Raw genomic sequence first — 57671 nt, 5'->3', positions numbered from 1 at the left:
AGTACTGTCATGCGCAGTGGGGTTGAGCGCATCTATCTTCCCTATAAGCTGAAACGATCACCTTGGGCATGTTCAAATGCGCATACTGCTCAGTAACGACGATGGGTATTTTGCGCCAGGTCTCTCTTGTCTTGCGGAAGCGCTTTCCGCCATTGCGGACGTCGTAGTCGTTGCCCCGGAGCGCGACCGAAGCGGCGCCAGTAATTCGCTTACGCTGGACCGGCCTCTCAGTCTTCGCAAATCTCACAACGGGTTCTATTACGTCAATGGCACGCCGACGGACTGCGTGCATCTGGCGGTTACAGGCATGCTCGACACCCTGCCCGACATGGTCGTATCCGGAATCAACGATGGGGCCAATATGGGGGATGACACCATTTATTCCGGGACGGTAGCGGCGGCTACTGAAGGCTTTTTACTTGGTGTACCTTCCCTTGCCATTTCACTCGCCGGTTTTTCGGCCGGAAATTTTCCTACTGCCGGGCGTGTCGCAACTGAAATAGTGCGTCGCTTTGAAACAGATAAACTTCATGGACCGGTGCTGTTGAACGTTAACGTACCTGATATCCCATACGATGAGTTGCAGGGCCTGGAGGTTACGCGGCTGGGGCGCCGGCATAAAGCGGAACCCGTAGTAAAATATAAAACCCCACGCGGCGAGACAGTATATTGGGTGGGTGCGGCAGGGCCCGCGCAGGATGCCGGAGAGGGGACAGATTTTCTCGCGATTCAGCGCAACCGCGTATCGGTGACCCCCTTGCAGATCGATCTCACGCGGTATGGGCAGCTGGACGCGGTAAAGGAATGGCTGAACAGTCACGCTCTTGCCAGCATGCGGAGTTGAAGGCAGATCGGGATTGAACGTTCACCATTCCGGAATCGGCATGACTTCACAGCGCACGCGGGCGCGCATGGTTGAGCGGCTGCGCATGCAGGGTGTTACGGATGAAGCAGTGCTTGCGGCCATGATTGCCGTTCCTCGTCACATCTTTGTGGAGGAAGTACTGTCAAACCGTGCTTACGACGACGTCGCGTTGCCGATCAATTTCGAGCAGACGATTTCGAATCCGTTCACTGTGGCGAGAATGAGCCAGTTGCTGCGCGCAGGTTCCAATCCTGGCAAGGTGCTTGAGATTGGTACGGGTTCCGGCTATCAGACTGCGATACTGGCGCAGTTCTCGCGGGAGGTCTATTCGGTCGAGCGAATCGGGCCTCTGCTGACGCGCACTCGCGGACGGTTAGGAGAGTTGCGCATCAACAATGTGCGCCTGAGGCATGCTGACGGTCTGCTTGGCCTTTCCCAGGCGGCGCCGTTTGACGGAATCATTCTCACGGCTGCAACACCACACATACCTCCGGCACTACTTGAACAATTAGCCATTCGTGGCAGAATGGTATTTCCCAGGGGAACCAGTGAGCAAGTTTTGTGCGTTATCGAACGCAACTTGCAAGGTTATACTGAGACAATACTGGACGAAGTCAAGTTTGTCCAAATGATACCGGGAATCTGGCAGCGTTAGGAAACCGCAACGATATCGAGCGAGGAAAACGAGACAACAATGAGTGCTACACGAATCAGGTATATGAGTCTGAGCAGTAACCTTTCCGGCCTTGACGAAGATCTTCCTCGCACATTTTTCGCGCAGCGGCATGTTATCCCCTACTGTTGTTTGTCCCTCGCATTATGCTTACTGATTGCCGGTTGTTCATCCACGCCTCGTCAGGGGCCCATGAGTAACAAGGCCGTGCCGGACCGGCAAAAAAATGCCGTTTCAACATACTCTCAGCCTCAACGACCTGGCGTGCATATCGTTCGCAAAGGGGATACGCTCTATAGCATTGCGACCAGCAACAATATTAATCCCAGGGATCTGGCAGCGTGGAACAACCTCCCTGATCCAGGTGCAATCCGGATTGGCCAGGAAATCTTTTTATCCCCCGAGGGGCCGGTAGCGGTGCAGCCAACCCTGTTCGCCATTCAGGAGTCCGCCCCATCTTCGTCCGTAGTAGCGCCAGCATCGCCGGCACAAATCAGACAAGACAGTATGTCGATGCCGGAAGCAAGACAACCGGTCCCGGTTGGGAAACTGAAAACAGAACCAAAAGCACTCAAGCTGCCTTACTCGGAACAGGCCCTTGCACAAGTGAAAAGCCGGGCGGATACAGCTCTGCCGGTAACGGTGGTAAAGGCCGCGCCGGCTATCGAAAAAACTATGCCTCCCGAAATCAGTACGATTTCCATCTCTCCGTCGGAAGCTGTCAGAAATAATGCTCATGGCGAATGGGTATGGCCTTCCAAAGGCAGGGTATCCGACCTCTTCTCGGAAAGCACCAAAGGCATCGATATCGTTGGAATGAGAGGACAAGCGGTAACCGCGTCCGCAGGAGGGAAAGTTGTTTATAGCGGTGAGGGTCTGCGCGGGTACGGCAAACTGATCATTATCAAGCATAACGAAACCTATCTCAGCGCTTACGCACATAACAGCAAACTCCTCGTGAAGGAAGGGGAGGCGGTCATCAAAGGACAGAAAATTGCTGAGATGGGAAGCACGGACGCTGGTCTTGTCAAGCTCCATTTCGAAATTCGGAAGAATGGCAAGCCGGTCGATCCTCTGAAATATTTACCGGGTATTTCCGGGTGAATCGAGGATGAGCTCATGATGAACCAGCAAGAATACACTGACGAGGAAGAACTCTTCGAGAAGGAGGATTCACTGGAGCAGGATGATGAGGTTGCCGACACGCCTTCCAGCGCAGTAACAGACACATCCAGCGACTTTCTATTGACCGATGTTACTCAAATCTATTTCAACGAGATTGGCCATAACGCTCTGCTGACCGCGAAGGAAGAAGCGGAATTGACGCGTCGCGTCAGACAGAACGATTTTGCCGCACGGCAGAAAATGATTGAGTGTAATTTGCGACTGGTGGTGAATATAGCAAAACATTACACTAACCATGGCGTCGCCCTGCTCGATCTCATAGAAGAAGGCAACATGGGAATGATGCACGCGCTTGATAAATTCGATCCCGAACGAGGATTCCGCTTTTCGACCTATGCGACCTGGTGGATACGGCAGAATGTCGAGCGTTGTATCATGAATCAGTCGCGAACCATTCGTCTTCCGGTCCATGTCATCAAGGATTTGAACATTATATTGCAGGCTGCCCGCCACCTTGAAGCACATACAGGAAAAGAACCCAAAGCGGAGGATGTCGCCCACCTGCTGGGGCGGAGGGTCAAGGAAGTGCAAAGAATGTTGTCTTTGAACCAGAGCATGATGTCATTGGATGCGCCGCTCGATGTTGATCCATTGCTGTCAATCGGTGACGCAATTGCGGATGATCAGAGCCCTGGCCCCGACCTTATGTGGGAGCAGTCCGAGATAAAAGGTCGGGTACAGGATTGGTTAAACCGGTTAAATGATAAGCAACGCTATATCATCGAGCAGCGCTACGGGCTCAACGGTTATGAAACCCAGACCCTGGAGCAACTGGCCGCAAGTCTCGATCTTACACGCGAACGCGTGCGCCAGATTCAACTGGAAGCGCTGCAAACCTTGCGTATGATACTGAGGTGCGAGGGCGTATCGAAGGACGGCGTATTTTGAGGAACCGTTGATCAGATCTTCCGTAGCGCGCGTTGCGCCACTGGGGGATTTATCCAACGATTCCTTAAGTTTTTCAACCTTCTGGAGTCTTCAACCCCGGGCGCTCGACTCTGGTTTGATCGCTGCGGTGACAAACTTTCATTTCAAAAGTCATTTCACCCCTCTCATTCGGTTTGGACTGTTTAAACTCTTTGGTTTAAACTTTGATTACCGAACTTATGACATTCATGCTTGTCTAAAGTAAAGGGTATACTTGAGGCTTGGCTAGGGTTCGGCTTCGTTCCTAAACCATTTCCAAGTAAAGTAAGTAGTAAGTAAGACTAAGTGTAAATCCCGCTTTCGAATATAAATCAGGGCTAACTCCCGACCTCGCCTTTTGCGATGAAATTTTCACTTTCCAAGATATATCACAATCACCGCCATGTCTGAACCACAATTTTTTGCCCCCGATCCGGGGTTGTGTACAGAAGAAGAGATTTCCTATCTGGTTCATACGTTTTATGCAACGGCCAGAAAAGATCCGCTGCTCGGCCCGATCTTCGAGGCTCATGTTACTGACTGGGATGCGCATTTTGTGCAGATGATCAATTTCTGGTCGATGAAACTGCGGGGAACAAGCAGGTTTCGTGGCGCGCCCATGCCTAAGCACGTAGCCCTGCCTGGACTAAAGCCGGAATTATTCGAACGATGGCTTCAACTTTTTCACCAGACCACGAGCGAAATGGAAAATGCCGATTTACAGTTCAATGCGGATATGCTGGCGCGGCATATCGGCAGCAGGCTTTGGCTAAGGTATCAAATGGAGCGCTACCCCAACAGGCAGCTGGTGGAGCTCTGCGGAGCGTAGTCCCTGCTCTGGGAACCGCTAACGGATAGTGCAGTGCGGTCGTCCTGACGAAATCAGAAGTGGTGATTGAGTTGAAGGGAAATGATGTGTGCGTTCGTGTTGAATGAGCCGCGTACTACCTGAAGCGACGGGTTCGGGAAGGTGGGGCGCTCGATCTCCGCTCCCTTGAAGAACACATGTGAATACCCCACGTCGAGCGACGTTCGTTCGCCAAGTTTCTGGTTGAGACCCACCGCTAACCAGAAACGATCGGAGTCCGGCAGGCGTACGGATCGATCCCTGGCGTTACGCACGGGGGATTGGTCGTAGGCGAACCCGGCGTGGAGTCGAAGGCGGTCCGTATACTGATATTGCGCGCCAAGACCCACGCGGAAACTGTCTTCGAATCCCAGCCGTTCATTTGCGAGAATGGCGCCGGAAGCACGATTCGTGGCGACAATTGCCGGCACATGGCCCCAGCCCGTCCAGGTCAGGTCTGCAAGCAATCGCAATCGATCACTCATCATGTGTGAGATTGCCAGCGACGCAGTGTTTGGAAGCTCGAGAGCAACCGAAGCAGGAATGACAGTGCCAGGCGCGCTCAGTCGGCCGTCCACTTTCAAATCCACCGTCGATCTGTAAGTCAGCCCCATGCGCGTGGACGGTGAAAACCGGAACATGACGCCAAGGTTATAGCCAAAGCCTACATCATCCCCTTTCATCTTTGTTTCAACGTCTACCGGGAGGGGCAGCAGGGATGTTGCGGGCACCATGCTGCGCAGATCCGCGTCAAACTTCACGATATTCAAGCCCGCGCCAATCGAAACATCCTCGTTCAACTGCCAGGCAAAGCTCGGATTGAAGTTAATCGCCAATATTTCAGAGAATCTTCCCTGGTAACGGCCGATAAAAGTCTTGTTCCATTCCGTGGAGTTGCCAAAGGTGGGGGATACTCCCAATCCGAGGCGGAAGGCAGAACCCAGCGACATGCTCCAGTAAAAAGCGGGAATTGGCGAGAGGCCACCGGCCTGGCCGCCATTGTCGCCCAAGGGATAGCTGAGGAAAGGACTGCTGCCCGTATTCTTGAATCTCAAGGACCGGATGAGCAGGTTGCCCGCTCCGGAAACATGATGTCCGGGAGCAAGGTAGGTCATGCCGGCCGGATTGAAATAAATCGTGGATGCGTCTTGCGCGACAGCCGCGGCACCGGCATAGGCGTAGCCGTTTCCGGCCCCGTTCTGGTTTTGCAGAGCGAATCCTGCCGCGACAGCGCCATCGGCGACGAACAGGGTTCCTGTCAACAGCAAAGGCATCAATAGTAATCTGGAGGGTTGCATGACTTGGGCCTGCTAGTTCTATTGCTACCGGTTATCGATGCGTGCACACGTAATCAAGCATAGTCGATATTTCGGTTCTTGTTAAAAATTCTGCCCTGAGCATGACGAAGGAGCGCATCCTGCAGCCTGGTACCTGGGATATGTAATGACAGGTTCCATGATTTTACTGAAAGTATCGAGGGCTTCGCGCTGCTCCGGGTGAAGCGGAGGCAGCTTTGGGGAGTAACACCATTCATGGAGTCATTGTTGCGATCGAGCAATTTGCTTTCATACCTGACTTGCATGACTTGCTGCACAGGCAGTGCCTGGGTAGGTATTCCTGTTTTCGGATATACTTGCCCCCATAAATATAATTTTCCTTGCAAGTGCATTGCGAAATGAGCTGAAAACTCTGCCTCCGTTTTTATCCGTATCATCGGCTCTATTTGCGGAGATGACCAGTATGTCAGGTATCAGGATGCGCTGATCTCTTGTCAAATTTTCAGAGGAAAGCGCGGCACCGATCAAATTTTTATGTCACCACATGGGAGTGAAAACAATGAGCAATCAAAATACCGGTAGCGCCCCGTATGTTCTGCCACCTTTACCCTATGCAGATAACGCACTGGACCCCGTCATTTCGGCAAATACGCTTGGCTTTCACTACGGAAAACATCACAAGACATATGTCGACAATCTCAACAAACTGGTTGCAGGTACAGATCTGGCGGATCTGTCTCTGGAGGAGATCATCACTTCCACAGCGGGCAAGGCAGACAAGGTAGGGATTTTCAATAACGCCGCCCAGGTGTGGAACCATACCTTTTACTGGAACAGTTTGTCCCCCAAGGGCGGTGGCGAGCCACCCGCCTCGCTGAAGCAAAAAATCGAGACTGCTTTCGGCAGCGTGGAGGTGTGCAAAAAGGAACTGGCGACGGCAGCCACAACCCAGTTCGGAAGCGGATGGGCATGGCTGGTAAACGATGGCGACAAGCTGCAGGTGATAAAGACGGGTAACGCAGATCTGCCGCTCACAAAAGGAATGAAGCCACTTTTAACGATCGACGTCTGGGAACACGCCTACTACCTTGATTACCAGAACCGGCGCGCGGATTATGTCAATGCCGTGCTCGACAAGCTGATCAACTGGGGCTTTGCCGCTGACAACGATAAATAATACCGCGACCTGCTGATGTGACGAGACCAATTTCAGAACAAGTCGAAATTATCAAGCGTGGTTGCAGCGAGCTTTTGCTGGAAGACGAACTGGAGCAGAAGCTTGCCCTGAATCGTCCACTCAGAATCAAGGCTGGATTCGATCCTACAGCACCGGACTTGCATCTGGGTCATACCGTTCTGCTGAATAAAATGCGCCATTTACAGGATTTAGGGCATCACGCCCTATTCCTGATTGGCGACTTCACAGGCATGATCGGCGATCCCAGTGGCAAGAATACGACGCGTCCTCCACTTTCCCGCGAGCAGGTAGCCGAGAATGCGAAATCCTACCAGGATCAGGTGTTCCGCATCCTTAAACGTGAGCAGACTGAGGTGGTGTTCAATTCTGCATGGATGGATAAGCTGAATGCCGTCGATCTGATCAAACTGGCTGCAACTCATACGGTCGCACGTATGCTGGAGCGGGACGATTTTGGCAAGCGTTACCAAAGCAACAAGCCCATTGCCATTCATGAATTTTTATACCCGTTGATTCAAGGCTATGACTCGGTCGCGCTCCATGCAGATATCGAACTGGGAGGCACTGACCAGAAATTCAATTTGCTGATGGGACGGGAGTTGCAGAAACATTTCGGGCAAGCGTCGCAATGTGTCATCACAATGCCGCTTCTCGAAGGACTGGACGGCGTCAATAAAATGTCCAAGTCTGCCGGCAACTACATCGGAATCACCGAGAGTCCAGGGAACATGTTCGGCAAATTGATGTCTATTTCGGACGAATTGATGTGGCGGTATATTGAGTTGTTGTCATTCGAGCCGCTGCGCGTTGTTCGTCAGTGGCAGCAGGATGTAGAAAAGGGACGCAATCCTCGCGACATCAAGGTCCTGTTTGCGCAGGAGATGGTTACCCGCTTTCATAGCAGACAGGATGCCGAGGTCGCTCTCGCTGATTTCGAATCACGCTTCAGGCGGGGAGGTATCCCGGATGATCTGCCGGAAAACATACTGCAGGCTGGAAAAGAGGGGTTGCCGATAGCGCAGTTGCTCAAACAGACCGGACTCACCGCCAGCACCACTGAAGCCTTGCGCATGATCGAGCAAGGGGGTGTAAAGTTGAATGGCGAAAAGGTGAGCGACAAAACTTTCAGGTTGTCCTGTGGTCAAATGGTGGTAGTGCAGGTGGGCAAGCGGAAGTTTGCCAGAGTAACAATCTGCGAAGAAAAATAAAAATTATCAAAAACCCTTGACCGGGTATCTTGCGTCTGTATAATGCCGCCTTTCGCGTGATCGAGCAGGGTGGTGTAAAATCGAATGGCGAGAAAGTAAGCGACAAAACTTTTAAGCTGCCTTGTGGTCAGATGGTGATAGTGCAGGTAGGCAAGCGGAAGTTTGCCAGAGTAAGAATCTCCGAAGAAAAATAAAAAATGTATCAAAAACCCTTGACCGGGTATCTGGCGTCTGTATAATGCCGCCTTCGCTAGCTAACATTAGTAACAAAGTTTGTTAGCCAGCATCGCTCTTTAAAAATTTACAGCCGATAGGTGTGGGCACTTGAACGGGACATACGACTGTTTCGCCTTTCAGGCGAAACAGTCAGTTCCAAGAATAGAAGTGCTCGCACAACGTACCAAGATTCTGATCATCCCGATCACTCGGGAGAAACAGAATCGAATAACGTCAAGCGAGAGTTTTACCAGTATTGAACTGAAGAGTTTGATCCTGGCTCAGATTGAACGCTGGCGGCATGCTTTACACATGCAAGTCGAACGGCAGCACGGGGGTAACCCTGGTGGCGAGTGGCGAACGGGTGAGTAATGCATCGGAACGTATCCTTAAGTGGGGGATAACGCACCGAAAGGTGTGCTAATACCGCATAATCTCTGAGGAGAAAAGCAGGGGATCGCAAGACCTTGCGCTTTTGGAGCGGCCGATGTCTGATTAGCTAGTTGGTGAGGTAAAGGCTTACCAAGGCGTCGATCAGTAGCTGGTCTGAGAGGACGACCAGCCACACTGGGACTGAGACACGGCCCAGACTCCTACGGGAGGCAGCAGTGGGGAATTTTGGACAATGGGGGAAACCCTGATCCAGCCATGCCGCGTGAGTGAAGAAGGCCTTCGGGTTGTAAAGCTCTTTCAGCCGGAACGAAACGGTCACGGTTAATACCCGTGACTACTGACGGTACCGGAAGAAGAAGCACCGGCTAACTACGTGCCAGCAGCCGCGGTAATACGTAGGGTGCGAGCGTTAATCGGAATTACTGGGCGTAAAGCGTGCGCAGGCGGTTTTGTAAGTCAGATGTGAAATCCCCGGGCTTAACCTGGGAACTGCGTTTGAAACTACAAGGCTAGAGTGTGGCAGAGGGGGGTGGAATTCCACGTGTAGCAGTGAAATGCGTAGAGATGTGGAGGAACACCGATGGCGAAGGCAGCCCCCTGGGTTAACACTGACGCTCAGGCACGAAAGCGTGGGGAGCAAACAGGATTAGATACCCTGGTAGTCCACGCCCTAAACGATGTCAACTAGTTGTCGGGTCTTAACGGACTTGGTAACGCAGCTAACGCGTGAAGTTGACCGCCTGGGGAGTACGGTCGCAAGATTAAAACTCAAAGGAATTGACGGGGACCCGCACAAGCGGTGGATTATGTGGATTAATTCGATGCAACGCGAAAAACCTTACCTACCCTTGACATGTGCCGAATCCCGCTGAGAGGTGGGTGTGCCCGAAAGGGAACGGCAACACAGGTGCTGCATGGCTGTCGTCAGCTCGTGTCGTGAGATGTTGGGTTAAGTCCCGCAACGAGCGCAACCCTTGTCATTAATTGCCATCATTCAGTTGGGCACTTTAATGAAACTGCCGGTGACAAACCGGAGGAAGGTGGGGATGACGTCAAGTCCTCATGGCCCTTATGGGTAGGGCTTCACACGTAATACAATGGCGCGTACAGAGGGTTGCCAACCCGCGAGGGGGAGCTAATCTCAGAAAGCGCGTCGTAGTCCGGATCGGAGTCTGCAACTCGACTCCGTGAAGTCGGAATCGCTAGTAATCGCGGATCAGCATGTCGCGGTGAATACGTTCCCGGGTCTTGTACACACCGCCCGTCACACCATGGGAGTGGGTTCCACCAGAAGCAGGTAGTCTAACCGCAAGGAGGGCGCCTGCCACGGTGAGATTCATGACTGGGGTGAAGTCGTAACAAGGTAGCCGTAGGGGAACCTGCGGCTGGATCACCTCCTTTCTAGAGAAATTCCTGTTTGAGTGCCCACAACCTATCGGTTGTTTAGAAAAGCAAGGCTAGGGGGCTAAGGAAATAGGCTTGAGAACCACAAAAGGCCCATATCTTTGTTTCCAGGCTCTGTTCAGGGTCTGTAGCTCAGTTGGTTAGAGCACACGCTTGATAAGCGTGGGGTCGGTGGTTCAAGTCCACCCAGACCCACCAACTAAAAGGGGGTGTAGCTCAGATGGGAGAGCACCTGCTTTGCAAGCAGGGGGTCATCGGTTCGATCCCGTTCACCTCCACCAATCAGAAAAGCAATTACCTATTAGAAGCCAGAAGTAAACGGAAAGGTTTACTTCTGGTTTTTAACCAGCGGCTGTATTTCGGGAGCATTCAGGTTTTCGAGGTTGTTTTATTCAACCCTGAATTCTTGTATTCGGTTCCCGACGTTCTTTAACAATCTGGAAGAAGTAAATATTCCGTATCCATGGATACGTTATCCTTAAGTGGATTGCGTTTTTCAAGGAACGGAATAATGGGTTAGATTGTATCGACGTATCGCATTTTTAGTCGGATGTGATGCGAAGCAAACACCTGTAACCACCGGTTTGGAAGATGAAGAGGAGTCGGTTTTTCAACGATATCCGATTCGGTTTCTAAAGCCCTTAAGGTTATAGGATCAAGCGAATAAGTGCATGTGGTGGATGCCTTGGCGATTACAGGCGATGAAGGACGTGGAAGCCTGCGAAAAGCTTCGGGGAGCTGGCAAACAAGCTTTGATCCGGAGATGTCCGAATGGGGAAACCCGGCCCGCAAGGGTCAACCTTGGCTGAATATATAGGCCAAGCGTGGCGAACCTGGTGAACTGAAACATCTAAGTAGCCAGAGGAAAAGAAATCAACCGAGATTCCCAGAGTAGTGGCGAGCGAAATGGGAGCAGCCTCCAATTTTTAGCACTCGAACTAGTCGAACCGTCTGGAAAGTCGGGCCATAGTGGGTGATAGCCCCGTAGGCGAAAGTTTGAGTGTGGAACTAGGATTGGAACAAGTAGGGCGGGACACGTGAAATCCTGTCTGAATATGGGGGGACCATCCTCCAAGGCTAAATACTCGTAATCGACCGATAGTGAACCAGTACCGTGAGGGAAAGGCGAAAAGAACCCCGGGAGGGGAGTGAAATAGATCCTGAAACCGCATGCATACAAACAGTGGGAGCGGACTTGTTCCGTGACTGCGTACCTTTTGTATAATGGGTCAGCGACTTACATTCAGTAGCGAGCTTAACCGTATAGGGGAGGCATAGCGAAAGCGAGTCTTAATAGGGCGATCAGTTGCTGGGTGTAGACCCGAAACCAGATGATCTACTCATGGCCAGGATGAAGCGGGGGTAACACCTCGTGGAGGTCCGAACCCACTAATGTTGAAAAATTAGGGGATGAGCTGTGGGTAGGGGTGAAAGGCTAAACAAATCTGGAAATAGCTGGTTCTCTCCGAAAACTATTTAGGTAGTGCCTCACGTATCACCTTCGGGGGTAGAGCACTGTTATGGCTAGGGGGCCGTTTAGGCCTACCAAACCATGGCAAACTCCGAATACCGAAGAGTGCGAGCGTGGGAGACAGACATCGGGTGCTAACGTCCGGTGTCGAAAGGGAAACAACCCAGACCCTCAGCTAAGGTCCCAAAGACACAGTTAAGTGGTAAACGAAGTGGGAAGGCTAAAACAGTCAGGAGGTTGGCTTAGAAGCAGCCATCCTTTAAAGAAAGCGTAATAGCTCACTGATCGAGTCGTCCTGCGCGGAAGATGTAACGGGGCTCAAACTGTGCACCGAAGCTAGGGATCTACACGCAAGTGTAGATGGTAGGAGAGCGTTCCGTAGGCCTGCGAAGGTGGCTTGAGAAGGCTGCTGGAGGTATCGGAAGTGCGAATGCTGACATGAGTAGCGATAAAGGGAGTGAAAGGCTCCCTCGCCGTAAGCCCAAGGTTTCCTGCGCAACGTTCATCGGCGCAGGGTGAGTCGGCCCCTAAGGTGAGGCAGAAATGCGTAGCTGATGGGAAACTGGTTAATATTCCAGTACCTTTGTTCAATGCGATGTGGGGACGGAGAAGGTTAGCTCGGCCGGGTGTTGGATGTCCCGGTTGAAGCGTGTAGACGTGCTGCTTAGGCAAATCCGGGCGGCTTAGTTGAGGCGTGATAACGAAACACCCTTCGGGGTGCCAAGTGAGTGATACCCTGCTTCCAGGAAAAGCCACTAAGCTTCAGTTGAACGAAGACCGTACCGCAAACCGACACAGGTGGGCGGGATGAAAATTCCAAGGCGCTTGAGAGAACTCAGGAGAAGGAACTCGGCAAATTGACACCGTAACTTCGGGATAAGGTGTGCCCTCTGTACGTGTAGCGCCTCGCGCGTGAAGCGGAAGGGGGTTGCAAAAAAATGGTGGCTGCGACTGTTTAATAAAAACACAGCACTCTGCAAACACGAAAGTGGACGTATAGAGTGTGACGCCTGCCCGGTGCCGGAAGGTTAAGTGATGGGGTGCAAGCTCTTGATCGAAGCCCCGGTAAACGGCGGCCGTAACTATAACGGTCCTAAGGTAGCGAAATTCCTTGTCGGGTAAGTTCCGACCTGCACGAATGGCGTAACGATGGCCACACTGTCTCCTCCTGAGACTCAGCGAAGTTGAAATGTTTGTGAAGATGCAATCTCCCCGCGGCTAGACGGAAAGACCCCGTGCACCTTTACTGTAGCTTTACATTGGACCTTGACAACATCTGTGTAGGATAGGTGGGAGGCATTGAAGTGGGCTCGCTAGAGCTCATGGAGCCAACCTTGAAATACCACCCTGGTGTTGTTGGGGTTCTAACCTGGGTCCATTATCTGGATCGGGGACCGTGTATGGTAGGCAGTTTGACTGGGGCGGTCTCCTCCCAAAGTGTAACGGAGGAGTACGAAGGTACGCTAGGTACGGTCGGAAATCGTGCTGATAGTGCAATGGCAAAAGCGTGCTTGACTGCGAGACTGACAAGTCGAGCAGATGCGAAAGCAGGTCATAGTGATCCGGTGGTTCTGTATGGAAGGGCCATCGCTCAACGGATAAAAGGTACGCCGGGGATAACAGGCTGATTCCTCCCAAGAGTTCATATCGACGGGGGAGTTTGGCACCTCGATGTCGGCTCATCACATCCTGGGGCTGTAGCCGGTCCCAAGGGTATGGCTGTTCGCCATTTAAAGTGGTACGTGAGCTGGGTTTAAAACGTCGTGAGACAGTTTGGTCCCTATCTGCCGTGGGCGTTGGAAGTTTGAGAGGACCTGCTCCTAGTACGAGAGGACCGGAGTGGACGCACCTCTGGTGTACCGGTTATGACGCCAGTCGTATCGCCGGGTAGCTAAGTGTGGAAGAGATAACCGCTGAAAGCATCTAAGCGGGAAACTCGCCTCAAGATGAGACTTCCCGGGGGTTAAACCCCCCTAAAGGTTCGTCGAAGACTACGACGTTGATAGGTCGGGTGTGGAAGCGCAGTAATGCGTTAAGCTAACCGATACTAATTGACCGTGCGGCTTGATCCTATAACCTTAAGCAATAACAAGGTGTTTATAAGATACAATCGTCCCATTTACTTCTTCAAGATTGCGGTTTTCGATAAAAGCCAGAGCTGTCTACTGCTTTTGTCGGATACCATTAAAAGTTACGCTTGGCGGTCATAGCACTTTGGACCCACCCCTTCCCATCCCGAACAGGGTCGTGAAACGAAGTCGCGCCGATGATAGTGTGTTTTCACATGCGAAAGTAGGTCACTGCCAGGCACCTTATAGAAAAAAGCCCCGACTCTTGTGAGTCGGGGCTTTTTTGTTGTTGTGTCGGAACCAGCGTATTCTTGCATGTGCAAGTTTCCCCGTCGAATTTCAGCATTCCATGACAAGGAGATCATCAGGCGAGGATATCATCATGAAACTACAGTGTTTTTATTCCACCGATTTTTATCTCTGTTACTGGTGCTGGTGATCAGCTTCACAGCGGGGCGTGTCGCCGCGCAGTCAGAGAATGAACCCTACCGGGCAACGATAAGCAGTGATGGCGTGCAACATGTGAATATCCGGGCGGGCGACTATTTTTTCCGACCCCGACATATCATCGTCAAAGTCAACGCGCCTGTCATGCTTGTGGTTCGAGTAGAACAGGGCGTCATCCCTCACGGCTTGGTGCTCAAGGCTCCCAAAGCGAATATCTCGATCGATGAGGATCTCAGCCGCGAGTCCCAAACATTCACTTTTACCCCGACCGCGCCAGGTAAATATGCTTTCTATTGTCCAAAGAAGCTGCTCTTTTTCAAGAGCCACAGGGAGCACGGGATGGAGGGTGTTCTGGAGGTTGTTGAGTAGCCGGCCTGGATTGCGGCTTGCCCTCATGTGCTTGCCCTTTATATGGCTTCTGCACGAACTCCTGTTCCCCTCTTGTTCCAGGAAATGACATAATACCGGTCAAATCCGTAACCTGATAAGTCAAACCTGTCAGTGTATCTGCACTGGAAAGAGATCGAAACGGGAAGGTTTGATGAAAACCTGATCGCCTCGCGTCAACTGCAGTTCGCGAAAGCGCTCCCTGCTGATTTCGACTTCGATCAATTCCTTATCTTTGCCGTCATCCCGCATCAGCTGAAGGCGAACTATCGGGCCCACCGAGAGAATGTGGGACACATGCGCGGCAATTGCTCCCTCCCCATTCAAGGTATTGTCCACCTTATCCACATGGATGTCATGCGGCCGCACATAGGCCACCGCTGAGAGCTCTTCGGCCTCGGTATGCTCCGGCGCATCGATTTCGATTCCCCCTATCCAGGCGCGCCCGCGATGGAGCCGTCCATGGAAAAGATTCGCCTTGCCCAGGAACTTGTACACGAACGGGCTTGCCGGGTGCTCGTATACCTCATCCGGCGTACCGATCTGCTCGATGCGACCTTCGTTCATGACTACGACCCGATCCGCGACCTCCAATGCCTCTTCCTGATCATGGGTGACGAACACACTCGTAATGTGCATCTCATCGTGAAGTCTTCTAAGCCATGAACGTAATTCCTTGCGCACCTTGGCGTCCAGCGCGCCGAATGGTTCATCCAGCAGCAGAACCTTGGGTTCCACAGCCAATGCTCGTGCCAGGGCGATTCTCTGGCGTTGCCCTCCCGAGAGTTGATGCGGGTAGCGGTCTGCCAGCCAGTCCAGTTGCACCAGTTTCAGCAACTCATGTACGCGTTGCTGAATCTCTGCTGTGGAAGGTCGGAATCTTTTCGGACGTACACGCAGACCGAAGGCTACGTTTTCGAAAATGGTCATGTTCCGGAACAGAGCGTAGTGCTGGAATACAAAGCCAACCTGTCGCTCACGGACGTGCTGATCCGTTCCGTCTTCGCCCTGGAACAGGACCTGGCCGGTATCCGTTGTTTCCAGTCCCGCAATGACACGCAGCAGGGTCGTTTTCCCTGATCCTGAAGGGCCGAGCAGCGCGAGCAGTTCACCGGACTTTACTTCCAGGCTGACGTCGCGCAGCGCGGAAAACGTCCCGAATTGTTTGGAAAGATTACGGATTTCTATGCTCATTCCTGTATTCCTGCGGTTTCCGGTTTTTCCCGGGTTTTTGATTCAACGATAGTCTTCAATGCCAATGTGACCAGGGCGAGCAGTGCGAGCAGCGACGCCACGGCAAAGGCGGCCGTGAAGTTATATTCGTTATAAAGAATCTCGACATGCAGCGGCAGGGTATTGGTGCTTCCCCGGATATGCCCGGATACAACCGATACTGCACCAAACTCTCCCATTGCGCGCGCATTACAAAGGATGACGCCATAAAGCAGGCCCCATTTAATATTGGGAAGCGTTACACGGAAGAATATCTGCCAGCCGTTCGCCCCGAGTACTACGGCCGCTTCTTCCTCTTCGGCCCCCTGGGACTGCATCAGGGGAATCAGTTCGCGGGCGATAAAAGGAACCGTAACGAATAGGGTCGCCAGTACGATGCCGGGCACCGCAAAGATAATCTTGATGTCGTGTTCCTCCAGCCACGGCCCCAGCCAACCCTGCAAGCCGAAAATAAGCACATAGATGAGTCCGGACACGACAGGTGAAACTGAAAAAGGCAAATCGATGAGCGTGACCAGTAGGTTTTTGCCGCGGAACTCAAACTTGGCAACCGCCCATGCTGCCGCTACGCCGAATACCAGATTAAGCGGAACTGCAATGGCGGCTGCGGTCAGGGTAAGCTGAATGGCGGACACCGCATCCGGCTCGGTGATTGCGGCAATGTAAACATCCCAGCCTTTCCTGAGCGCTTCGTAGAAAACCGATATCAGTGGTACGAAGAGAAAGAGTGTAAGAAAGGCCAGCGCAAGCCCGGTCAGGGACCGCCGCACCCACGCGGATTCCTCGACAGGCCGCACGTGGCCTGAAGGGACGGACAACGGAGGAGCAATAGCAGTCATCAGGATATCCTCATGCTCATACTGACGATGAACTCCGGCTGCGGCTCCACCATTGCAGCAGGTTGATGATCAGGAGCAACACGAAAGAAATCACGAGCATGACCACGGCGAGCGCTGTAGCACCTGCATAGTCGTACTGCTCGAGCTTGGTAATGATCAGGAGCGGCGTGATTTCGGAAATCATCGGCATGTTGCCCGCAATAAAAATAACGGACCCGTATTCCCCGATCGCACGGGCAAAGGCAAGCGCAAAGCCGGTTATCAATGCCGGAAAAATTGCGGGAAAAATGACTCGCAGGAATGTCTGCAAGCGATTCGCGCCGAGCGTAGTCGCTGCTTCTTCCAGTTCAGGTTCAAGGTCTTCCAGCACAGGCTGCACCGTTCGCACTACAAATGGCAATCCGATAAACGTCAGCGCCACGAAGACCCCTGCCGGTGTAAAGGCGACCTTGAGGCCAAGAGGCTCCAGATACTGGCCGAGCCATCCGTTCCCCGCATAGAGCGCTGTCAGGGCAATACCGGCTACCGCGGTGGGCAGGGCAAATGGAAGATCTACCAGCGCATCGATCAGCTTCTTTCCTGGAAAGTGATAGCGCACTAGCACCCACGCAACCAGGAGCCCGAATATCGCATTGAGCAGTGCCGCTGCGAATGAGGCGCCAAATGTTAATCGGTAAGAAGCCAGTACCCTTGGTGTCGTCACCACATCCCAGAATTCGGGCAAGGTGAGCTCTGCAGTGCGAACAAATGCCGCCGAGATTGGAATCAGAACAATCAGGCTCAGATAAAGCAACGTAAATCCAAGTGCCAGATTGAATCCGGGCAGAACGCTGTGTTGCCTGAACGTGCTCATTTTCAGATCCCCGCCGCGTCGATATAGTGCTGCAGCGTCCTGATGCGCCGGGAAGAAGCCTCCGCGCTCCGGTACCCTGTCGTTGTAGCAGGGATGAGCAAGTCAAACTCAATCGCCTGCGCTGGCATGCCGAGAAAGCGCCCTTGGAGAAGATCAGCACCTGCACGCACAGCCCCTGTCAATTGCCGCGCTGTTTCGATCTCACGGAACAAAACCTGCGCGTCAAAGCGATGAATGACATCCACCAGCGGCCCTGCGTCTCCCAACCTTTGAAGAACCGAGGCTTCCAACCGCACTACGTCCGGATACAGCGGATACAGACTGGCAAGTTCCGCTACCCAATCGTCGCCGGCATCGTTGTGATTGATCGCTATGCGATAGCCGTGCGAACGGTAATTGCTGATCACGTGTTTGAGCAGCTTCCAGTTGCGATTCACCTCAGCTGGAATCTCGATTATCACCCGGGAAGTCTCCACGCCGATGATATCGAGGATTCTTTTGAACGCTTGGCCATGGTCGTCTTTAACGCTCTCCAGCAGGCGTGGCTGTACGGTGGCTGAAAGATTACCCTCATGAGAGCGCCCGCTGAAGTAATTAAGCACGTGCACTGCGCGGCACAGCCGGTCAAAACGTACCAATGGGGCGTCTCCTTCCCCGAGAGAGAGGACTTTCCAGGGTGATAATGGATTTTCCTCATTCATGACAGAACGGATATAAGCTGCATGTCCTGCCACACTGCGTGTTTTTGCATCGAATACCGGCTGAAATACGCTTGACAGCGAGCAGTTGAAAAAATGTCCCATGATGAAACCATTCTCCGCTCGCGTCACCGCATAATCGGTTGCTTCCTGGATGCGCGCCAATTCATCCTTTTTCTGTGATGAAGAAATGCTCACTTTCCATCTCCTTTCAAAATTTCCTGGACGTCAATTCCTGGACGTCAGCAGGATGTTTTTTCCGGTTTTCAGTGCAGGCAGTACAGTCTGTGTTGTTATTTCTGATAAATCTGATCAAAAGTGCCGCCATCGGCAAAATGAAGCTTGTGCGCGTTCTTCCAGCTACCAAACGCATCGTCGATCTTGAACAGCTTGATGTCGGGAAACTGGCTTGCATATTTCGCCGCAATTGCGGCATTGGTGGGGCGATAGAAATTCTTCGCGGCAATCTCCTGGCCTGTGTCGGAATAGAGATATTGGAGATAGGCTTCCGCGACGGGACGCGTACCCTTCTTGTCGACGACCTTGTCTACCACCGCGACCGACGGCTCGGCAAGAATGCTGATGGATGGTGCGACAATTTCAAATTTGTCGGGTCCGAGCTCTCTGATGGCGAGGAATGCTTCGTTTTCCCAGGAAATGAAGACATCACCGATACCGCGCTCCACAAACGTCGTGGTTGAGCCGCGCGCGCCCGAGTCCAGCACAGGTACATTTCGGTAGAGCTTCGCTACGAACTCCTTCGCCCTGGCGTCGTCGCCGTACGTTCGCTTCCCATATTCCCACGCGGCGAGGTAATTCCAGCGGGCGCCCCCGGAGGTTTTCGGATTGGGGGTGATTACGGCAACGCCGGGCTTGACCAGGTCGTCCCAGTCCTTGATGTTCCTGGGATTGCCCTTGCGTACCAGCAGTATGATGGTCGAGGTGTAAGGCGTGCTGTTGTGCGGCAAGTGCTTTTGCCACTCTGTCGGCAGCAGTCTGGCTTTTTCCGCGATTTCATCGATGTCCTTCGCCAGGGCAAGCGTCACGACATCAGCATCAAGCCCGTCGATGACAGAGCGCGCCTGCTTCCCCGAGCCGCCATGGGACTGTTTTACGGCTACTTTTTCTCCCGTCTTGCCCTCCCAATGCTTCGCAAATGCCGAATTGAACTGCTGATACAGCTCGCGGGTCGGGTCATAGGACACATTCAATAATGTTTTATCTCCCCATGCATTACCTCCCACCAGGAGGATTGTGGCAAGGCTAGTCGTTATCCATGTTTTCATTTTCGTACTCTTCCTTCAGGCAAAGTGAAGCCAATAAGTGAAATCAATAAGTGTCAAATAATTAAAATGCGCTCAATACAACTTCAACGTAAAAAAAGTCCGAACTTCCCGGGCTTCTGCCCAGCGCCGCTATTTGCCGACTGCGCACAAACTTCCCGCTCGTGAAATGCGAGTAACCGATGGTCGTGTCGATGTGCTTTGCCAGCTTGTAGCGTGCCCGGATATCGAAATTGTGTCCGATAAAATCACCGCTGCTTCCCGTAGCATCGCGGTTGGAAAAACCGCCTCCATTAGTTCCGCTGCCTCTGAAGAGGTTATTGAGGCGATCGGTATCGCTAGCCAGCCAGTACCAGCTGTAGCCCCCATCGATACGCAGATCCTTGACCGGCTGGAACTCGAGCTTTACTTTCGGAGATTTGATATTCTCGAAAACGATGTAATCATCCGCCGACCAGGGCCGCGCGAAACCGAAGAACCGCTCAAAGCGGTTATTTACGTTGTCATTGGGATTGCGATCGCCGCTGGCATAACCGTAAAAGGCGCTGATACGCGGTTTCCACGCGTGTTTGAGCGTATAGCCCAGCTCGGTAATGTATGCATGGGCCTGATGTTCCTGCGTCCCATTCCGGCCAAACTGGTAGATCAGGTTGAAATCGAAATCCAGGCCGGTATCGCCTATCTTGCCGTATCCCCGCAGGCCGGGAGAATGAATATGACGGTCGATTTCGCCCGTCTTGCTGCCGTCCTGCGTCAATCCCATGTAATAAGGCTGGAGCGTGATAAAGTCTGACCATTTGCGCCAGTGACCGATACCGCCATAGAACCATTGGTTCTCGATACGCTCGTCAAATTCCGTCAGCAGCCGCTGGACAGGCTGGTAGGCCCATAAGTCCCCCTCCCAATCGTTGACTTCCTGCCCCAGGTTGATGCGAAAACCTTCGAAGGTATTGGTCGTATTGCGCCATTCATTGCGGCCGATCAGACGCCGGTCCAGAGCCTCATAGGCCATGCGGCCCGCGCGCAACCTGAGCGGCCGCTGCTGTTTCAGGTCGTCCTGACCCAGTGCGCCCTTGAAATACAATTCGGCGTAAGCCTGGATGAGGTCATGCTCATTGAAATCACGGTCATCAGGTGGAAAATGGCCGTTGTAGCGGCGGGAATCCTGGAATTCCACGGCGCCGCGCAGCGGATCGAATATTTCGCGGATACCGAAGTAGGCGCGGGAGCGCAGCAGAAAGGGCTGGTCCAGCCTGAGTTCGGTGCGCCGTATATCGTTGCTGCGGAATTCGTAGCGGGTACGATGATCAATGCCCACCTCCAGCCAGTAGATGTCCTTGAAAGCTTCAATGCCGGTTTTGCTCAGGGTGCGCACATAGCGCGGCGGATCGGATTCGGGTTGGGTCGAGTAGCTGCTGGAAGGCCTGAAATAGCCCGTCGATTTTTTTTCCTCCTTTGTTGCCGCTGCCACTGTTTTTCCAGCCGATGTGTTTCCATCTGATTTGCTGCTTGCTCCCGGGGGATCGGCCTTCCCTTTTCCTTCAACAGGGGCAGCGCCGTTCTGAGCAAGCCTGTTTTCCTGTTCGGTCATTTTGAATTTTTCGGTGTCAATCGCGTTTGCATCTGCCTGAACCCCGCTCCAAGGCAGTACCGTGAGAGCAAACGCAATGGCTGTTCCCAGATAAAACTTCATTCCTCTCTCCTGTATCGCCCTTCCGGTTGCCCGGTCAGGTAGCGATATAATCTGTTTTATTGGGCCTCCAGTCATTTGGTCGGCTTTCGTGCCTGCGGCTTTCCGGTTTTGCATTATTCCCTTCACTTTCTCTGGCCAGCCTCGATACGCCTCACCCGGATTTTTTCCCGGCACTCTATCTGGGTAATCTTGCCGTCATGAATTACCACCTCCACCGAGCCATACTCGATGCTTGCAATGGCATACAGAATCCGTTGTTTAACGTCCACAGGTATCCGCTTGCCCGATTGTCCGGGCCCATAATGCTTTTCTTCCAGATCAATAATTTCGGTGCTGGCCGACATGGTCTAAACAGTTGCAGAGTTTGTGGAAGCGACACGTTATCAGTGAGTTTTTATAATTCAAACTAATATCATTTGATTTGCTTATCTGTTTTTTGCATATATAGCGTTACTGAGGGTGGGGAAACAGGAACAGTGGGACCAAGGAGGCGGGAAAGCCGATTGATGCATGTTTGGGACTGTAGCAGCACTGTCCAAACCGCATCCAATCTGGGAAAATTACGAGTGCAGTTTTTCAGAAATCGAGACTGAGCCGCGAACATAAGGAAGAGGCACCGTTACTCGATGAGTATCCTGAGAAGAGGTTGGAGCGGGAATGGGAATAGAGACAGGAATGGGAATGCTGTCCAGGAAGGAGCAACATAACGTCAACAAACTGCACAAGCGGTTGAGACGGCTTGTGGGTACGGCGATAGCTGATTTCAATATGATCGAACCTGGAGATCGGGTAATGGTGTGTCTCTCAGGCGGAAAAGACAGCTATGTCCTGCTCGATATCCTTCGCAGCCTTCAGGCGCACGCAGCCGTACAATTCGAGCTGATTGCGGTAAATCTGGACCAGAAGCAGCCGGGCTTTCCGGAACACGTATTGCCGAACTATCTCACTTCCGTCGGCATGCCCTTCCGCATTGTCGAGCAGGATACATATAGTGTGGTGAAGCGCCTGATACCGGAGGGGAAAACCACTTGCAGCCTTTGTTCACGCTTGCGCCGCGGGGTTCTGTATCGCGTGGCAGGCGAGCTGGGCGCAACGAAAATCGCGCTGGGTCACCATCGTGAGGATATTCTTGAAACCCTGTTTCTCAACCTGTTTCATGGCGGCAAGCTGAAAACCATGCCACCCAAGCTGGTAAGCGATGATGGCAAGCATATCGTCATCCGGCCGCTTGCCTACTGCAAGGAGAAGGACCTGGCTGCCTATGCGGAGATGGAAAATTTTCCGATCATTCCCTGCAACCTGTGCGGGTCACAGAAGAATATGCAGCGCCAGGCAGTAAAGGAAATGCTGCAGCAATGGGATAAAAAGTTTCCCGGCAGGCTGGAAAACATGTTCAGCTCTTTGCAGAACATCCAGCCCTCGCATCTGCTCGATTCCTCGCTTTACGATTTTCATGGACTCAAAACCGGGAACGGGCCGGTTGCCGATGGGGACAGGGCATTCGACCCCGAGCCCTTCGAACCGGGTATGGAAGAGCTCCTGAACCTGAACAAAGGGTGAAAAATCTATTAAATTCGGCCAACCCTGCAACTGGTGGACAAACCAAGTAAAGCACTCCTCAAATGAGAAAATCACCCGGATCAGTTTTGCAACCAGCTTCGCTGTCAGTTTCACCGCTATCAGTTTCACTCTGGCTGGTTTTTATCGGCTTGCTGGTCATTGTGCTGCCAGCCTACTCCGCTTTACCTTTCAGTGACACCAAAAATGGTGTGCCGACCCTGGCACCGGTGCTTCAGGATGTGACCCCGGCGGTCGTCAATATTTCCGTGGTGACGCGCTCGGCCATCGAAGAGAATCCCTTGTTTCGGGATCCTTTCTTCCGCCGCTTTTTCAATCTTCCCGAGCAGGAGGCTCGCCCGGAGCGCAGTGTGGGCTCGGGCGTGATCATGGATGCGGGCAACGGCTATGTCGTGACCAACTACCACGTGATCAAGGATGCGCAGCAGGTGGTGGTGACACTCAAGGACAGGCGTCAATTCCAGGCGAAGCTGGTGGGAACGGACCCGGGTACCGATATTGCCCTGCTGAAGATCGATGCCAAGAACCTGAAGGCGTTGCGCCTCGGTGATTCCGAGTTGCTCAACGTGGGGGATTTTGTCATCGCGATCGGGAATCCGTTCGGCCTGGGGCAAACGGTAACTTCGGGCATCGTCAGCGCATTGGGAAGAAGCGGACTGGATATAGAAGGATATGAAGACTTCATCCAGACCGACGCCTCCATCAATCCGGGCAACTCCGGTGGCGCTCTCGTCAATCTCAAGGGGGAGCTGATCGGTATCAACACCGCCATCATCGGTCCTGCGGGCGGCAACGTCGGCATCGGCTTCGCGGTCCCCAGTGTGATGGTGAAGGCAGTCCTCGATCAGATCCTGCGCTTCGGCGAGGTACGCCGCGGCAGGCTGGGCGCGAGCAGCGAAGATATTACGCATGACCTGGCGGCCTCACTGGGGTTGCCTTCCACGGAAGGCGCCATCATCAGTGCGGTCGAGTCGGGATCACCCGCCGAAAAAGCCGGGATGAAACCGCGCGATGTGATAACGACTGTCAACGGAAAACCTGTGCGGAACTCGATTGATTTGCGCAACAAGGTTGGACTGATGCCAATCGGGGAGACGCTGGATCTCGGGTTGATCAGGAATGGGAAGCGGCTGACTGCCAAAGTAAAGATCGCCAAGCTGGCGGAGGTTTCCAGTGCAGGTGCGGAGGTCGTGCCCGAGATCTCCGGCGCAACCGTGGCGAACCTGAAACCTGGGGTCCGCCGGGGAATTGAGGGCGTGATGGTAACAGACGTGGAAGTCAATAGTCCTGCCTGGCTGCGGGGCATTCGGCCGGGTGATCTCATCATTGGCGTCAATCGCCGGCAGGTCCGTTCGGTTCAGGAGTTGCTTGCTGCTCTCAAGGCCAGCAGCCAGGGAAGCCTTATTCTAAGCCTGATACGAGGCGACTTCAGGGTGACTATCAGGATCAGGTAAATCCGTTTCCTGAAACATTCTGAAACTGAATCGCTTCTGATAGCCTCTTTAGCCGCTCACCGAGGCTTCAAAATACACAGCCCCTCGCTTTCCTTCCGGGCTCGCCGGAGGCGCCCCCTCATCCACGGGAATGCCCGAGTTCGCGGTATAATCCCCAGCTTTATGGCAGAAAGCCGAGCTTATGCAGGAAAAATATCACCCACAGGAAACCGAGTCGGAAGCGCAACAGTACTGGCAGCAAACCGCCGCATTCAAGGCTGTGGAAGTGCCGGAAAAGCGGAAATACTACTGCCTTTCGATGTTTCCTTATCCTTCTGGCAAGTTGCATATGGGGCATGTGCGCAACTATACCATTGGCGATGTGCTGTCGCGCTATTACCGCATGCAGGGTTACAACGTGTTGCAGCCCATGGGCTGGGATGCGTTCGGCCTGCCGGCAGAGAATGCGGCAATGCAAAACAATGTGCCACCGGCAAGGTGGACTTATGACAACATTGCCTATATGCGCAAGCAATTGCAAAGCCTGGGGCTGGCAATAGACTGGGACCGCGAGCTTGCCACCTGCCAGCCGGATTACTACCGGTGGAATCAGTGGCTGTTTCTGCGCATGCTGGAAAAGGGCCTCGCCTACAGAACGACGGGTATCGTGAACTGGGACCCTGTCGACCAGACAGTGCTTGCCAATGAGCAGGTAATCGACGGGCGCGGCTGGCGTACCGGGGCTCTGGTGGAAAAGCACGAAATCCCGATGTATTACATGAAGATCACCGCGTATGCCGATGAGCTGCTGGAAGCGCTGAATACGCTTCCGGGCTGGCCGGAGCGGGTGAGAACCATGCAGGCCAACTGGATCGGCAAGAGCTTCGGTGTCGAAGTCCGGTTTCCTGCTGATCCCGAGTCAGGCATGCCGCAGGACCTGAAGGTTTTTACGACTCGTGCAGATACCTTGTTTGGCGTAACGTATGTGGCTGTCGCGGCTGAGCATCCTGTCGCTCAGCACGCAGCGAAAAGTAATCCGGCCCTTGCTGCATTTATCGAGGAATGCCGGCAGGGCGCGATGATGGAAGCGGAACTCGCTACCCAGGAAAAGAAGGGCAGGGATACCGGGTTGTACGTTATCCATCCCCTGACCGGGGCCAGATTGCCCGTCTGGATAGCCAACTATGTGCTGATGGGCTATGGGGAAGGGGCGGTGATGGCAGTTCCCGCCCACGATGAACGCGATTTCGAGTTTGCCACCCAATATTCGCTGCCGATCAGGCCCGTGATCAAGTCTGTCGACTCCGACCTGCCAGTGCCGCTTGCACAGGCATATGTGGAACACGGCATTACGTTCGATTCAGGCGAATTCTCCGGTCTCGCGTTCCAGGCCGCAGTGGATGCGATCGCTGGCGCCTTGCAACAGAAGGGAATGGGCGAGAAACGCGTGCATTACCGCCTGCGCGACTGGGGTATTTCCCGGCAGCGTTATTGGGGCTGCCCCATTCCTCTCGTCTATTGCGATGCGTGCGGCACAGTGCCAGTGCCGGATGAACAGCTTCCCGTGGTGCTTCCGGAAGATCTGGTACCCGATGGCTCGGGCAACCCGCTTGCTAAAACGCCATCGTTTTACGAGTGTTCCTGCCCGCGCTGCGGGCAGCCCGCGCGCCGGGAAACCGACACAATGGATACCTTCGTCGATTCGTCATGGTATTACATCCGTTACGCCTGCACCGACCAGCACCACGCCATGGTGGATGCACGCGTGGATTACTGGCTCCCCGTTGATCAATATATTGGCGGAATCGAACATGCCATCCTGCATCTGCTCTACTCGCGCTTCTGGAGCAAGGTCATGCGCGATCTCGGACTGGTGCTGTTCGACGAGCCGTTTGTCAATCTGCTGACTCAGGGCATGGTGCTCAATGAGATCATGTTCCGGAAAACGGAAAGCGGACGCATCGTCTATTTCAACCCTGCGGATGTGGACATCCAGACCGACGAGCAGGGAAGAAAAATCGGAGCAGTGCTGCGCGCCGACGGCCAGCCGGTTGAAGCAGGCGGCATCGGCACGATGTCCAAATCCCGCAACAACGGCGTCGACCCGCAAAAACTCGTCGAGCAATACGGGGCGGATACAGCCCGGCTCTTCATGATGTTCGCCAGCCCGCCCGAGCAGACCCTTGAATGGGCGGATGCCGGAGTAGAGGGCGCATTCCGCTTTCTGAAGCGATTATGGAAACAGGTTTACGATCATCTGCAACAAAGCGGCGCAGTGAATGGTCCAATTCCGGTTGCAGGTCTCAGTCCTGAACTCCGGGCCTTGCGTTTTCAACTGCACCAGACCATCGCCAAGGTGGGCGATGATCTGGGCAGGCGGCATACCTTCAATACCGCCATTGCAGCCGTAATGGAATTGATGAACACTCTCGGAAAATTGCAGGATTCGAGCCCGCCTGCGCGCAGATTGATGCAGGAAGCACTGGAAAATATTGTCCTGCTGCTGTCGCCTATCGTTCCCCACATCTGCCATGCCCTCTGGCGTGAACTCAGGCCGGGAACCGAACTGCTCGATCAGCCGTGGCCGCAAGCAGACAGTGCAGCGCTCGTGCAGGATGAGATTGAACTGATCGTTCAGGTCAATGGCAAGTTGCGCGGGAAGATACGGGTTGCCGCAGATACAAAACCGGTAGTCATCGAGCAGCTTGCGCTGGAGAATGAACAGGTGCGAAGATTCCTGGATGGAAAAGCAGTTAAAAAAGTGGTAATGGTGCCAGGGAAACTGATCAATATCGTCATTTGAAGACACAGAAAGATCCAGAAACCGGAACTCGAGGATTGCCGATGAAAAAAATCCTGTTGCTTGCATGCTGTCTTTTGCTCGCGGCATGCGGCTTCCAGTTGCGCGGCACTGCAGCGCTTCCGTTTGATACGCTTTATATTTCCTTTCCGCAAGGACATCCCATCGGTACCGACCTCAGACGCCTCGTTAGAGCGAGCACAAACACTCGCCTCGTCGACAACCGGAAAAAGGCCCAGGCCATACTGGAGATTCTCAGCGTCACCAATGACAGGCAGATCATGTCCGTGTCAGGCGGGGGACGCGTTTTGGAGTTTGAACTGCGGTACCGGGTTTCCTTCCGGCTGGTCGATGCCAAAGGGGAGGAAATCATTCCCACCAATGAACTGGCCCTGCGCCGGATCATGCCTTTTACCAATCAGCAGGTGGTCGCCAAGGAGGGGGAAGAGGCAATGCTCGTGCGGGAAATGCAGAGTGATTCAGCAGATCAGATCGTGCGACGCCTTGGAGCAGTCAAGGTGGCGGAACTGAATAAGTCTCCACAGGTGAATCCCTGACTGTCGCTCCTGTGTCGCGGTAACTTGAAGGCGAAGGCATGCGTATTGCGCCCGAACAGCTTGCGCGGCATCTCGAGAAACAGCTTGCGCCGCTCTATGTGGTATCTGGCGACGAATTACTTCTGGCAATCGAAGCTGCCGACCTGATTCGTGCAAAAGCGCGTCAGGGCGGATATATCGAACGGGAGATTTTCAACGTCGATAGCCACTTCAACTGGGTAGAGCTGGAACGGTGCAGCAACAGCCTGTCGCTGTTCGGCGAAAGACGTATAATCGATCTGCGCATCCCCTCGGGCAAGCCGGGCAATCAGGGCAGCGCCGTTTTGGAGAAATACTGCCGCGCCCTGCCGCCAGATACCGTCACACTCGTTACCCTGCCCAGGGTCGACCAGCAAGGTGCGGCAACCCGATGGTTCAAGGCGCTTGATGCCGCAGGAGCAGTCATTACGGTTTATCCGGTAGAACGCGGTCGGTTGCCTGCATGGATAGGCCAACGGCTGGCCATGCAAGGGCAGAATGCCGATGTCGACACGCTGCAATTTCTTGCCGACAAGGTGGAGGGCAACCTGCTCGCAGCCTATCAGGAACTCAAGAAACTTGCGTTGCTTTATCCGCCCGGAATGCTGTCGTTCGAGCAGGTGAAGGATGCCGTGCTCGATGTCGCCCGCTATGATGCATTCAAATTATCCGATGCGATGGTTGCCGGGGATACTGCGCGCTATGCGCGCATCCTGGAGGTTTTGCAGGGTGAAGGCATGGCATTGCCGCTGATCGTCAATACGCTGGCGGGGCAGATCCGCCTTCTTGTCGCGATTCGCACGGGACTCGATGCAGGGAAACCGCTACGGCAATTGATCAGCCAGGCTCGGGTATGGCAGGACCGACAGAAAATAATGGAGAACGCCGCTCACCGCCTGAACCTTGAACAGTTGACATCGGCCTTGTCGCATGCCGCTAAAATAGACAGAGTCGGCAAAGGCGTTGCAAGCGGCGATCCCTGGGATGAGTTGCTGCAACTGGGTTTGCGTTTTGCGAAGATCGGACGGCGGCAGTAGTTAAAGCATGGCAAAACGTTGACACAAACGGAGGATAGCCGACCTACCGCTATTGGATTCGCCATCGGCGAACGCCGGAGTGAGGAATTCCGGTGCGGGATCCGTCAAGACGCCGTCATATCCGCGAAAGCGGGTGTCCAGACTTTAACTAATTTTATTCCGGACAATAGTGGGGCTTGACCCGGAATCCAGTTCCGGAACTACCAGTTACTCCTGCAATTTTAATTTACTGTCTGAATGGAACCATTGACATGGACATCATCGACATCAAGACCTATATGCATTCCCTCGGGCGCGAAGCCCGAGCCGCCTCGCGCCTGATTGCCAAAGCGGAAACCGCAGCCAGGAACCGGGCGCTCACACAGATGGCGATGGCTATAAAACGGGAAGAGCAGCAGCTGCTGGCAGCGAATGCCAGGGACGTGGAAAATGCGAAAGAACGGGGATTGGAATCGGCAATGATAGACCGGTTGACGCTCACGCCCAAAAGCATAGCGAGCATGGCCGAAGGTTTGCTGCAAATTGCAGCGTTAGCTGATCCGGTGGGTGAAATAAGCGATTTGAATTACCGTCCCTCCGGCATACAGGTCGGAAAAATGCGCGTGCCTCTGGGGGTGATCGGCATCATTTATGAAGCGCGTCCCAACGTCACGGCAGATGCCGCAGGGTTGTGCCTCAAGGCGGGTAACGCAGCGATACTGCGCGGCGGGTCGGAAGCCATTCACAGCAATCAGGCAATCGCGGCGTGTGTCAGGGAGGGGCTTAAGACGGCCGGTTTGCCTGAAACGGCGATCCAGGTTATCGAAACGACCGACCGGGCTGCCGTGGGTGAACTCGTCACCATGAAAGAATTTGTCGATGTCATCGTGCCCCGCGGCGGCAAGGGGTTGATCGAGCGCATTTCGAATGAAGCGCGCATTCCCGTCATCAAGCACCTGGACGGCGTATGTCATATTTATATCGACGAAGGTGCCGACCTGGAAAAGGCCATTCGCGTTGCTGACAACGCCAAGACCCAGCGCTACGGCACCTGCAACACGCTCGAAACATTGCTGGTGCATGAGAATATTGCCGGGGAAGTGCTGCCGCCGCTGTGCAGAATCTATCTGGACAAGGGCGTGGAACTGCGCGGCGATTCGGCCTCGCAGACAATCATTCCGGAAATGAAGGAAGCAAAGGAGGAAGACTGGTATACGGAATATCTTGCGCCTGTCCTGAGCGTGCGCGTGGTAAGCAGTCTCGATCAGGCCGTCGAACACATCACGACTTACGGCTCCCAGCACACTGATTCCATCATTACCGAGAATTACAGCAACGCGCGCCGTTTCCTGCGCGAAGTGGATTCCAGTTCCGTCATGGTGAATGCCTCCACCCGCTTCGCGGACGGGTTCGAGTATGGCCTCGGCGCGGAAATCGGTATCTCCACCGATAAGCTCCATGCTCGCGGCCCGGTGGGACTGGAAGGATTGACCAGCCAGAAATTCATCGTCCTGGGTGACGGGCATATCCGGCAGTAGGTTTCCAGGAATAAGGTTCAATTTTATTTGCTTAAATAACAAGGTTTTCATGGCTCAGCTTACCGAAATAAAAGTACCGGATATTGGCGACTTCAAGGATGTGGCAGTGATTGAAGTGCTGGTGAAACCCGGTGATCCGGTGGAAAAGGAAACTTCGCTTATTACATTGGAAACCGATAAGGCATCCATCGAAGTTCCTTCGCCGCAAGCCGGGGTGGTAAAAGAACTCAAGGTCAAGGTCGGCGACAAGGTTTCGGAAGGCTCGGTCATACTCATGCTGGAGCCCACAGCAGCAGAAGCGGTTGCTCCTGCTGAAACCGCCGAATTTGCCAGCAATCCTGCTGCTGTGAGCAAGCAGGAAGAGCCGGCTGAGAAGCCTGCTTCCGACGTTGCTCTTCCATCGGAAAAAGAGGAAGAAGAGGAAGCACCGGCCTCAGCCGCTGCCCCTGCCCCTGCCCCTGCCCCCGAATCCGTAGCCCCACCCACTGCGCCTTCGGTTCCACAAGGTGATATTCATGCCGATGTAGTGGTGCTGGGTGCAGGACCAGGTGGTTATACCGCCGCGTTCCGTGCGGCCGACCTCGGCAAGAATGTAGTCTTGATCGAGCGCCATCCCACGCTTGGCGGCGTCTGTCTCAATGTGGGGTGCATTCCATCCAAGGCGTTGCTGCATGTGGCGAAAGTCATCACCGATGCCGAGGAAACGGCACAGCAGGGTATCGCTTTCGCTAAGCCCGGCATAGAAATAGACAAGCTGCGGGGGTGGAAGGAATCCATTATCGGCAAACTCACCAAGGGACTGGCGGGGCTGGCGAAGCAGCGCAAGGTGAAGGTGGTGCGCGGAACAGGCAAATTCACTTCGCCCAATATGATCGAGGTGGAAACATCGGACGGAAAAAAAACGGTGTCGTTCGAGCACTGCATCATTGCCGCGGGTTCTACTGCCGCTCGCATTCCAGGCTTCCCCTACGATGACCCGCGCATCATCGATTCCACCGGCGCGCTCAAGCTGGAGGACATCCCCAAGCGCATGCTGATCATCGGCGGCGGCATTATCGGCCTCGAAATGGCGACGGTCTATGACGCACTCGGCAGCAGGATCAGTGTCGTCGAATTGATGGATCAACTGATTCCCGGGGCGGACGCCGACCTTATCCGGCCGCTGCACAAACGCATACAGAAACGCTATGAAGCCATCTACCTCAAAACCAAAGTCACCAGAATCGAAGCGCTGCAAGAAGGGTTGAAGGTCACGTTCGAAGGCGCATCGGAAGGCAACACTGAGGGCACTGAGGCACCCGAACCGCAAGTATACGACAGGATTCTGATGGCGGTAGGACGCCAGCCAAATGGCCGCGAAATTGGCGCAGAAAATGCAGGCATCACAGTGAACGAACGTGGCTTCATCCCGGTGGACAAGCAGTTGCGCACCAACGCCCCGCATATCTTCGCCATCGGCGATATCGCCGGCGAGCCCATGCTGGCGCACAAGGCATCGCACGAAGGCAAGCTGGCGGCGGAAATCATCGCCGGGGGGGAGAAGATGAAGTCGGCAGCTTTCGATGCACGCGCCATTCCCTCCGTGGCGTACACCGACCCTGAGATCGCCTGGATGGGCCTCACCGAAACCGAAGCCAGGAAGCAAGGTATCGAATTCGAAAAAGCGGTATTTCCGTGGGCCGCCAGTGGCCGCGCATTGGCAATGGCCCGCGACGAAGGCGTGACCAAGCTACTGCTGGACAAGAAGACACGACGCATTCTTGGTGCAGGCATCGCAGGCATCAATGCCGGCGAACTGATATCCGAAACCGTACTGGGATTGGAAATGGGCGCGGATATGGAAGACATCGGCCTTACCATTCATCCGCACCCGACTTTGTCCGAAACCGTATTCTTTGCCGCTGAGATCGCGGAGGGGACGATTACTGATCTTTATATGCCGAAGAGGTGAGATTAGGTCGAGGCGACTTATGATGTTAATCGACTCTTCAATTGAAACTCTACGCATATCAAAGGCTAAAAATTCATCCATGACCACCATAAATCTAGCCGTTGACCCTGTTATTCAGATAAATAATTGCAGTTCCGCGAGTACTAAGACCTATACGAACTTGGCACGTCATCACCTCCTTGCAGCAAAGCGATTTGCAGATCGAATCCGAGAAATCGAGAAGGAATATGCATCTGAGCCTGTTGGTCTTTTTTGGGACGAAGTGCTGCACAATGCTCTCGGCGTAGTAACACTCGCAGTTGCCTCACTAGAAGGTTATGCGAATGAATTGTACTTTGAAAGTTCTAGTGCTTTCGCAGCTGGCATAGGTTTGAATCGCTCGGCGACGGCGTTGATTGCGGAGCTAGCAGAAAAGGAGAGGGTTCTTTTGAAATTTGAACTGGTACTTGCCATAAGGACAGGAAAACAACTGCCACATGGCGATCCAATTGTTCAGAACATTAGTGCTCTTATTAAGCTTCGCAATGCGGTATTACACTTTCGGCCAGAATGGTCCTGTGAGCAAAAAGAGCATGCCAAGTTGGCGAGACAGTTAACCAATAGATTTGAATTGTCGCCCTTTCTTGCTAACGCCCCCGTCTTTCCTCGTGCTTGGGCCTCCGGTTCATTTGCATTCTGGGCATTACAATCTGTAAAGGAATTCCTGGATTATTTCTTTCTCGAAGCAAATATTCTTAATCCTCTTGACTCTATCGATTTACCCTTGCCTGGATAACAAAAGGCTTTATATAGATAAAGGCGGAGGAGTTAAGGGAACAATTTGCCTAGTTCCGCTCCTGATTCTCCTTTACTACAGTTTCCTGTTTGTCTAATATTTGCGATGGAGATCCAGCACCTTCGGCAGGTAATTCCTGGTTTCCTGAAGCAGCAGGACCCCATTTCCGTATTTGATGACATCGTTTTCGCCAGCATTATAGGTGGCCAAAGTCAAACTCAAGTTGCCATTGAGCATTCTCGGATAGATCGATAGATCAGCAGAGTCAGACTCGATTGATCCGGTGCTTGCAATACTGAAGCAACACCAGGATAGAGGTGGCCCTTGTGCAGGTTATATCCTGACCATACCGTTCCGGGTATTCCCTGCGTCAGGGCCACCGCCCTTTTAAGTTGAAGTCTCGGCTTCAAATGCTATGGCATCGATTTCCGTAGCTTCCGGTCCTTCAGTGTGTGTGAATTCCTCACTATCCTCGTAAGCTAGACGGGTTGTGCCGGTAGCCCTGATGAGCGCGCCAGCGGCGAGTCCCGTTATCAGAGCGAGCACGACACTGAAGGCGATGCCGATAAATTGGGCAACTGCTATGCCGGGCACGACCAGGATAGCAACGAATGCACCCAGCAATCCCGGCATTCCATGCAGATTATGGACTCCACAGGTGTCAACGATCTTGAAGCGTTTCTCAAGCGCAGGTTGAATGAACACAAACCCGATGACGCTGACGGCTCCGGCGAGCAGGCCGATCCCAAAAGCACCCGTCGGCGACACGATATTGCAAGTCGAACCAATCGCCACTCCGCCGGCCAGCGCCGCATTCGCCATATCGACCATCGAGGTTTTGCCTTTATGGAAATATGTGCTCAAGAAGTACGTGGTGATCGTGGCCCCACACAGTGCGAGTACCGTATTGACTACCGTCTGCGGCATTTGCTCGAAGGGAACGATGGCGGTGGCGAAACTAGGCCAGAAAAGCCACAGGACCATTGAACCAAGCATTGCGAATCGATCAGAAGTCGGATCCGACTCAATCGGCTGGCTTCGTTGTCGTGCCGTCGTCAGCGCAAGGGATAACCCCAGGCCAAAATATGCACCGAAGGCGTGTATGATGATCGACCCCGCAGTATCCTGGAATCCTTCAGTCATACCCATTCCGTTATCCAGCACCAGCCATTCGTTCAAGAGATAAGCGGGAATCAGGAACAGCGCCAGCAGTGCGTATTGGAAAACGCGGAGACGACCGAGGACTGCGCCCATGGCGATCAAGCCGGACGCCACGGCGAATTCAGCAAAAAGCAATGCCTGCACCGTGTTCGGAGCAATTTCGTGGGCAAATACTCCATTTGCGCGAAGCAGCATATAAAGCGGAAGACCGACAGCCACCACCAGATATGTTCCGGTCGTGGCCCCGAATCCATATCTTTTGACAAATACCATGAGGAAGCCGAAACCCACCAGCAACATGGCGAGGATATGAATTACGTAATTGTATTGAGCTACCTGTCGCGCCTCGTTAAGCTCGGGCGCGGTGCCCCCCTCGCTCGCCCAGGCACTTAAATACAGCAGAAAAAAACCGGCTGTGCCACACAGCGTCATGCAGAGACTTTTTTTCATTTTTCCCCCCATAGTGTTTACGGTTATCTGACTTGCCCAGGCACAGTGTGAACCTCAATAGCCTTAAGCACAATGGGGACATTTCAATAAAACGAACTTCAATAAAAAAAAGAAATACGATGCCGGGACTTCAAAGTCTCAGCAGGAGCAGGCTGGACGTTCGCCGTATGGGGAGGGGAAGAAGGGCAGGGTTGTGTAGCGAAATTCAAGAAGGACGAGACGAAAACTCCCCTTCCTAGAGCCTCTCCCCTGAATGATATCTGCGATAGAGATCGAGAACCTTCGGCACATAAGCCCTCGTCTCCTGAAATGGCGGAATCCGGTTGCCATACTTGACGACGTTGTTTTCCCCGGCATTGTAAGCGGCCAAAGTCAAACTCAAGTTGCCGTTGAACATTCTCAGCAGCTCCGTGAGATATCTCGCACCGCCATGGAGATTCTGCACGGGATCGAAACGATCTGTGACACCGTATCTCTGGGCAGTTTCCGGCATGAGTTGCATCAGGCCCGCTGCGCCCTTTTTTGAAACCGCCTTGGGGTTGTAGGCAGATTCGACAGTGACCACGGCATGGAGCAGCGCGTCTTCGAGGGCGTGGGCGCGGGCGACTTCCTTGATTACCGGCGCATATTGCGTCTTGAGCGATGCGATCAGATGCCCGTTATTTGAAGCTGTCCGTGATTTCCCGGGGTTGGCGCTGCTCCCGATGAATGGAACATACCGTTCATCCGTCGGCACATTGGTAAAATGCACCACGCCATGGTCATCCGTAAACGAGTAGATGACCTCGGCCCAGGTTGACTGTATTAATCCGAAACCCAGTAACAATGCCACGGTCGGCAATATCGATTGTTTCAAGTTCATAAAACCGAGGAGTCTGCTTTTTCGCCTTTTTGCATGCCCAGAAATGGCTCGCAGATTATACTCATCTCATGTTAAGGATTTACTTCATAAACAGGATATTTTGCCTGTTTATTAACGAGAAGCCGGAGATCGGTAGGGGCCAGGCCCGATTGATTTTTTGCTCCGATCTCAGTTCAGAACTTCGCGCAACACTTCTGCTACTTTCAATCCACTTCAATCGAGTCTGACTTCATTGAAATGGTTTGTAATCGCTACATACTGCGCGATTGATAAATTTTCTGCTCGGAGGTTAGGGTCAATCTCCAGCTTCAGGTAATCGCCAGGCTTGAGATAATTGCGTAGTGTGTTGCGCAGGGTTTTGCGGCGGTGCAAGAAGGCGGCGGAAACAACTTCGGCAAATAATTTTTCCTGGCTCGCCTCGACCAGCGGTTTCTTGAGTGGAATCATGCGAATCACCGCCGATTCAACTTTTGGCGGCGGGCGGAAGCATTCGGCCGAGACGATGAAAAGCTGTTCCATTTCGAAGCGGTATTGCAGCATGACTGAAAGCCGTCCGTAATCCGAGGTGGAGGGTTTGGCTACGATGCGGGCGACCACTTCCTTCTGCAGCATGAAATGCATATCGCGGATGCTGTCTGCAAATTGACTCAGGTGGAAAAGGAGCGGAGTGGAAATGTTGTAGGGCAGGTTGCCCGCTACCCGCAGACTTTCACCGAGGCTGGAGAAGTCGAATTTGAGCGCATCTCCTTCATGTATTGTCAGCTTTTTCGCGGAAAATTCATCACCTAGCCGCTTCACGATATCCCGGTCGATCTCCACCACGTGCAGATGTTCAAGTGACTGGAGCAGGGGCCGTGTCAATGCTCCCAGTCCTGGACCGATCTCTACCATTACATCCTCCCGACGGGGATGGAGGGCGCGAATAATGTCGGCTACGGTTTGGGAATCAACCAGGAAATTCTGGCCGAAGCGCTTGCGGGGGGTGTGCTGCATGTTTATGAGAGTTTGCAGGTTCGTTTACCCTTTGACAAGCTCAGGCGAACGAAGATGCAGGGTTGAGAGCTATGGCTGATGCGCAACCAGCGATGCCGCCATTTCGATAGCCGCTACCAGGCTGCCCGGATCAGCTTTCCCTGTTCCCGCCAATTCAAGTGCAGTGCCATGATCCACGGAGGTGCGGATGATAGGCAAGCCCAGGGTGACGTTGACGGCGGTTCCAAAGCTCGCATGCTTGAGCACCGGCAGCCCCTGGTCGTGATACATGACGAATATGCAGTCGTAATCCTTCAGCTTCGATGGATTGAAAAGTGTATCGGCAGGCAGTGGGCCGATCAGACTCATCCCCTCGGCGCTCAGCTTGTCGAGCAAAGGGATGATGATATCGATTTCTTCCCTGCCCAGATGACCTGATTCCCCTGCATGAGGATTCAAGCCCGCTACGGCAATGCGTGGCTTTGGAATACCGAAGCGATTGACCAGATCATGCTCGATGATGCGCAGCTTTTGCTCCACAGAATCGCTCGTAATGGCACTCGCAACGTCTCTCAGGGGCAGGTGGGTGGTGGCAAGCGCTACCCGCATCCCGCCGCCGGTGAGCATCATGGCGGGACGGCCGTTTGTCAGTTGCGCGAGATATTCAGTGTGGCCAGTAAAAGAAATGCCGGCATCGTTGATGATGCCTTTATGCACCGGCGCCGTTACCATTGCATCAAACTCGCCATGGACGCATCCGGCAACAGCCCGCTCGAGCGTCTTCAGCACATAAGGCGCATTAGCCGCATCGAGTTTACCGGGAGTGGCAATCTCGGCCACGGGAATGTGCAGCACGTGCAGATTCCCTTTTTCCGGCTTTAATTCGCTACGGGAAGAGTAGTCCGTTATTGTCAACGGAAGCCGCTGCAAGCGTGCGCGCTCCTGCAGCAATTCCCTATCGGCAATGACAACGAGCGTGAAAGGTAAGCCCAGTTGGGCGATCTGCACACACAGGTCGGGACCAATTCCGGCGGGTTCCCCCGCGGTGAGAGCGAGCTTGGGATTATTCAATGGTTTGGCTGCCTCGGTCCACGGCGCTTTTTCAAGACTTCCAGCTAGCCTTCTTCCAGCCGGTACTCGACATATGCCCGGTCCCGCAGGCGCTGCAACCATTCCTGGAATGCCGTCTCCGCTTTGCGGGCGCGGATCGCCTGGCGTGCGGACTGGCGCTTGCGCTCCTGACTTACATCCTGGGTGCGGCGCTCGATGACCTCAATGAGGTGCCAGCCAAAAGGAGATTGGACAGGTCCGCTGATTTCTCCCGGTTTAAGAGCGCTCATGGCCTGTTCAAATTCCGGAACCGTATCGCCCGGCGAGACCCAGCCGAGATCCCCCCCGGTGGGGGCGCTGGCATCTTCCGAATGAAGCTTCGCCAGTTCCTCGAACTTGCCGCCATGATCCAGGCGTTCTTTCAATTCCGTTACACGCCTGTGGGCGTCGGCCTCCGAAGTGAGCTCGCTGATTTTTATAAGAATGTGACGCGCATGCGTCTGGTCTATCACGGTGGTTACTATTTCCTGGTTGCGGCGGTCGACCAGCTTGAGGATATGAAATCCATTCGGGCTTGGAATTATTCCGGTAATTTCTCCCGGTTTCATTGGAGCCAGTATTTCGGCAAACTTTTTTGTGAGTTGGGCGGCGGGGCGCCAGTTAAGCAGGCCACCTTCCATCGCATCCGGCGCATCCGAGAACTCGGCGGCTACCTGGGCAAACTCGACTCCTGCCTTCAATTTTGCCAGGACACTTTCTGCCCGCTGCCGTGCCGCATCGCGTTTCAAAGGGTCGGCTCCTTCGGACACCTGCACCAGAATATGGGCAATGCGATACTCATCGCTCTGACTGGGCGAATCTTCCTGCGTTTCCAGAAAATGATCGACTTCCCCTTCAGTCACGCTCACGCGATTGCTTACCTCACGCTCTTTCAGCCTGACCAGGATGATTTCCTCGCGAATCTCGTCACGGAATTTGCTGAAACTGACCCCGTCTTCCGCCAGCGCCCTGTCGAACTCATGCAGGGACATCTTGTTTTCCTGCGCGATACGGCGCAAAGTCTGGTCGAGTTCCGCGTCGCTTACGGTCAGTCCGGTTTCGTTCGCAAGTTGCAGTTGCACGCGGTTCAGAATTATTCGCTCCAGAAGCTGCTTTTCCAGTACAGCAGGCGGGGGGGGCTGTACGCCTTGCTTTTGCAATTGTTTCAGCATGGCGCTGAGCATTTCGTCCAGTTCATGGCGGGTAACCACGTTCTCATTCACAACCGCAACGATATGATCGATAGTTTCCACCCCGGAATGCGTCGGTTGCGGGGCAATGGCCATTCCGGCAAACAGGGTTAAAAGGGGAAAGGAAATGGGAGAACGCGATGACAATTTCGTGCCCATGTGAATAAGCTTCTGGAATAGGGGAGAGATGGTGTGATCGTGACGTGCGAACAGTGATAGATGTGAGGTCTATGGCCCTTCTATCAAGCTGCTTCCCTGGCTACCCGTCCTGATATACCCGGGAATGCTGCGTTGCAATACGGTCAACGGGTTCGATCCGATTTGCATCAGGCCGTTCAACTCAAGTTGCAAAAAAGCCGCTGTGGTCGATTTCTGCGTAGCAAGGGTCAAATGCTGAAGCACAAATCGCAACGACCAGCAGCACGCATTATACTCAACTCCTGCCAGCCCTTCCAGAATTCTGTGGTCTAGTAGCGAGTAATTCAGGCGGGCCACCGTTTGCCATCTTTCGGACCATCTCCACTGGCTGGAAGCATCCACCTGATGCAGCACGTCGCGGGTAAAACGGTAACCGAAATTCAACACGCGACCGGGTTCGGGACGATAGCTCACACCCGAGCGGACCACATCGGCCAGGAGGCGCGCCTGGTCAAATTGGAGGCTGGTGTCGGTACTGATGGTCGGTGTGAGAAAACCCGACACAGCGGCAATAAAATCGGGTCGACGATCGACGGTTTGCGGAGTCTCCAGCATGATCCGGCGATCAATAAAGCTTAATTGATGCCCAACAGCCACACGCAAACGCTCCCTCCCGGTACTGGACTCCAGCAGGCGGGTCGTCAGCGCAAAAGTCACCTGGTTGGCATCATTGATACGATCGCTCCCGCTGAAACGGTTTTCCGACAGCATCTGCGCAAAGCTGAAGTCAGTCTTGGCGGAATCGAAATTCGGCAACTGATCTTGCGCGCGGAACGGGACGTAAACATAGAATATGCGCGGCTCGAGCGTCTGTGTAAAGCTTTCTCCGCCCAGGGACGTTTTGCGATCGAAGGCAATGCCGCTGTCGAGGCTGAATATCGGCAAGGTGCGGGTGGGGGTTTCATCCGGCGAGCCGGCATCCTCCCCGAGGCTGTAACGGGTGTAGTGCATCCCCACCTTGGGCGTGATGAAACCGAATGAATTGCGAAGAGGGTAGCTCATGCTTGGAAAGAGCACGATCCTGCGGCCGCTGACCAGGGTGGGGTGGGAGAAGTTCGTCCAGCTCCCCAAAAGATTGACATCGACTCCCGTTCCCAGGACGTCGGGCTTATTCGCGTTCAACCCCACCTGCGGCAGGCGCTTGTAAGGCACGACAATTGCGGCCAGGGGATCCTGAATCGTCTGGAAGCTCTGGACAAGCGAGGTTACGTTAAATGTGCCGTCATCTCCCAGCCCGCGGTTGTAAGACAGCAGTCCCTGCTGCAGCAGGTTGGTGCGGGATGTGAGATTCAGGTTGTTGCCAAAGTGGCGGAAATAGGCATCATCCGACACCCTGTTGTAATCCAGACGAGCGGAAAAGCCGGCTCCCAGATAATGATTGTGCCAGAACGAAGTGCGCCATCGCGTCGTTTCCGTATCCAGGTCACGAGGCACGATGTCGGCGAGCAGGTTGCTGCTCGAGTTTCTGCCCAGAAAGCGAAATTCGTTGTTGATCGCCAAGCCACGCTTCGACATCATGCGTGCGGAAAACGTGGCATCATAGTTGGGCGCGATGTTCCAGTAGAAGGGCAAGGCCAGTTCAAGACCCGTCCTGCCGCTGGTGCTGTAAGTGGGCGCCAGTAATCCTGATTTGCGCTCGCCACTGTATGAGAAATTCATCCAGGGGGTATACATTATCGGCACATCCTTGAAGGTAAGCTTCACATTTTTGGCGGTGCCCACTTTCTTGTCATTGTCGAGCTTCAGATCAGCCACCTGGAGAACCCAGCTGTCATCTCCCGCCGGGCAGGTGGTGTAGTTGGCCTTCTGCAGGCGGTACTGATTCTCGCCTTCAAACAGGAGCATGCCCGCATAACCGCGGCTGCTCGCATCCTTCAAACGATAGTTGGGCTCGCTTAACTGGCCGGTTTTGCTCAGCAGATTGAACTTGAGATTGGATCCTTCCAGTATGTCACCTTCCTTTTCCACGCGAACGTTGCCCTGGGCTTCGGCATCGTTGGTACTCTGGTTGTATTTCATCCGCTCAGCAGAAATAAACTGATCTCCGGTAGACAGTTCCGCCTTGCCTATCGCTTCGATTTCCTGCTCCACGTGACCTTGCAAGCGGTCTGCAACGACGAACACGGGGGGCTGTTTGTCCGTTTCCGCCTCAACTTCCGCCAGTTTTTGCTCAACCCCCTCGGGCTCAGCCTCGCCGGCAAGACGCAGCCTTGCTTCGCCCGCTTCTTCCCTGTGCCCTCCAATGGGCTCGCCTTCTGCAAACCCCGGTCTGCCCTCGTCTGCTTCTGCCGCCGCCGCTGCCCTCACGGACTTCTCCCCGCGCTTTTCCGCAGATAAACTGCGCGGTGCAGCCTGCGTCGTAGTGCGCAGCCTGGGCCCTCCTTCTTCTGCGACGGGTCCGGGAAGGCGTTCCATACCGCTCGGTAAAACCATGCTTTCCGTCTTCTCCGATTCCTGGGCTGAGGTGCTTGTCCGGGAGCCGGTTTTTATTGCGGGGGATAGTGTATAGTTCTGCTGAGGCCCGGACGGCGCATCTTTAGCGGTGGGGCTCGCTTTTTGATTGGGTTTTTTTATCTGATCAGTTGAAATGGTCGAGCGACTGCGCAATTCACTCTCGTTTCTGGCGCCAGACTCGTATTCATGATGACCCCGGATGCGTTCCGTATCGATAACCACCGGTTTATCGTCACCCTCACCAGGAGGGGCTGCGCGTTCCTGCTTTGGTCTGGAAGAAAGAGGCGGCTCGGCGCGCACATTCCAGGCAAGGCAAAACAGCAAAAAAGACCAGCAGACGGAACGGATAAAACGCAATTTCATGTGAAGTTCTTCAACCTGAAAACGATATCATCCGGAAATGGATGAATGCCTATTTTCAAGCTCATAAGTCTCGCGTCACCGTATGGAAGCCGCTGTATGGAAGCATGAGCGCGGAATAGTGGGGCGCCGCGCGTGCAAATGGAAGCTGCTCCTGCATGCAGTCCGCCGCTCAACCGGCACCAGTAGTGGCTGCAAGCAAACAAAAGCCGTAAGTGTAACAAAAAAGAGTGACAAGCCAGCAGGGATGAGGTCGAACGTCCAATCGAAGCACGCTGACAGGATGAAACGGGCCAATTCCGGGCGGGCGTATCGGGCGGACATATTTTAGCCGCCAGCAGGCGGACGCGTAATTCATTTTATATATATCAGGAGCAAGCTTTGCATATTCATATTCTTGGCATCTGCGGCACATTCATGGGAGGCATTGCGGCAATTGCACAGGAAGCAGGTCACAGGGTTACCGGTTGCGATGCTGGAGTCTATCCTCCAATGAGCACGCAATTGAAATCGCGGGGTATCGAGTTGATCGAAGGGTTTTCTCCGGAGCAAATCAGGCTGAATCCTGACCTGTTCGTGATAGGGAACGTAGTGAGCCGCGGCAATCCCCTCATGGAAGAGATTCTTGACCGCAACCTGCCCTATATTTCCGGTCCTCAATGGCTTTCGGAAAATGTCCTGCGGGGCAAATGGGTGCTTGCGGTGGCAGGGACGCATGGCAAAACCACAACCAGTTCCATGCTGGGGTGGATTCTCGAATATGCGGGAATGGAACCGGGATTCCTCATTGGGGGCATACCGCAGAATTTCGGAATCTCGGCGAGATTGGGTAGTTCAGGTTTTTTCGTCATTGAAGCCGACGAATATGACACGGCTTTTTTTGACAAGCGTTCCAAGTTTGTCCATTTTCACCCCACAACAGTCATTCTCAATAACCTGGAATACGATCATGCAGATATTTTCAGGAACCTGGAGGAGATCGAGCAGCAGTTCCATCACCTCGTGCGCATCGTCCCCGGCAAGGGTCTTATCGTCAGCAATGGCCAGGAAGAGAATCTGGAGCGGGTTCTGGGGAAGGGATGCTGGACGCCCGTCGAAAGGATAGGCGTCGCCCACGGGTGGGAGGCAAACGTCCTCACGGACGATGCGGTTGCCGTATCCTTTTTTGGCGAATCCCAGGGAACACTGCTGTGGGAATTGCTGGGAAAGCACAACCGGATGAATGCGCTCGCCGCACTGGCCGCCGCTCGTCACGCCGGTGTACCGGTAAAGACAGCCATTGCCGCGCTGGCGGAATTCAGGAATGTCAAGCGCCGCATGGAAGTAAGGGGTGTAGCAAGGGACATCACGGTCTATGACGATTTTGCCCATCACCCGACAGCGATTCGTACAACGATTGATGGGCTGCGCAGCAGGGTGAAGGAGGCGCGCATCATTGCCGTGCTTGAGCCACGCTCGAATACCATGAAAATGGGCGTATGGAAAGAGAGTCTGGCAGCTAGCCTGACAAGGGCGGACGTGGTGTTCTGCTACGCTGCCAACCTGGGCTGGGACTTGTCGCAAGCGCTGCTTCCGCTGGGCGAAAAAGCGGTTGCCTTTGAAGAGCTGGACCAATTGATTGCTGCGATTACAGCATACGCCCAACCAGGCGACCATATACTCGTCATGAGCAACGCCGGTTTCGGCGGTATTCACGAAAAACTGCTCAAAAGGATGGCCGCAGTCGCAGCAGACGAAGTTGCCAGCGGGTAAGGGTTAAGCCGTCGCCAGTCAGGCAGACAAATATGGCGGGACAGGAGCCGGGTTGACAATCAATGCGGTGATTTTGCCTTGCCGCAACTCGCGCTGATCCAGCGTCCCCTGGTATCGGCGTGCTCATTGACGGGAGTGTTTTGCACCCTGCCGTTGAACACGGTCCATCCCGAAAAACTCTCCGATGTCGTAAACGAACCCTCAGCCCGCCCCTTGCCCTGCAATTGAGGATTGGTGCAGACGAGATCCATCTTGTAGTCATTCTCGGTGCGGAGGGCATTCTTGATGCTGCATCCCGCTTCGTGAACGTGCAGATAGGAAGGAATCTCCTGGTCCGCCATTTCCTGAGTGATGCAGATTCTGGAGGTGGCCGCTCCATTCTCGATCCGGGGTAGATCCAGTCCATATTGCTTCGCCAGATTCGTCAGCTGCCGCATTTGCTCAGGGGGAATCTGTGGCACCAGGGTCAATAGCATCGACGTCGTCGTTATTTCCCATAAGCCGGGCCGTATAGGGGTTTCTGCCGCATTGCCCACCGAAACCATGAATAACAGTAGTGATGGAAGGATTTTTCGCATCGAATCTTTCTAACCCGGTTCTCCAGATATTCACGTTGATTATACCAGCCGCCCGCAAAGAGTTGACTCGCAGAAAGCGGGACGTTTATATACTAGACTGAGGTCGTAGAGGCCTGCCTCCACTGTGGTTTCCTCATCCGCGAACGCTGAAGTGAGGAATTCTGGCGACCGGCCCATCAAGGCGCCGTCATACCCGCGAAAGTGGGTATCCAGATTTTTTCAAGGCAATATCTGAAATCCATCCTTCAGCCGCTGTAGTAAGGAGGGTATGAAGAAAACACATGTTCTGGCGCGGATCATTCTGTTGCTGGTCGGTGCGATATTGCCGGGCCATGCGATGCCAAACGATGGCCGATTGCGCCTCACTTCTGCACAGCCATCCGGCGCGTCTGCGATGAAAGTGTGGCCGAGGGCCGATACCTCCGGATTTTATGCCGCGGCATCCGGGCTTACTGCTTCGGAGCGAGCCGGTCGCGAGATCTGGTACAAGGCGACTGCCGGCAACAGCCGCTTTTATACCTATGTGTTTCCCCAGCGCCTCAATGTACAGGTCGACTGGTATCGCGTCCTCAACGCGCATGAGCATGAAGATCGCTTTGCAGCGTGGGGTCTCATCAACGATCCTGACTGCTGCGTGCCGGGTACCGCGGGTTGCCCCGCGAGGACGCGGGAAGAAACCTACGGGTTCGAATGGTGCCCCGGGGATGAGGAACTGCTCAAGCACGTAGGGCATGCTGGTTATCGCGATCCGGCCTGCGATCATGCGGACACGCTTCCCATAAGGACAGATCCGCATCACGGGAGCAAGGACCAGCGTCAGTCTGCATGTGATCTCGCTTTTGGCACCTCAACCGGTGCTATCGGTTTCAGAAAATTTCCCAATCCCCGTTTTGACAGATCTCGATGGATCGCATTGAACGGGAGTCTCGCAGGTTGGGATGGATATCGCGTGCCGCTCCCAAAACAACCGGGAATGGGCAGCAGCGAATTCAGCCGCCTTGCCGATGGCTCGATCGAGCCACCGTTTCTGATCGGCATCACCTGCGCGTCCTGCCATGTCGCTTTCGACCCATTGAAGCCTCCCAAAAATCCGGCTGATCCAAAGTGGGAAAACATCCGCGGCACCATCGGGAACCAGTATTTGCGAATTTCGGAAATACTCACCTCCGGAATGGCGGGAGCGACGCTTGAGGCGCGGTTGTTCGGGCAGGCGCGGCCAGGCACGTCTGATACGTCAGGGATCGCTACTGATCAGGTGCACAATCCCGGGAGCACGAACGCCATTACTCATACCCAAGTACGGCCGACGTTCGATAATGAACAGGTCATGCGGTGGCGCAAGGTTGCGTCGTGCAAGGTTGCCGACCCCCGCTGCTGGTGCGAACCCGGCCGCAATGGCAAGTGCTGGCTACGGGAGAAGTCTGTTGCGACAGTTCATCACCTTCTGAAGGGCGGTGAAGACTCGACCGGCACGCTTGAGGCTATTCAGCGTGTCTATATCAATATCGGAAGCTGTTCAGAGCAATGCTGGATGAACCATCTGACTGACCTTCGCCAACTCGATCCGCATCAACGCAATTTTGGCCAGACACCCTTCGACATTGGCCAGTGCCGCCGGGATTGCGCCAGTTTTCGCGCCATTGAAGATCGGCTGGAGAACATACACGACTTTCTTTTGTCGAGGGAAGGCGAAGCCACGGATCTCGTTGGCGCTCGCGAGCTTGCGCTACGTGATTCAAGCCCGAATGCCGTTTATACCATGGCGGATCTCGAAGCTGACCTGAACAAAAAGTTTGGGGAAAATGCAGTGAGACGTGGCCGTGAAGTCTTTGCGGATAAGTGCGCACGCTGTCATTCGTCTATTCCGGAGCTCGTGGGTGGAGCGTTCCACAGCCGGGACTTTCGGGCAGTCGATGCGACCGGGATGCGCGCGGACTGGCTGGGCTCGGATGAATCTGTCTTCGTCTCTGAAGCAGGCACGCATCGTTGCCGTTCCCTGCATTCGAATCATATGATGGGACACATCTGGGAAGAATACGGCTCCGAAACACTTCGCGCGCGGTCTCCAGATCCGAACATTCGCGAACCGCATGATGGTGGCCGAGGCTACTATCGTAATATTTCGCTGTTGTCAGTATGGGCCCATGCCCCGTTTTTGCACAACAATTCCGTTGGTCCGGAGCTTTGCGGGAAGCCGGCAAACCGGATGAACAATTTCTACCGGTCGCCGTATGTGGATGCAGACGGGCAGGCAATCCCGGTAGATAAAGCACAGGGCTGCTGGTCATATGATCCGAGTGTCGAGGGGCGTTTCAAGCTGTATGTGGCCTCGATGCGGGATTTGCTCAATCCCGGCAGGCGCACACCAAAGATTCCCCGCATCGATAACGACATACAAGTCACGCTCGGTGCCAGGGTTTGGGATGGTAAGCGTGAGGGTGAATTGCTCGGCTTTAACCTGGTCCTGCCGGCGGGTTTCAGCGTCGGCAGGGTTACAAGCTTCCAGCACAAGGCCTTCGTGAACGACATGCTTCTTGCCAGACGCAAACCCGCCATGGCGGAGGAGAAGCTCGTCAGGCAGTTTGGCCGCGGTGAGGGCAGGAAAATTGTCGGAGATCTGCGCTCTGCCGCCGGAGTGCTGGCGAAGGAACCAGGACACATGGCTGAAGTTCTCCGCAACTTTCCTCGCCTCATGACAAGCTACGGTTTCTGTACAGCAGAGATCGAGAACGAGGGGCATCCTTTTGGAGAGGATCTGTCCGATGGCGACAAGGATGCACTTATCGCCTTTCTCGCTACACTTTAGCAATGAAAGCAGGGACAGGGATAAGGATAGGGATAAGGGCGGCGAAAACGGTCATTGTCTGTGCAGGCGTTACACTTGGCGCCTGCGGTAGCTTGCATGGCTCGTCACCTTCCGCCATCAGGTTTGCCAGCTATGGCGGCTATTATGCGAGCAAGCCCGATTTTGCGCGGGTTGAGCATGAGTTTCCCCTCACTTCTGCCCATCTGGCCGAACTCACGCCTGAAATGCTGGCTGCATACGATCAGGAGCAGATAGATCAGATCTATGCGCGCCTGACTGCCGGTGTGATCCCTGATGGATTGTTCGATGCGCAGCCGTTTTCCCCGAATGGTATTCCTGATGATCAAATCACCACCGAAACCAGAATCATCAGTGAATTGCCGGGGTTTGCGAATGCCAGCACAAACAGGTTCAAGCTTCTTTGCAGGTACTTGTGGGGCAGGAAGGTGTTTCAGGGCGACGTCCGCTTGGCGTTCACTCGCGTTGATGACCTGACGCCCCTCGACCACTTGCTTGGCTCCCATCCGGCAGCCATTCCCACTATCACTATAGAGGGCCGGGAACAGTGGCTGATGTTCCCCGCACGCCTCTACTGCGGGCAGAGCCTGCTTGATTCGCGCCGGGAGTCGATCATCGTCGATTACTCCTTCAGCGACGATATTCCAGGGTATCCGGAATTGCTTGATCAACTGGTTGGCCGCCATGGCCTCCAGGTGCGCGACGAAATCCGCATGATCCGGCCAGGGTTCTATCTCGGGCGCGTCTATCTCGGCAAAATCTTTTTTCTGAATTTTACCCTCTACGACAGGAATCTCGATCAGCGCCATAGTCTGGGGTTTTCTGGAGGGGAGTCAACACGACAGGATTGCTGGCCAGGGGAGCAGGTCCGTCCAATTGGTTTCAGGTCGGAAAACTGACCATGTGCCGTACTGTATTGCTCGGGACGATTATCGGAGCCTGTATCTCCCTGATCTACGCCCCGTCTGCTGGCGCCAGCGGCAACTGCGTAACGGAGTGCCAGGGTCCGAGTTGGGCCGTTGATCCGGCTGTGTCCGGCCCGGTACTTCCCCCATCCGGCCGGTCGCTGTTCGACTTCATTGCAGCCGATAGTATTCCGTTCCCGTTTGCAGCCCTGGTTCAGAAGATCGAGAGACAGCTTGGGTGTTGGGAAGGAGCGTGCATAACCTCGGTGCTGGTTCCGCTTGGCCGATCTCTGCAGCGCACTGCCGCCGCACCCGATTTTTTCGCCTATCCCCGTGCAATTGTCGCGGTGACAGGGGAGGGCAAAGGTCCATTGTTCGCAAAAGACCGCCTCTATCTTGCTTACCAGGAAAAGACGAATGTGATTGAAGTCATCAGCTACAACGAGGCCGCCGCACGCTTTGAATTTCAGGCAGTGAGGGATTATAGGGAAGGCGGCACACCGCGGCTGGTTTATGCAAACAGGAATATTTGCATGGCTTGCCACCAGAATCACGCGCCGATTTTTTCGCGGCAGTTATGGGATGAAACCAATGCGAATCGACGGGTAGCGGAGAAGCTGTCCCAAGTAAGGGATAGCTTTTATGGAATTCCCGTGCATCGCGGCGTTGATCTCCCCAATCTTATTGACGATGCAACTGACCGGGCCAATCTCATCGGTGTAATACACCGTGTGTGGCTCGAAGCATGCGACTCGACCTGCCGCCCGCTGGCAATAACAGCTGCAATCCAGTACCGCCTGTCGGGAGGCAGGTTTTCAGACGTGAACACTCTGGAACAGGCATTCTCACGCCAATTTGCTGCACGCTGGCCCGGCGGTCTTGCCATTCCGAATCCCGACCTTCCAGATCGGAATCCGCTTGCGCTAGCGGAAGATGCGGAAGAAGATGGGGAAGGGGTTGCAAAGTCGCATGTTGCCGCGGAGTTTGATCCTCTTGCGCCGCGTCCACCTCTTGAGGTATGGACAGCGGGCGATCCGCTGCTGGCGCGTCGCTTCGTGACGGGACTGGCTGCTCTCATCCCCGAGAAGGACCTGCATGATCTCGATGCACGGCTTGCCGGTGGTGCCGGAGCCAGGTGCCGTGTTTATGCTGCGCCTTGCGTGCTTTCCGGGGGACAATACGATTGCCAGGGAGAGTTCATCCTGCATGGACGCAAAAATTTTATCGAGGCTTTTGCTCTCGGCAATGAACAGCCGCTGCATTTCCTGTTTAAAGGCGGGATGGCGACCAGCGATGGATTGAAGGCACGGACTGCGAATGGGAACCTGATTGAAAACATCGAGGTGAAGCAACATCGGGATGGCGCCAAAGCTTTCGTTACCATCACCGAAGATTTCGCCCCCTTGCGCCGGAGAATATCACGGTTCGCATGGCCGGAGGCACCTCTAACCCGGGCGCTCCTCCGCTCGGCACTTGACCTGGATGTGGTGGGCAAAGAGAGGGAACCACCTCTTCTGCCAATACCTGTACAGGCTGACATCGAAACAGGGCTGCCTGTACCTGAGCCGGGAACCGTTTTCAAAAAAGCGTGCGGATCTTGCCACCTTACAGCCGAGCGTTTTCCGCCAAACTTTCTTGCGGGAGATAGGAACCAGGTCAGCAGGAGCCTGGCGCAATGTGCGCCACGTATCTTCGTGCGCCTCTCGATGTGGGAGATTGCACCTGCCTTCCGTGCCAAAGTGCCCATGCCGCCGCCGCTCGCATCGCGGAAGGGCAGCCCCTGGATGCAGACAACGCCTCATCCATCCATTGCTTTACTCCGGGCCAAGGTTGCGGAGTGGCTGCGTTCGGAGACGGGACGTACCCCTGACGTGACGGAAATGATTGCCGCAGGTTATGAGAACCTGCGTCCGTGCCTGCCCCCCGCTACCGCTGTAGAACCTTCCGAGGCGCCGCAACAGGAAGGAGCGGGAATCAATCAGTGAACCGTTCTCCTTGCTGGCAGAGTGCGGGGAGCTATGAACGGGAATGTAAGTGTCGGCTTACGCTTTCGGCCGACATGCTTTCCGCATCCTCGCTGATCACGTCGCATGCTTTTTCGCTGATCATGTAGACGGATGAAGCGATGAAGAAACCGGGTATTTTGGGAAAAACGGAAGCATCCACAATGCGCAGATTCCGGGTGCCATAAACGCGAAACCGGCTGTCGACGACAGCCATGGGATCAGTGGCAGCGCCCATTTTACAACTGCACGAGGCATGGTGTCCCCACGCCTGGTTTTTTATGAAACGCCGTATATCTTCACGACTCTTGACTTCCGGACCAGGCACAACCTCCTCCTCGATCACGTCGGAGGAAAGCCTGACGATATTGCGCACTGCTTCCACTCCGGCGACAAGCGATTCCATGTCTTCTCCAGCGTTCGTGCCTTCCGAAAAATAATGAAAGTTTATATCCGGTACATCGCGGGGATCGGCGGAGCGGAGCGTGACCCGGCCGGCTGTATTAGCGGTATGACCCTTCAGGATAGCCCAGGTAAAGGCATTTTCCGTTCTGGCGATATTATCGGCATAACCGGGATAATATCCCCGGAAATCCCCGATCAGGCCGAAAATGAATAAATCGGGATTGGGGCGTTCGGGAAACGATCGCTTCATGAGCGCGATCGTCGCACCATTGGTGGTGTAGGGCCCGACGCCCTGAAGCCACTGGCTGAATTGGGGATCGGGTGCTTCGCCGGGGGCGGGACAGCGAAGTTTCATTCCCTTGATCAGGGGGATGTTTTCCCTGAGCCGGGTAACCACTCCCAGTTCATAACGATCCTGAAGGTTTTCTCCAACCCCTGGCAAGTCTACTTTTACCTCGATGCCATGGCTCACCAGTTCTTCCCGAGAGCCGATGCCGGAGAGCTTGAGCAATTGGGGTGTATTGAATGCGCCTGCGGAAACAATCACCTCCCGTTCTGCAAGCACGGTTTCCACGATCCCTGGGGTTGCTGTCCCATGCCGCGGATCCGCACGGTACTGGTGGGCGCCGGAAATGTACTCCACCCCATAGGCCTTGTTCTGTTCATCGAGCAGGATGCGCTTTGCCAGCGCATGAGTCCTGACTTCGAGTAAATTCGGGCATTGCTCGCGAACGCGCAATATGTATTCCCGGGTTCCAGCCCGACGCCCCTGCCGGGTAGTGATCGGTATCTTGCACAAGCCTTCCGGCCTTCTGCGAATGAAACGCCAATCGTTGGGATCGCCATGGGTTTTTATCTTGAGCAACGTTCGTTTGATCGGGTTGATAATGCCGCTCAGCGATTCCTCGAGCGCAGCTTTTGAAAGCCTTCTCAGGACTTTGTCTCTCAGCAGCATTTCCCGCTCTGCCAGATTTGTCGGAAGCCAGCCTCCGAATCCATGCCGACTATCCGGTTCTTCAGCCCGGCTGGCATATTCGCAGCGCTCCATCCGCTTGAAATACTTGTGCATGTTTTCGCTGCGCCAGGATTCATCGCCGGTCTTTTCGGCGATATAGTCCCAATCGCTATTGTGGGGATAGATCAGCAGCATCGCATTGTGCGCAGTACATCCCCCAAGGGTGCCAGAGCGCGGGTAAAGCACACCGTTCTGTTCCGGAACGAACTTGTCATCCCGTTTCTGCTGCTCGTCATCGGCGTAGTGGCGTACAAAGAAGTCCCAGCGCAGGGCCTCGTGCTCCGAGGCACGCGCATGAAAGGCGGGAACGTAATATTCACAGGGGTCGTCGTCTCCCCCCGCCTCCAGCAACAGCACGCGGAAACCTTTTAGGGCAAGGTTGCAGGCGAGTGGGCCGCCTCCTGCGCCGGAACCGATGATGATGTAATCAAATTTGTTTTCCGCGGCTGGCGGACAATCCAGGGGAGCAAAGGGCTGCGAGGAACCCTTCCAGAGAAGGGTAGAGCAACTGGCAAGAAGGGTGCTTGCGCCGGATACCAGCAGGGCGCTGAGCTTGACAAAACTGCGTCGGGAGATCAAGGCGAAACCAATAGTATTTTTCTGTGGAGAGTCGCAAAAATCATTATAAAGGAAAAGTTTCCACCGGTTTGGCTGCAACTTCCCTTCGGTTTGTCCTCCACTTTGCAATAAGAATTCGCACCGCTCCCCCGAGGGGAGCGGTGATTCTGGTGCAGTGCGTCACATCGTTTTGAGGAATTCGATCAATGCGCGTTTATCGCTATCTCCGAGTCCCGGCCGCCCCTCGTCTCCCGGCAGGTAATCGGTTCCAAAATAGTGACCTCGGTTGACCACGAAGTCCGGGCATTTGCTCACGTCGATGAAGGGATCGACCAGGTCAGAATAGACCTTGCGTAATTCCGCATCCGTGATCCGGTCGGGTGTTATCTTGGCGGCGATCAAATCCCCCAGATGACCTTTGAGTGTCTTCAGCAGCGTCTTGACTTCGCCGCCTCTTTTTTCGAGGTCCAGATTGGACAGAAGGCTGACGGGCGTGCCCTCCGGTATGGGTCCCAGGTTCAATACGCCATCATGGATCGGCAACCTGACATACCAGGGCAGGTAACCCTCGGGTATCAGCAGCCAGCTTCTAGTCCAGGTTCGGTCGATGATGCCTGGCACTTCCTTGCCCGAGCGGGTGACATAAGTGCGGCTTTCGCAGCTTGTTCGTTCCTGAGCCCCATAATTCTTTTCTGCATAGTAACCACCCCCGTACAGGTCTTCCTGGTCGCAGTAGCGTTTTTCCGGCCAGAGCAATTGCTCTATCCCTCCATAAAAGGATTTCATCCTGTCCTCAACAGTACCCGAAGGATAGAATTTGCCCAGGGTGTTATTCAACAGAAAGGGTGCGGACGACCAAAGGCTTGCAAGCGAAGGTGGTCGGATATACCCGCGTCCCCCCCCAGGCATGGAATAGGTGCGTGGCTCCCGTGTCACGGGGTGGTGAATCAGCGCACTCCCGACGGAAGGCAGTTCCTTGTATGAGGTGGAGGAAAAATTATCCCAGGTATCGCCCTTGAGCGCGTTGGTTGCAAGGGAAGCGCAAATATTCGTTTCAAGGAGGGTGACAGGAACACGCAACTCGGTAGAAAGATAATTGTCAGCAAGGAAATCCTCCTTCAGAACGATTTCTTTCATCTCCTGCCTGAATTCGTCGGTCTTTGTCCAGTTCCAGTACTGGTTCCAGCAACTCAGATAATCAGGCCCGACGCAACCGTTATTGGGGAAAAATTTCACCGCTTTCTCCGGCAGCTTGCTCGAGTGGCAGCCGGCGCAGTTCTCCGCAAATACTTCCTTGCCGCGTTTCAGGGTGGCTGCGTCAGTGGTCAGATGACGCTTGCCTCCCGGCGCTTCCGCCAGATAATCCGGCCGGCTGGCTGCGAGGAAAAACAGCGATGTATCCAGAGTCTGGTTTTCCGTTGCCCGCCAATAGCTGGAATTCTTGTTGGCGGTGGCGATCGGGAACGGCGTGAACGGCTTGCCGCCGATGAGTGGATTGATATGCTGAAGCCATTCCTCGCTGAAAAGTCCGATATTTACGAAAACGCGGTTAAAGGCGCCGAGTGCGCCCACAGAATCCGCTCCATCCTTGAGCACCCGTGGGGTGAACACCGTGCCCGATTTTTCGAAGAACCTTCTCAGCGGACTTTCGGGAGATATCTCCCGATAATCATTAAACTGCTTATTGTTCAGCTCATCACCCGTCAGTTGCTCCTTGCCGGAGCGCAACGCATTTTTCATCCGCGCGCCCAGGTTATATACCCCATTCATGCTGCGCGGATTGTTTATGTAGTCCGTTGAAATGAGCGAGGTATCCAGGGCGCCTGGGCGATTGGTACTGAGGAACTGATAGGCGAAGCTGTTCTTGTCAGCTTCGTAGGCGAATATCCGGTCGAACCAGAAATATTGTGCGCCGGGATTGGAATTAAGATTGGCCCATTGCGGGTTTTCCGGATCCTTGGGCGGATTGGAAGGGTTCGGGCCTACATGACAGAACCCGCACGACATCCCGACCCGATAGGGCTTCACCAGGTTGGCATCGTTGTAGTAGGACGGATCGGTATAGTATCTTTCCGGGTTCCAGCGCTTTTTTGCGGCTTCATCGAAATCGGGATTGGGGAACAATCGCAGTCCTACAATCCCACTCGCATATCCGTAGTAGGATCCGATCGGCACTGTCTTGCCGCGCGCGCCGATCTTTACGCCGGGGTATTTCTCTTCATTCTCGAACGGGTCCGCCGCACAATTCGGATCGCGCACGTCGAGATACAGGCCGAAGCGGTCCACGCGTCCTAGCGGCCTGCCCTGGGTATCCACGTTCTTCCTGAAGCACGGTTCGTTGACAAGACCGAACCAGTACCACCGGTTATCCCGGCTATATCCCGGTTTTTCCATGAGATGCGGATGGTTTGAAAGGACCTTCAGGAGATCGAAGCTGCCCTGGCTGTTGATATTGATGTGGTCCCAGAACTTGTCATCGCCGCCTGTCCAGACTATCCAGTTATTCCGGCCCCTGACGATGGCTTTTACAGCTTCTTGCGGAACGCGGGAAATACCGGGAACAAACGGTTCCAGCGTGGCGACAACCTTCTGCGGGTCTTGGCTGATCCCATAGTCCATGTCCTTGAAGTAATCTTCGTCCGCGCCGGGGAAGCTCTCTGCTGATCGATTCGCGCATTGTGCCTCGTCCTTCACTGCTCCTGCCTTCGCAAACGGACCTTCAATACATTCGGCTGCAATCCAGGGCGGGCGCTTGTAGGCACAGCCGATAAGCAATGTAGTCAATCCCATTGCGATGAGAGTGATGGCAACTCTTTTGGACTTCATGTGGCAGCCTCCTGGGAGAAATCATATATTATTGGTTTTTGCCGGTGCCCGGAAAAAGCATCTTCCAGTAATAATGGAAGGGTGGTTTCTTTTTACAACGACGTCGAGTCGTAGACGTAACCCAGGTCTTTCGTATCCACCAGGTCATCGTACGATTCCCCCCACGGATCCATGATGCGATCAGACCCACTCAGGTTGGGATCCGCTGATGAATTGGCCTGTTGCCAGATATGCCACAAGCGGTCCACTTCAGCATGATGAAGCCAGAAAACCGGATCCGTGGGGGACGACATCGTATTATTCATGATGCCGCCCACCCAGGCATGACCGTGATTATGAGCGGGAAGGCTTGTTCCGTCCGGCCTCCGGCCCCAGCCCTCGATTCCATAGGTGAATTTCGTGTAATCATTCTCATTGTCCAGACCGGTATCCTGGATGGAGAACTGGTTAACGATGATATTCACATCAGTCGCGTTGGCCTTTTGGGGTGGCGAAGCATTTTTGCGTGACGGTGGCGGCGTTCCCCTATCCGGATCGTTTGCAGGCAGAAAGCCGTTCAGCCAGGCGGGGAAGGGGTCTTCCCAGCGCCAATAGGGAACCGCGAGTTTTTCATTGGAGCCAGGGCGGAGAACAGTGTCAACACGCTGCAATTCCCGCTCGAACTCGACGAGATAACGACGGTGCCAGCCCAGAAAACGATAAAGGCCAGTCTCGCCCATCATGCCATGCATATCATGCGACATGTCCATGTGAAACCGGACCAGTTCCAGGTATTTGCCTTCCTCCACCAGGCGAACAACCGCATTGCGAAATGCCTCCCGGTTTTCCGGCGAAAGGTCCGCCTGATTCTGGCGGGTGACCGGTGCGCCCGGCGGTTTGGGTGCGAAGGCGGCTGCCCCGCCAAGCAGGGGTTTTACGAGTTTCTTGTGGACTTCCTTAAGCAACTCCAGCTTGTCCAGCGGAAAGCCTTCAGCCAGAACTTCATCGAAGGTTTCGGGGTGAAGGTGCTCGCCGGTCTCATGCGAATGGTCCATTTTTTTGCTCCTGACAAAGGGTTGACGGAGTTTAGGAAAGCAAGCGGGCAATATGACTCCCGCTCGATGCCCAATACGCCTTACACACAGTAACTATAGTACATGGCGGTTGATCCGCTCGATTTTTCGGAGCTTGGCTGTGGTTTGTCTGTGCTTGGATGGGAGGGAATCGAGAGTTCTGTGTCCAGAGGCGTTTCGTTTCAAAAAACCTGCCGCTTTTACGGCCGTCGATGGCAAGGGGCGCGCTGCAAGTCTTACCCTACATTTAAAATGGCTAGCGCACGGCAGCGTCGCGGATCGGAGCGAATAGTGGTCTGAACTTAGGGATGAGCCGGGTGGGATGTTGGGGGAAAATTCTACTTCTAGCCTGCCTCCTTGATAGGGGAAGCCGACGCTGACACCGGTTCCCAATTAATCCAATCATATAATCGTTTTGCGTGAGCAAAAGTGATTAAAAGGATCTCTCGCGTGAGTTTGTTTTATTCTTACCAGTTCTTCGTAACTTTTATCAAAATAGGTTTTGGTAGGCACGGAGCTGTCTTTGAAACTGATAAAGGCACCTGAGGTATTGGGAATATCATAATTGCGACAAACATCCATCCAGTCAAGCGCACGATTTACGCGGGTGAACACTTCGTTGTTCTGCGCTTCCTTCTTTTGTCCATCAGTTTCGTTCCACCAGGTTTGGTACTGTATGGTGAATAGCTTGTCCTTATAGGGAAAGGCACTTTTTGTTTTCTGCTCCGGGGTAATCACATGCTCATAATAATTGCCAGTGATGGCACCCAGAGTAATATAGGTAACCAGTCCCAAACCTTCGTTGCCGGGTAGTACGAGCGGAGAGGTGAGACTCTTCAGGAGTTTGTAATGCCCCTCCTCACCAAGACCCTGCGCATTGACGAGGCGAGAGATGATTTTATGGGGAGCTGGTTGATCCTCATCAGGAGGAAATGGCAACCCTTCCAATCCCTGCATCAGGCGATCTACGTTGTGAAACGAATAGCGATCCCAGGAACTCATCAATTGATCGCCATAGGGTACGTACCTGTCACCGTTGCCCTCAGTCTTACTGTTGTATTTTCTCCCGGCCTTATCGGTATCTTTAATGGGACGAAGGGCATATCCGGTGGATTTGAAACGTTTATGTATAAACTTCAGCAAGCTGTCTTCATCTCCCTCCCAGTAGCCATACATGGTGCAGCTATGGCTCACGGCATGAGGATCAAAGGGCGCATTTTCGGGAGCATGCCTGGCAGTAATTTTCAAATTAGTCCCTACCAGCTGATTGGCTTCTGAATCGGTAGAAGCAATTACGTCTTCCCAAGCCTTCAACACGGTAAGTGTTGGGGTGGGCGCTGAGTCGCGTATGGCAAATATCTTGTCTTCAGGCACATATCGGGATTTGTTCCAATTGATCTCAAACTTGATCATCTCCCAAGGCAGCTCAAAGGTTTCGATCACAAACTCAGTAATAATGCCATAGCTGAAACCACCACCGCCTTTAATCGCCCACAGCAGTTCCCTTTCCTCCTCTGACAGTTCTCGCTCCTCCTCGGAGCTTTTGCTCATACGCAATTTGCGTATACTGCCATCGCCAAGCACTACGGTTGCACCTACCACACGTTCGCAGCACATACCATACTTGCGAGTCCACGGGCCCCAACCTCCACCCATGGTATAACCTGCTATGCAAACCGTGCCACAGGTACCGTGAACCGCCCCGGGTTTTGTAGAGGCTCCAACATCTGAGAGAATGGAGCTATGAAGAAACAGAACAAGTTTTCCCCCGAGGTACGTGAGCGCGCTGTGCGGATGGTGCTGGAGCACCGCGGCGAGTATCCATCGCTGTGGGCCACTATCGAATCGATTGCGCCCAAGATTGGCTGTGTGCCGCAGACCTTGAACGAGTGGGTGCGCAAGCATGAAGTCGACAACGGTGTGCGTGACGGGGTCAACAGTGCCGAGCGGGAACGGGTCAATGAACTTGAGCGTGAGAACCGGGAGCTACGTCGTGCTAATGAGATTCTGAAGCTGGCGAGCGCTTTTTTCGCCCAGGCGGAGCTCGACCGCCGATTGAAGTAATCAGACAGTTTGTCGACAAGCACCGCGACGTCTACGGGGTCGAGCCACTTTGCAAGGTCTTGCAGATTGCCCCGTCAGGCTATTGGCGATATGCCGCCCGGCAAAGGGATCCAGCATTGCTGTGCGCACGCGCCAAGCGCGA

At 54.1% G+C, this 57671-nt stretch carries 41 protein-coding genes, 2 tRNA genes, 3 rRNA genes, 2 pseudogenes and 1 other annotated feature; of the genes and pseudogenes, 27 read left to right on the top strand and 21 right to left on the bottom strand.

Features of this window, described 5'->3' with window-relative positions; translation table 11 throughout:
• Positions 1–76 precede the first annotated feature (76 nt).
• From surE to C8R21_RS00220, 5 genes are all read left to right on the top strand, one after another.
• Positions 77–844 carry a 5'/3'-nucleotidase SurE gene (surE, locus tag C8R21_RS00240; RefSeq protein WP_107760863.1) on the top strand — a complete coding sequence of 256 codons (768 nt, stop codon included), beginning with the start codon at positions 77–79 and terminating at the stop codon, positions 842–844.
• 13 nt (positions 845–857) lie between these two features.
• On the top strand, positions 858–1520 hold the full coding sequence (locus tag C8R21_RS00235) for a protein-L-isoaspartate(D-aspartate) O-methyltransferase (protein WP_107760862.1): 663 nt from the start codon (positions 858–860) through the stop codon (positions 1518–1520).
• A 210-nt stretch (positions 1521–1730) separates the two neighbouring features.
• A complete protein-coding gene (locus tag C8R21_RS00230; RefSeq protein ID WP_258192169.1) occupies positions 1731–2642 on the top strand; it encodes a peptidoglycan DD-metalloendopeptidase family protein in 912 nt (303 codons plus the stop codon).
• 18 nt (positions 2643–2660) lie between these two features.
• A complete protein-coding gene (gene rpoS / locus C8R21_RS00225) occupies positions 2661–3611 on the top strand; it encodes an RNA polymerase sigma factor RpoS (RefSeq protein WP_375135984.1) in 951 nt (316 codons plus the stop codon).
• Between the two features lie 421 nt (positions 3612–4032).
• On the top strand, positions 4033–4458 hold the full coding sequence (locus C8R21_RS00220) for a group III truncated hemoglobin (RefSeq protein WP_074972422.1): 426 nt from the start codon (positions 4033–4035) through the stop codon (positions 4456–4458).
• Between the two features lie 53 nt (positions 4459–4511).
• Here C8R21_RS00220 and C8R21_RS00215 read toward each other — a convergent pair whose 3' ends face one another.
• Positions 4512–5774: an OmpP1/FadL family transporter gene (locus C8R21_RS00215; RefSeq protein WP_107760856.1), complete on the bottom strand. Its 1263-nt coding sequence runs from the start codon at positions 5772–5774 to the stop codon at positions 4512–4514.
• 538 nt (positions 5775–6312) lie between these two features.
• Between C8R21_RS00215 and C8R21_RS00205 the strand changes: the two genes are divergently transcribed.
• The 9 genes from C8R21_RS00205 (at position 6313) to C8R21_RS00165 (ending at position 14528) form a co-directional block, all read left to right on the top strand.
• The gene (locus C8R21_RS00205) at positions 6313–6930 is read left to right on the top strand and encodes a superoxide dismutase (protein ID WP_107760852.1); all 618 of its coding nucleotides are present in this window, start codon (positions 6313–6315) and stop codon (positions 6928–6930) included.
• Between the two features lie 17 nt (positions 6931–6947).
• Positions 6948–8159 carry a tyrosine--tRNA ligase gene (tyrS, locus tag C8R21_RS00200; RefSeq protein ID WP_107760849.1) on the top strand — a complete coding sequence of 404 codons (1212 nt, stop codon included), beginning with the start codon at positions 6948–6950 and terminating at the stop codon, positions 8157–8159.
• A gap of 29 nt (positions 8160–8188) precedes the next feature.
• Positions 8189–8353 carry a hypothetical protein gene (locus C8R21_RS16025; RefSeq protein WP_258192168.1) on the top strand — a complete coding sequence of 55 codons (165 nt, stop codon included), beginning with the start codon at positions 8189–8191 and terminating at the stop codon, positions 8351–8353.
• Between the two features lie 280 nt (positions 8354–8633).
• Positions 8634–10169: ribosomal RNA gene (locus C8R21_RS00190) — 16S ribosomal RNA — on the top strand.
• 124 nt (positions 10170–10293) lie between these two features.
• A tRNA-Ile gene (locus tag C8R21_RS00185) sits at positions 10294–10370 on the top strand.
• 7 nt (positions 10371–10377) lie between these two features.
• Positions 10378–10453: transfer RNA gene (locus tag C8R21_RS00180), tRNA-Ala, on the top strand.
• A 372-nt stretch (positions 10454–10825) separates the two neighbouring features.
• Positions 10826–13715, top strand: a 23S ribosomal RNA gene (locus tag C8R21_RS00175).
• A 124-nt stretch (positions 13716–13839) separates the two neighbouring features.
• A 5S ribosomal RNA gene (gene rrf / locus C8R21_RS00170) occupies positions 13840–13952 on the top strand.
• The 16S, 23S and 5S rRNA genes sit together here with 2 tRNA genes alongside, the layout of an rRNA operon.
• A gap of 153 nt (positions 13953–14105) precedes the next feature.
• A complete protein-coding gene (locus C8R21_RS00165) occupies positions 14106–14528 on the top strand; it encodes a quinol oxidase (RefSeq protein ID WP_219906582.1) in 423 nt (140 codons plus the stop codon).
• A 129-nt stretch (positions 14529–14657) separates the two neighbouring features.
• Here the strand turns inward: C8R21_RS00165 and C8R21_RS00160 are convergent, their stop codons facing one another.
• The 7 genes from C8R21_RS00160 to C8R21_RS00130 form a co-directional block, all read right to left on the bottom strand.
• On the bottom strand, positions 14658–15740 hold the full coding sequence (locus tag C8R21_RS00160; protein ID WP_107760847.1) for a sulfate/molybdate ABC transporter ATP-binding protein: 1083 nt from the start codon (positions 15738–15740) through the stop codon (positions 14658–14660).
• Positions 15737–16618 carry a sulfate ABC transporter permease subunit CysW gene (gene cysW / locus C8R21_RS00155; RefSeq protein WP_107760845.1) on the bottom strand — a complete coding sequence of 294 codons (882 nt, stop codon included), beginning with the start codon at positions 16616–16618 and terminating at the stop codon, positions 15737–15739. Before cysW ends, C8R21_RS00160 begins: the two co-directional genes overlap by 4 nt.
• A gap of 16 nt (positions 16619–16634) precedes the next feature.
• Complete coding sequence (gene cysT, locus C8R21_RS00150) at positions 16635–17471, bottom strand: sulfate ABC transporter permease subunit CysT (protein ID WP_107760843.1); 837 nt, start codon at positions 17469–17471, stop codon at positions 16635–16637.
• 2 nt (positions 17472–17473) lie between these two features.
• Positions 17474–18367 (bottom strand): EAL domain-containing protein, encoded by an 894-nt coding sequence (locus tag C8R21_RS00145; protein ID WP_107760841.1) that lies wholly within the window; start codon positions 18365–18367, stop codon positions 17474–17476.
• A 95-nt stretch (positions 18368–18462) separates the two neighbouring features.
• Complete coding sequence (locus C8R21_RS00140) at positions 18463–19455, bottom strand: sulfate ABC transporter substrate-binding protein (RefSeq protein WP_107760839.1); 993 nt, start codon at positions 19453–19455, stop codon at positions 18463–18465.
• Between the two features lie 61 nt (positions 19456–19516).
• Entirely contained in the window at positions 19517–21145 is a 1629-nt protein-coding gene (locus C8R21_RS00135; RefSeq protein WP_258192167.1) for an alginate export family protein, read from the bottom strand.
• Positions 21146–21267: 122 nt separating this feature from the next.
• Entirely contained in the window at positions 21268–21489 is a 222-nt protein-coding gene (locus C8R21_RS00130) for a YezD family protein (RefSeq protein ID WP_107760835.1), read from the bottom strand.
• A 313-nt stretch (positions 21490–21802) separates the two neighbouring features.
• Between C8R21_RS00130 and ttcA the strand changes: the two genes are divergently transcribed.
• The 8 genes from ttcA to C8R21_RS00090 all read left to right on the top strand — a co-directional run bounded on the left by ttcA (position 21803) and on the right by C8R21_RS00090 (position 32811).
• Positions 21803–22705, top strand: a complete 903-nt coding sequence (gene ttcA / locus C8R21_RS00125) for a tRNA 2-thiocytidine(32) synthetase TtcA (protein ID WP_258192166.1) — start codon at positions 21803–21805, stop codon at positions 22703–22705.
• 86 nt (positions 22706–22791) lie between these two features.
• Positions 22792–24177, top strand: coding sequence for a DegQ family serine endoprotease (locus tag C8R21_RS00120; RefSeq protein ID WP_258192165.1), 1386 nt, complete (start codon positions 22792–22794; stop codon positions 24175–24177).
• 181 nt (positions 24178–24358) lie between these two features.
• Positions 24359–26959 (top strand): leucine--tRNA ligase, encoded by a 2601-nt coding sequence (gene leuS / locus C8R21_RS00115; RefSeq protein ID WP_107760829.1) that lies wholly within the window; start codon positions 24359–24361, stop codon positions 26957–26959.
• Between the two features lie 41 nt (positions 26960–27000).
• Positions 27001–27513 (top strand): LPS-assembly lipoprotein LptE, encoded by a 513-nt coding sequence (locus tag C8R21_RS00110; protein ID WP_107761065.1) that lies wholly within the window; start codon positions 27001–27003, stop codon positions 27511–27513.
• Positions 27514–27551: 38 nt separating this feature from the next.
• The gene (gene holA / locus C8R21_RS00105) at positions 27552–28568 is read left to right on the top strand and encodes a DNA polymerase III subunit delta (protein WP_107760828.1); all 1017 of its coding nucleotides are present in this window, start codon (positions 27552–27554) and stop codon (positions 28566–28568) included.
• A 251-nt stretch (positions 28569–28819) separates the two neighbouring features.
• Complete coding sequence (locus tag C8R21_RS00100; RefSeq protein ID WP_107760825.1) at positions 28820–30085, top strand: glutamate-5-semialdehyde dehydrogenase; 1266 nt, start codon at positions 28820–28822, stop codon at positions 30083–30085.
• 49 nt (positions 30086–30134) lie between these two features.
• Positions 30135–32036, top strand: a complete 1902-nt coding sequence (lpdA, locus tag C8R21_RS00095; RefSeq protein WP_107760823.1) for a dihydrolipoyl dehydrogenase — start codon at positions 30135–30137, stop codon at positions 32034–32036.
• Positions 32037–32055: 19 nt separating this feature from the next.
• Complete coding sequence (locus tag C8R21_RS00090; protein WP_107760821.1) at positions 32056–32811, top strand: hypothetical protein; 756 nt, start codon at positions 32056–32058, stop codon at positions 32809–32811.
• 93 nt (positions 32812–32904) lie between these two features.
• On the opposite strand, the gene C8R21_RS16260 is transcribed toward C8R21_RS00090, so the two are convergent.
• From C8R21_RS16260 to lptD, 7 genes are all read right to left on the bottom strand, one after another.
• Positions 32905–33033: a hypothetical protein gene (locus C8R21_RS16260; protein ID WP_258192164.1), complete on the bottom strand. Its 129-nt coding sequence runs from the start codon at positions 33031–33033 to the stop codon at positions 32905–32907.
• A 165-nt stretch (positions 33034–33198) separates the two neighbouring features.
• Positions 33199–34422, bottom strand: a complete 1224-nt coding sequence (locus C8R21_RS00080) for an ammonium transporter (protein ID WP_107760819.1) — start codon at positions 34420–34422, stop codon at positions 33199–33201.
• Between the two features lie 235 nt (positions 34423–34657).
• The gene (locus C8R21_RS00075; protein ID WP_107760817.1) at positions 34658–35284 is read right to left on the bottom strand and encodes a lytic transglycosylase domain-containing protein; all 627 of its coding nucleotides are present in this window, start codon (positions 35282–35284) and stop codon (positions 34658–34660) included.
• Positions 35285–35497: 213 nt separating this feature from the next.
• Complete coding sequence (gene rsmA / locus C8R21_RS00070; protein ID WP_107760815.1) at positions 35498–36277, bottom strand: 16S rRNA (adenine(1518)-N(6)/adenine(1519)-N(6))-dimethyltransferase RsmA; 780 nt, start codon at positions 36275–36277, stop codon at positions 35498–35500.
• A 69-nt stretch (positions 36278–36346) separates the two neighbouring features.
• Complete coding sequence (gene pdxA / locus C8R21_RS00065; protein ID WP_107760813.1) at positions 36347–37327, bottom strand: 4-hydroxythreonine-4-phosphate dehydrogenase PdxA; 981 nt, start codon at positions 37325–37327, stop codon at positions 36347–36349.
• A gap of 44 nt (positions 37328–37371) precedes the next feature.
• Positions 37372–38694, bottom strand: a complete 1323-nt coding sequence (locus tag C8R21_RS00060) for a peptidylprolyl isomerase (protein WP_107760811.1) — start codon at positions 38692–38694, stop codon at positions 37372–37374.
• 69 nt (positions 38695–38763) lie between these two features.
• On the bottom strand, positions 38764–41550 hold the full coding sequence (lptD, locus tag C8R21_RS00055) for an LPS assembly protein LptD (protein ID WP_107760809.1): 2787 nt from the start codon (positions 41548–41550) through the stop codon (positions 38764–38766).
• 378 nt (positions 41551–41928) lie between these two features.
• Between lptD and mpl the strand changes: the two genes are divergently transcribed.
• Positions 41929–43299 carry a UDP-N-acetylmuramate:L-alanyl-gamma-D-glutamyl-meso-diaminopimelate ligase gene (mpl, locus tag C8R21_RS00050; protein ID WP_107760808.1) on the top strand — a complete coding sequence of 457 codons (1371 nt, stop codon included), beginning with the start codon at positions 41929–41931 and terminating at the stop codon, positions 43297–43299.
• A gap of 59 nt (positions 43300–43358) precedes the next feature.
• Here the strand turns inward: mpl and C8R21_RS00045 are convergent, their stop codons facing one another.
• Positions 43359–43877, bottom strand: a complete 519-nt coding sequence (locus C8R21_RS00045) for a DUF3617 domain-containing protein (protein ID WP_107760806.1) — start codon at positions 43875–43877, stop codon at positions 43359–43361.
• Positions 43878–44145: 268 nt separating this feature from the next.
• Here C8R21_RS00045 and C8R21_RS00040 point away from each other — a divergent pair, with 268 nt between their 5' ends.
• From C8R21_RS00040 to C8R21_RS00030, 3 genes are read left to right on the top strand one after another with little or no spacing between them, the layout of a single operon-like run.
• Complete coding sequence (locus tag C8R21_RS00040; RefSeq protein WP_181258814.1) at positions 44146–46683, top strand: cytochrome c; 2538 nt, start codon at positions 44146–44148, stop codon at positions 46681–46683.
• Between the two features lie 2 nt (positions 46684–46685).
• Positions 46686–47600 carry a hypothetical protein gene (locus C8R21_RS00035; protein WP_107760804.1) on the top strand — a complete coding sequence of 305 codons (915 nt, stop codon included), beginning with the start codon at positions 46686–46688 and terminating at the stop codon, positions 47598–47600.
• A 2-nt stretch (positions 47601–47602) separates the two neighbouring features.
• Complete coding sequence (locus tag C8R21_RS00030; protein ID WP_107760802.1) at positions 47603–49591, top strand: hypothetical protein; 1989 nt, start codon at positions 47603–47605, stop codon at positions 49589–49591.
• 31 nt (positions 49592–49622) lie between these two features.
• Here the strand turns inward: C8R21_RS00030 and C8R21_RS00025 are convergent, their stop codons facing one another.
• From C8R21_RS00025 to C8R21_RS16610, 5 genes and pseudogenes are all read right to left on the bottom strand, one after another.
• On the bottom strand, positions 49623–51608 hold the full coding sequence (locus tag C8R21_RS00025) for a GMC family oxidoreductase (RefSeq protein ID WP_258192163.1): 1986 nt from the start codon (positions 51606–51608) through the stop codon (positions 49623–49625).
• Positions 51609–51767: 159 nt separating this feature from the next.
• Positions 51768–54413 carry a c-type cytochrome gene (locus C8R21_RS00020; RefSeq protein ID WP_107760799.1) on the bottom strand — a complete coding sequence of 882 codons (2646 nt, stop codon included), beginning with the start codon at positions 54411–54413 and terminating at the stop codon, positions 51768–51770.
• Positions 54414–54505: 92 nt separating this feature from the next.
• Positions 54506–55447 (bottom strand): tyrosinase family protein, encoded by a 942-nt coding sequence (locus C8R21_RS00015; RefSeq protein ID WP_146162421.1) that lies wholly within the window; start codon positions 55445–55447, stop codon positions 54506–54508.
• Positions 55448–55867: 420 nt separating this feature from the next.
• Positions 55868–57016, bottom strand: coding sequence for a BBE domain-containing protein (locus tag C8R21_RS00010; protein ID WP_181258822.1), 1149 nt, complete (start codon positions 57014–57016; stop codon positions 55868–55870).
• A gap of 15 nt (positions 57017–57031) precedes the next feature.
• Positions 57032–57274, bottom strand: a pseudogene (locus C8R21_RS16610) (FAD-binding protein); the annotation flags it as partial.
• Between C8R21_RS16610 and C8R21_RS00005 the strand changes: the two are divergent.
• Positions 57209–57671 (top strand): annotated as a pseudogene (locus C8R21_RS00005) (transposase); the annotation flags it as partial. The pseudogenes C8R21_RS16610 and C8R21_RS00005 overlap by 66 nt on opposite strands.
• Positions 57487–57603 (top strand) — a sequence feature (AL1L pseudoknot). It overlaps the preceding pseudogene by 117 nt.

The organism is Nitrosospira multiformis, assembly GCF_003050865.1.
GTDB lineage: Bacteria > Pseudomonadota > Gammaproteobacteria > Burkholderiales > Nitrosomonadaceae > Nitrosospira > Nitrosospira multiformis_E.
The sequence above is the reverse complement of the archived record's forward strand: the minus strand, read 5'-3'. Positions and strand labels throughout refer to the sequence as shown.

What these genes read in the sequence shown, in the direction of transcription:
- surE (WP_107760863.1), top strand. Translation starts at nt 77, where the DNA reads ATGCGCATACTGCTCAGTAACGACGATGGGTATTTTGCGCCAGGTCTC.
- C8R21_RS00230 (WP_258192169.1), top strand. Translation starts at nt 1,731, where the DNA reads ATGAGTAACAAGGCCGTGCCGGACCGGCAAAAAAATGCCGTTTCAACA.
- rpoS (WP_375135984.1), top strand. Translation starts at nt 2,661, where the DNA reads ATGAACCAGCAAGAATACACTGACGAGGAAGAACTCTTCGAGAAGGAG.
- C8R21_RS00220 (WP_074972422.1), top strand. Translation starts at nt 4,033, where the DNA reads ATGTCTGAACCACAATTTTTTGCCCCCGATCCGGGGTTGTGTACAGAA.
- C8R21_RS00215 (WP_107760856.1), bottom strand. Translation starts at nt 5,774, where the DNA reads ATGCAACCCTCCAGATTACTATTGATGCCTTTGCTGTTGACAGGAACC.
- C8R21_RS00205 (WP_107760852.1), top strand. Translation starts at nt 6,313, where the DNA reads ATGAGCAATCAAAATACCGGTAGCGCCCCGTATGTTCTGCCACCTTTA.
- C8R21_RS00160 (WP_107760847.1), bottom strand. Translation starts at nt 15,740, where the DNA reads ATGAGCATAGAAATCCGTAATCTTTCCAAACAATTCGGGACGTTTTCC.
- cysW (WP_107760845.1), bottom strand. Translation starts at nt 16,618, where the DNA reads ATGACTGCTATTGCTCCTCCGTTGTCCGTCCCTTCAGGCCACGTGCGG.
- cysT (WP_107760843.1), bottom strand. Translation starts at nt 17,471, where the DNA reads ATGAGCACGTTCAGGCAACACAGCGTTCTGCCCGGATTCAATCTGGCA.
- C8R21_RS00140 (WP_107760839.1), bottom strand. Translation starts at nt 19,455, where the DNA reads ATGAAAACATGGATAACGACTAGCCTTGCCACAATCCTCCTGGTGGGA.
- C8R21_RS00135 (WP_258192167.1), bottom strand. Translation starts at nt 21,145, where the DNA reads ATGAAGTTTTATCTGGGAACAGCCATTGCGTTTGCTCTCACGGTACTG.
- C8R21_RS00130 (WP_107760835.1), bottom strand. Translation starts at nt 21,489, where the DNA reads ATGTCGGCCAGCACCGAAATTATTGATCTGGAAGAAAAGCATTATGGG.
- ttcA (WP_258192166.1), top strand. Translation starts at nt 21,803, where the DNA reads ATGGGAATAGAGACAGGAATGGGAATGCTGTCCAGGAAGGAGCAACAT.
- leuS (WP_107760829.1), top strand. Translation starts at nt 24,359, where the DNA reads ATGCAGGAAAAATATCACCCACAGGAAACCGAGTCGGAAGCGCAACAG.
- C8R21_RS00110 (WP_107761065.1), top strand. Translation starts at nt 27,001, where the DNA reads ATGAAAAAAATCCTGTTGCTTGCATGCTGTCTTTTGCTCGCGGCATGC.
- holA (WP_107760828.1), top strand. Translation starts at nt 27,552, where the DNA reads ATGCGTATTGCGCCCGAACAGCTTGCGCGGCATCTCGAGAAACAGCTT.
- C8R21_RS00100 (WP_107760825.1), top strand. Translation starts at nt 28,820, where the DNA reads ATGGACATCATCGACATCAAGACCTATATGCATTCCCTCGGGCGCGAA.
- lpdA (WP_107760823.1), top strand. Translation starts at nt 30,135, where the DNA reads ATGGCTCAGCTTACCGAAATAAAAGTACCGGATATTGGCGACTTCAAG.
- C8R21_RS00090 (WP_107760821.1), top strand. Translation starts at nt 32,056, where the DNA reads ATGATGTTAATCGACTCTTCAATTGAAACTCTACGCATATCAAAGGCT.
- C8R21_RS00080 (WP_107760819.1), bottom strand. Translation starts at nt 34,422, where the DNA reads ATGAAAAAAAGTCTCTGCATGACGCTGTGTGGCACAGCCGGTTTTTTT.
- C8R21_RS00075 (WP_107760817.1), bottom strand. Translation starts at nt 35,284, where the DNA reads ATGAACTTGAAACAATCGATATTGCCGACCGTGGCATTGTTACTGGGT.
- rsmA (WP_107760815.1), bottom strand. Translation starts at nt 36,277, where the DNA reads ATGCAGCACACCCCCCGCAAGCGCTTCGGCCAGAATTTCCTGGTTGAT.
- C8R21_RS00060 (WP_107760811.1), bottom strand. Translation starts at nt 38,694, where the DNA reads ATGGGCACGAAATTGTCATCGCGTTCTCCCATTTCCTTTCCCCTTTTA.
- lptD (WP_107760809.1), bottom strand. Translation starts at nt 41,550, where the DNA reads ATGAAATTGCGTTTTATCCGTTCCGTCTGCTGGTCTTTTTTGCTGTTT.
- C8R21_RS00045 (WP_107760806.1), bottom strand. Translation starts at nt 43,877, where the DNA reads ATGCGAAAAATCCTTCCATCACTACTGTTATTCATGGTTTCGGTGGGC.
- C8R21_RS00040 (WP_181258814.1), top strand. Translation starts at nt 44,146, where the DNA reads ATGAAGAAAACACATGTTCTGGCGCGGATCATTCTGTTGCTGGTCGGT.
- C8R21_RS00035 (WP_107760804.1), top strand. Translation starts at nt 46,686, where the DNA reads ATGAAAGCAGGGACAGGGATAAGGATAGGGATAAGGGCGGCGAAAACG.
- C8R21_RS00030 (WP_107760802.1), top strand. Translation starts at nt 47,603, where the DNA reads ATGTGCCGTACTGTATTGCTCGGGACGATTATCGGAGCCTGTATCTCC.
- C8R21_RS00020 (WP_107760799.1), bottom strand. Translation starts at nt 54,413, where the DNA reads ATGAAGTCCAAAAGAGTTGCCATCACTCTCATCGCAATGGGATTGACT.
- C8R21_RS00015 (WP_146162421.1), bottom strand. Translation starts at nt 55,447, where the DNA reads ATGGACCATTCGCATGAGACCGGCGAGCACCTTCACCCCGAAACCTTC.
- C8R21_RS00010 (WP_181258822.1), bottom strand. Translation starts at nt 57,016, where the DNA reads ATGAGCAAAAGCTCCGAGGAGGAGCGAGAACTGTCAGAGGAGGAAAGG.